The sequence below is a fragment of the Euzebyella marina genome (assembly GCF_014855515.1).
GTDB classification, from domain to species: domain Bacteria; phylum Bacteroidota; class Bacteroidia; order Flavobacteriales; family Flavobacteriaceae; genus Euzebyella; species Euzebyella marina.
In genome coordinates this window covers 807,401-865,071 of sequence record NZ_JACYFK010000002.1, presented here as the reverse complement: position 1 = coordinate 865,071, position 57,671 = coordinate 807,401, and the positions used below count along the sequence as shown (strand labels likewise).

The following is a 57,671-nucleotide window of genomic DNA, read 5'->3' as shown; positions in this document are numbered from 1 at the left end:
CCACGCCCAAGTTGCGGTTACAGGAAAGGTAGTCGATAGCCAAACAAATGAACCTTTGATAGAGGCACAGATTACGGTAGGCTCCGAAAAAGGAGCGGTAACCGATCATAACGGAATTTTTTCAATGTCTTTAAACGAAGGAACTTATACCGCGTTGATCAAATATTTGGGTTACGAAGACAAGACAATCAGCATCAATACAAATAGCCCCCAATTGGGCACCCTTCAATTGAGTCTTCATAGTACCACCTTAAATGAGGTAATTGTCAGCTCATCCCCAAAGAGTTATAAAAGAGATTTTAAAGGCAGTAATTTTAGGCTTTCACCACTAACACTGAAAAATAGTAATCCGATAAGTACCGAAGAAATATTACGGACAGTTCCCGGGGTGAATATTGTAGGTGACATGGGGTTGTCTAATCGCCCCAATATTAGCATTAGGGGCTCATGGGGCCGTCGCTCAAAAAAAGTATTACTCATGGAGGACGGCTCGCCGTCTGCACCCGCACCCTACATTGCCCCAGGGGCATACTATAACCCGGTAAGCGATAGAATTGCGGCTATTGAAGTTTATAAAGGTGCCGATATGTTACGCTACGGACCCAATAATATGTACGGCGCTATTAACTATATAACCATGCTTCCACCACAAAAACCGGAACTAAGGGTCAAGCTGGTGGGCGGTCAAAGAAATTACAGAACCGGTCTGCTTTCATACGGTGGTACTTGGAACAATTTAGGAGCTTTGGTTGAAGGTGTTTACAAGACTTTTGATGGGTTTACAAACAATTCATCAGTGGAACTACTCAATTTGAACGCAAAAGTATTTGCCAAGCTATCCGAATCTCAATCTTTATATTTTAAGGTAAGTGGTCAGTTTGAAGATAATAAGGCTTCACTTAGTTCTATAACTCCCTTTACGTTTGGGTTAGACCCAGAACAGAATCCGTTAGATGCCGATCAGTTTACCATGCGTCGTTACGGTATGGATATTATTCATAAATGGCTACCTAATGCCAAAACCAGTTTTACCTCTAAGTTATATGCGTCTGACTTTGAAAGGGATTGGTGGAGACAGACGACGGCAAAGGTACAAGTGGTCGATGTTGAAGATTATGTCGGTTCAGAGATATTCAACCAGCGGTATAGTTATTTATCGGGCTCTGAATTCGGAGAAGAAGATTATGTCATTGTTGGCAGGGTGCAAAATGGGAGTGAAAGCACCACAGATAGCCGCTGGGCCTATACTGTTTCTGGGGTGAAAGAGACCTTTGATTTAGACTGGAATTTAGGGGAAGAAAAACAACACCTTGAAGTGGGGTTGAACTTTCACCGAGAGACGTTTAAGGATCGCTTTTTAGAGGCGCCAAATTCACGTTGGGCCAGACATGGCGACATCACTACCGATTTGTGGTACCGACTATGGTCGGTCAACTCGTACATACGAAATGAATTCAAATTCAAAAATTGGGGCCTTACGCCTATAGTGCGATGGGAGCATGTTGATATGTACCTCCAAAATTTAATAACGTTGGCCGAAAACCCCGATTTAGAGAGTATAGAAGAAGGCCGCGAACCAAATGTATACGACCAATTTTTACCGGGTATAACCATTGATTATGAATTGCCGAAAGGGGAAGTGTTCGGTAGTATCTATGAGGGAATGATTGCCCCGTCAAAGGTTTTCGGTTTTTTGGTTGAGCAGAACGGAGTAGTTACAAACCCTTTTGCCGGTGAGAGCATTAACATAAAACCTGAACTTAGTTGGAACCGTGAAATAGGTTGGAGAGGAAGTGTTTTCGGTAACATTTTAAACGGTCAACTTACATATTTCATCAATACGAGTAGAAATTTTTATGCAGGTGGTAGAAATGAGGTTTTCGAAGAATTAGGTAAGGTCAACGTTCAAGGGGTTGAAGTATCACTAAACGCTGAGCTCTTCAAAGATTCATTTCAAAGCCTTAATTTTTTCGGAAATGCCACTCTTCTTTATTCCAAGGTAATTGAAGGTAAACTTTGGGATAAAGATTTGTTTTCTCAAGTGATACATAACGCTGCCACCCAATCTGAATTTATTGACAAAGTGAACGCCAATCGTAGTGCTTTTGAACTTTACACGGTTGATACGAACGGTCAAGAAATACCGCTTGAGAATCAAACGATAACTGCTGAAGATTTTGATAGTATAAGCAAAAGTGTCATTATTCTAGGTGAAGATGGGGTTGATAACACAGAAGCCCCATACACGCCTAATGTCAATTTAAACTGTGGTTTTAATTATGACTGGCATGATTTGGCCGTAGGTATTAGTGGTCAGTATGTAGGCCAACAATATACCGAGTTCAATAACTTTGAGAGCGAATCTTCAGATGGGGCCATTGGTAAATTACCCGAGTATTTTACGTTGGATGCTTTTATGAATTATGATTTTGATTTAGGTCAAGGTTCTAAGCTAAGGCTCTTTATTAACGGCAAAAACCTAACCAATAAAATTTACAGGGCATCGAGATTGAACAGGGCTACTTCGGGCGTATTTCCGGGTGGGTTTAGGCAAATTATTTTAGGGGCCAATTTTTCTATTTAGTACATTCAGATAAAGAATAACCGTTGCTATGATGATTTTTGGTCCTGGTATTTTCTTCGGTGCGTAAAAAACCATTTATTTGAGAATTTTAATGGTTTGCCTTGTCAAACTTGTAAGATTACGTGAATGAACATACGACTACTTTACTTTCTTGCTATTTTTTTGATTAGTTCAAACGGCTTCTCCCAACAATCGGAAAAAAGGTTACCTAGCGATAATAACCCTATTTTCGAAGGTTGGTATGCCGACCCAGAGGCTATGGTTTTTGATGATACTTACTGGGTGTACCCTACTTTTTCCGACGATTATGATAAACAATTGCACTTCGATGCTTTCTCGTCGAAAGATTTGGTGCATTGGCACAAGCATGAGCGTATTCTTGATACTACAAAGGTTAAATGGCTAAGACAGGCCCTTTGGGCTCCTTCCATAATTGAAAAAGAAGACAAATATTACTTGTTTTTTGGCGCTAACGATATTCAGCGACCTGGCCGTGATTCTTACGACCCTAAGAACGATATTAATCATTATGGCGGTATTGGCGTCGCTGTGGCAGATTCGCCAGGTGGTCCGTTTAGCGACTATTTGGGCAAACCCCTCATTTCTGAATTTTATAACGATGCACAACCAATTGACCAATTTACTTTTAAGGATGTAGACGGAACTTATTATTTTTTCTACGGAGGATGGAGCCATTGTAATTTGGGGCGACTGAATGATGATTTTACCGGCTTTAAACCTTGGGAAGATGGCTCACTATTCAAAGAGATAACACCGGAAGGTTATGTTGAAGGACCCTTTATGTTCTTGCGAAACGGAATCTATTACTTTATGTGGTCAGAAGGCGGGTGGACGAATGGTAGCTATAAGGTAGCCTACGCTATGGCAGACCAACCTACGGGCCCTTACAAACGAGTAGGCACCATTTTAGAGGCTAAAGAGGGCGATATAGCTACTGGTGCTGGCCACCACTCCGTAGTCAATAAGCCAGGTACCGATGAATGGATCATTGTTTACCATAGAAGGCCGATACCCAATAAAGACCGTGATCACAGGGTGACTTGTATGGACAAAATGGAATTCAATTCTGATGGTACCATCAAACCGGTTAAAATGACCTTCAAAGGGGTGTCTCAATAGTCATTTTCGGCTCCAGTTTCACAATTTTTCTGCTAGGAGGTCTAAATGACCAAGAGATGATGGTAAGAACTAGCAATAAAAGAGGCCCGAACAGGGTAATCATCGGGTCTCCGACCGCCAAATGCGAAATAGCCGCCCCTAACATGGTAAAAGTAAAACCAGCGTAGGCCCATTCCTTTAATATGGCGAGTTTCGGGAGTAAAACAGCTACCGTGCCCAGAAGCTTGCAAATGCCTAAGATGGTCATCAAATAGACAGGATAACCCAAAGTGTTAAAGTTGGCCACCTCTTCATCCATCTTGATTAATTGCACGATTCCAGTAGAAATCATCCCCAGAGATAACCATAGCGTGGCAACCCAATAAATAATTCGATTTCTCTTTTTCATTATTCTTGATTTAATCGTGAAACAATTTTTTGAAGTCGGTCATGAGCCATATTTATGCCAAATGCGAAGGGTAATTTAAGCATGTTATCTCTATCGGATAAAGATTTGTAAACTATCTGAATGATAAGCTTTGAGGTAGTCGGGGTAAGTTCTTCGAATGTCAAATACTCCAATTGAATAGGGAAGGAGGTGTTCTCCATTTCAAAGGTGCGAACAATTTGCTTTTCAGGTTTAAATTCGTGAATGGTACCGTTGAACCTATGGGCATTGCCCTTTGGGTCGGTCGTTTCAAATTGATAGCTACCATGCCTTTTGCTTTCAAGCTTTAGTACCTTGGTGCCCATCCATTGTGCTACCAGTTCCGGTTCGGTATATGCCTTGAAAAGTAAGTTTAAAGGAAGGTCGAATTCTCTCTTGATCCAAACTTCTTGTGCGCCTTCTGGCGCCGTTACTTTTGTTTTCTGTTCCATTATGAATTTGATTGATGTTTTTTCATGATTTCCTCTAATTTATTGAAGCGGGTATCCCACATTTTCCGGAAAGGCTCGATAAAATCGGCGATTTCCTTCATACCATCAGGGTTAAGCTGATAGTATATCTCCCGACCTCTTTGTTCCTGTTTTAGAAGGTCACATTCGTTCAATATTTGAATATGCTTTGAAATCGTTTGCCGGGTCGAATTGAAATTTTCGGCAATAGAGGTGGGGGTCATAGCCTGAAAAGCTAGCAGGGTAACAATGGCCCTTCTCGTCGGATCGGCAATAGCCTGAAAAACGTCTCGTCTTAATTTCATTACGCAGTTATTTGGTTGCAAATATAAATGCAGTTATTTAGTTGCACAATATTTTTATAAATTTTGTTTCGTATTTACTTGGGGTACTTCTTTTTTTCAGTCCGTTTTTTTGCCTTAACAGCATTATGCCAATAATCTTCTTTTTTAATATTGCAACAAAACGCAAGTTTCAGGTAAATGCTTGATTTTTAGATTTTTTGAAATGGTGAACATACTTTCATTGGTCAGAAGAATTTTCAATAGTATTTCTTTCATGACCTTTTGCATAGCATTGGGCTTCGGTATCTTGGCTATTGTTTTGGTGATTACATCGCCTTCGTTGTTAAATGACTATCCTCAGCTGGCTATTTCGGACAAAGACAGTGTCAAATTCATCTTAACTTTTACGATTGGTGGTATTTTTACCCTCACCATTTTTAGTTATACCATGGTGATGGATGTCTTGAACCGCAGCATCAGCAATTATTCACCAAGATTGATTCCGCTCATTTTAAAAGAAAAGCACCACCAAATTATCTTGGGAGTTACCAGTGGTACCATCATTTATTGCATGATTATGGCGGCTTTTGTTTCCGGAAAATCTAGTGACCAGTTTCCTTCGGTCGCGGCGCCATTGGCTATTTTAATGGGCATTTTTAATATTCTTCTTTTCATATATTTTATACATAGCGTTTCGCAATCGATTCACGTGAACTATGTTTTGCGAAAGTCTTTTTCCAATACTAAAAACGCCATTTATCATATTAAGAATCTGCCCTTTGAAATGACTAGTGAAGAAAAAAGCAAAGATTTTTGGGAGCAGTATGTGTCTATGACCCAGTGCGGTTATTTGAATAAAATAAGAATAGAGAAGCTAATAGGTATTTCTGAAGAGCATGATATTCAAATAAAGCTACTAAAAAAAATGGGTTCCTTTATACTCGAAAATCAACCTGTGATAGCTGTTTCCAGGCAAATAAACGAATCCATTGAACAAAAAATAAAGAGGTGTATCAGTATTGATAGGGGTGAGCCCATTGATGTAATCGAGGTCGGTCTTAAACATATGGTAGAGGTGGGCGTAAAAGCTAGCTCCCCGGCCATAAACGACCCGGGCACTTCGCTAATGTCTATTGATTATTTAACACAATTATTTTTGCTCAGAAAAGAATTGCCAGAATTCAACACCTTGAAATCTGATAAGGGTGGGGTTCTAAAGATGGATATGGTTTCTTATCACAAGCTGGCTGAGACCTGTTTTCTGGAAATGGAAACTTATATGAAGGACGACCCTGTCTTAAAAATGAAAATTTTTGAGAGTAAAGGAATCATTGGCCTATAACCTTTCTTTTTAAATTGAAATAATTCTTCTTTAATTAAAATAGAATTTTACATTTACCGGCAATCTAATTTGGTGGCATTAAAGAAATAAACTGAACTTTATCGTAAGTGAATGCATGATAGATGCTTTGAGGTAATAGTTTTTACTTTTTTAAATTCGTAGTAAATAATCTGATAAATCAACTTTTTAAACCTTTATTAGGTAACCTGTTCCCCCACAAATAGTAGTGACTTATGAAGTGTCTTATTGTAGATGATGACCCATTGATTTGCGATTTGCTAGAGCATTTCTGTAGTAAGATTGACGATATTAATGGCGTAACTACCGCTATGTCGGGCTTTGAAACGGTAAGTCAGATTAACGGCTCGACGTTTGACCTGATAATTCTTGATTTTAATCTTCCTGATCTTACAGGTAAAGAAATATTGAATATCGTCGAACCCTCTACGGCGGTGATAATGGTTACTTCCCATAAAGATTTTGCTTCCGATTCTTACGCTTATGACAATATTGTCGACTATCTCGTAAAGCCGGTCGATTTTGCACGATTTTTTAGAGGGTTTCAGAAAGCCCAAAGTTTTTTAAATCAAAACCCCGATAAAAAGTCGCGTTTGTTTATTAAAGAAGGAAACCGTTTGGTTAAAATAAAATTGGAAGATGTAAAATACTTCAAATCAGAAGCCAATTACATTTCTGTGGTGATGGAAAATCAAAAGATACTCACTTTGATGACCTTGAAGGAGCTTGAGCCCAAATTGCCTAGCTTTTTTCAAAAAGTACACCGTTCTTTTATTATCAACCTCAATAAGATTGACACCATAGACAATAAATCACTTGAAATTGGTCGAGACCATATACCTATCAGCCAGCGCTATGAAAAAGATTTGTTCAATAAGATTGATTTGTTGAATTGATTTGTCTTTCGCACCTTATACAAACCTGATAATAATTGAAAAGGTTCATGATTTTTTTCAATTCGGTTTCTTTAAGTTGGTATACTTCTTTCGGTAACAGTTTTTGAAGCTGTTCTAATTTGAGGGTATTGATGTGGGCGATTAATTTATGTGAAATGGCCTCATATTCTTTTTGATTTTTGATGTCATACACCTTTTCTATTCTTTTTGAATATGATAAAAATTCCTTTTCTAACAACTCAAGTACTCTGTTGATTTTTGAGGTATCCTTATCATAATTCTTGTAGAAAGGCTTAAAATCAGGTGGATTAATTTCATTGCTTCCTAAAATGCGGTAAACAACATCTTTAAAATGATCAATGTCGAAAGGTTTTTGAAGATAGTGGTTACTGACTTTTCTCATAACCAATGGTTCTAAAGCGGATACTACCAACAACGGACAATCAATCTTTCCCTTCTTTCTCAAATCAGTTAAAGAAGTCACCAGGTTGTTATCATCTAGCATTAGGTCGCTAATGATTAAATCTACTTCTTGAGAGGAAATGGCTTTAGAAGCTTCTCTCCAACTTTTAGTTTGTTTCAACTCAATGCTACGGTCATCGAGAACATGCTTCGTTAGTTGTTGCGTAGATTCATCGTCTTCGATATGCAGTACTCTGTAGGTTTTGTCTAGTAGGGGAAAAGCAATTCTTTTTGATTTTCCTTGGTCTTTTTTAACCGGTCCTGCTTTTTCTATGGGAATCAACAAGATGAACTCAGAACCTTTTCCCTTGGTCGACTTGCCCGAAAGTACCCCACCGAATAAAGTGGTCAATTGTTTTACGATGGATAGCCCTAGACCATAACCACCATATCTACCGTCTATATTCTCTTTCTCTCGATAAAAACGTTCATTAATTTTTGCAAGATTATCAGCCTCAATGCCGATACCTGTATCTCTAATTTTTACCTGGAGCTGTGGCGAAATGTCTGCACTCAAACCTGCTTGTAATTCTATTTCACCCTTTTGAGTGTATTTTATGGCATTGACAACCAAATTGGTGACGATCTGGGATAGACGCAAAGGGTCGGTCAGATAACTATTTCCGTTAATTTCTTCATCAACGGTAAGTCTAAAGGAAAGTCCTTTTCTAAGGGCTTCATACTTATAATTCTGGTGTATGTCTGTAAAAAGCTCTACTAAATTTGTAGGCACTAGATTGATCTTTAATTTTCCTTCAACCAGTTTTTGATGGTCAAGCACATCGTACACCAATCCTTCTAGGTTTTGAGCACTTTTTTCTAATGAGGATAGTATCGGTATTTGTGCTTTTTTAGGGGACTGTTTGCCCAATAATTTGGTCAGGCCAAGAATCGTATTGAGAGGCGTACGCATCTCATGGCTCATATTCTGAAGAAATTCGTCGCGCTGATTTTTGGCATGTTGTTCTTTTTGAAGGGCTACATTCAGTTCCGATACTTTTTGGTCAATCTTGGTCTTCATTTTCGAAAAGGTATTGGCCAAAACGCCAATTTCATCTTTTCGATTGGTAGGTAACTTAATGTCGGTAGACCCGCCATCTTCGTAGTCGGCTATTGCCTTGGTCACTTGTCTTATTTTCTTTGAAAATATATTTACGAACAGAAGTGAAATAACAATGGCGAAACCACATACCCACAGCGAGGTTTTTAGACTATCGCTACGAACCGCCCTTGCACTTTGCAAGAGAATATCTTGTTCGATAGATGAAATAAGATAGATTTTTCGAGATCCGTGAAAATATATCAATTCACGTAAGCCACATAAATAAACATTATTTTGAATGTCTTTTATCTGACCAAAAAAGCTTGCTTGGTTGATAACAGAGTCTTTCCCGATTTTAAAATCAGTAAAGTAGTTATAACTTTTGCCTGTTTGAAAGGCAAACCATTTTTGATATTCTGGAGTGTAAAGGTACTGCCCTTCGGCATCTATCAATAAAAGTTGCGACTCTCTCCCTGAAATTCGTTCTAGGTCTCTGTAAAAACTGATTAAATCAACATTGATGACCAAAATACCCACTAAATCGTTGTTGCGATTGAAGATGGGGCTGGCTGCCCTTACCGTTGGGGTTACGGGTTCACTGATGGTACCATACTCTTCGTTCAAGTTGATCTTTGAAAGGTAAACCTGACCTTTCTTCATCTGTATAGTTTCCTGATAGTAATCAAGATCTCCTTTTTTCTGAAGATTGTCAGGAATAAAAATACTGTCGTTCAGCTTGTCGAAACGAATAAGTTCTTGCCCTCCGTTTTCCTTACCAATAAATCTTATTTGAAAATAAGGCAATTTATTTTCAAGGGTAAGCCGAAACAACTCTTTAATGTCACCAAAATTCTGCTGAGTGGGCGAATTGATATAGTTATTCAGTACGGGACTGGAAGAAATTATGGCCACATCATCTGAAACTTCTTTTAAAAGTGAAAGAAACGATTGTTCAGCAAGCTCAGAAGTATGGTCGATTCGCTCTTTTGAGTAAGAGACGATAACATCTGAAGCTTTCGTAAAAACAAGATAACCGGTAAGAAGAATACAAAATATAAGGGCTCCCGTAAAGAAAAGGGCAAAACGGGTAGCTAGTGAATATCGTACGTTCATGGCGGTTTATCGTTCTCAAAGTAAATAAAATATTTGTTTTGAGAAATGCAGCTTTAAATGTACAAACTAACGACTCTGTCCTGTCATTTACGATTTTTTAAATCCAACAATTCTTGTTCGGTAGCTTTCAGTAACTTTTTGAGTTTTTTCTTTCCTTTTCTGTCTTCGTTATTCTTTAAGTCGAACAAAAGGCTGTCTAAAAGTCTGTTGCAGTACTCTACTCTAAAATTTAAGGCCAGGCTAGAAATGGTATTTTGATAAAGCTGGTCTAATTCAGATAAGCTACAAGAAGTTGAATTTGTTCTATAATATTTGGTCAAATGCAGTGGCATGATGTGTAGTTAGGTGGTATTAATGGGTTTTAATTGATTTTGTGATGTAATTTATTTGCCACAAGAATCAAGCCATCTTTATAAAAAACAACTGTACAAAAATTATTTAGGTGAAAATCACAAATCTTTTACCAAAGCCAAGAAACTATATGGGCCTTATCTTATAAATTTTTTGTTGGTGCTTTAGAGAAATATTTAAGGAAAACGTAGATTTATGGGGCTATAATGATTTTAGCGATTAAATAAATAGAGCCATGAATAGAAAAGAAATAGCTGCTGAGTTTTTAAAATCTGCTGGTATGGGCAGAGTAGATGAAGCTTATGAAAAGTATGTTTCTCATAAATTTGTTCATCACAACCAATATTTTAAAGGGAGTCGCAATGCCTTGCTAGAGGCAATGAAAGAAGCTCACCTTACCCACCCTAATAAAAGCATAGATATAAAGTATTCGTATGAAGATGGAGATACAGTGCTTACGCACTCTTTGGTGGTAAAAGAAGATATGGATATTGCCGTGGTTCACATCTTTAGATTTGAATCTGATAAAATTGTAGAACTCTGGGACTTGGGTCAAGTGATTGAAAAGGATTCCCCCAATGAAAACGGACTTTTCTAATCTATGAGGGCGAAAGATCATTCAAAAGCCGTAGATGAATATATACTCAACCTTCCTCAGGCTTCAAGAAGCAAGTTCGAAGAACTACGAAAACTTCTAAAAGAGGTCGCCCCTAGTGCAATAGAAAACCTAAAATGGGGAAAGCCTATACTGGAAACTGAAACTATTTTATTCGCTTTTTCATGCCATAAGGCACACCTGAATTTTGTGCCGACCAGACAGGCGTTAGAGCCCTTTAAAAACCAGTTGCGGCCTTATGTCTTAGGGCAAGATTCCATTCAATTTCCTTTGAACCAGCCGTTACCTGTAGATCTAATTCGAGAAATAGCGGAGTATAGACGTGTGGCCGTAGAAGAACATGGAGCAAAATGGAGAAATTGATACGAAGATGAATTCGATTACTAAACTTTAATTTCAAATATATTGTATGCCTTTAAAAACGTTCTTTTTTTTATTGTTGATTAGCACCCTAACAATTCCACTTCAAGCTCAGGAAAAGGAAAAGATAGATATTCTATTGGTCGGATTTGACCACCTCAGTCAGATGGACGACGGTACCCCCGCTTCAAACGTTTTTAGTGATAAAAAACAGAAGGAAATAAAAAAGCTAGTCGCTGGTCTTGCAGATTTCGAACCCGATATGGTTATGATAGAAAGAGAGCCAAAAGAGCAGCAATTAATGGACAGTCTTTATATGGCATTTGATAAGGGTGAATTAAAATTGGCCGATCTAGAAGGTGGTTCTTCTGAAACTTTTCAAGTGGGTTTTAGGCTGGCCAAAAAAATGGGTTTGAAAGGTGTTCATGGTATTGATCATTATGAATCAACTTCGCAGTCTCTGCTAAAATCAGGAACTAACTTTGATTTGTTCAAAAATGGCCTAATGAAGTTGATCAGTACTGCTCGCCCCTTGAAAAAGAAGGTACAACAAGATAGCCTTTCCATCTATGAATATATCAAGACCATGAACCGTCCTGAACTCGTTAGTTTATCGCATAATCTAATTTTCAATCTGCCGGCCTATGTAATCGATGGAAAATTTTCTGAAGATGGTACGAATACGGTAGACATTGGCAGTATTGATGAGCGGTATATCGGTGCCGAATATATTACCCTTTTTTACAATAGAAACCTGAAGATTTATTCCAATATTTTGAATGTGCAGCTTCAAAACAGAGCGAAGCGTATCGTGTTGATTATGGGTCAACTGCACATAGGTGTGTTAAGTGATTTATTGGGTGATAACCCTAATTACAACTTAGTAAAGGTTTCAGATTACCTAAAATAAGTTACCTGTTCGATTAAACTTCTAATCATAACTATATGTCTGGTTCGTTCTTACGCCTCTTTAAATACCCACTGTGCTTTGTGGTGCTATATCTAGGGTATTTTCCTGTTTCTTATTCCCAGATAATGACGGTACAGGGAAAAATCGATTCAGAATCTATGGGAACCGTATTGCCGCATGAACACGTGATGGTAGATTGGGTAGGGGCAGATCAAACCGGAAATCATCGTTGGTCGGTCAATGAGGTGGTAGCACGTGCCTTGCCTTTTTTACAGGAAGTAAAGCAAAAGGGGGTGACCACTTTTATAGATTGTACGCCCGCTTATTTGGGTCGTGATCCCTTGGTGCTAAAAAAGCTTTCCGAACTTTCAGGTTTGCAAATCATGACCAACACTGGTTTTTATGGGGCCGGTGAAAATAAATATGTTCCCAAAAAAGTGCTGGAAGCTTCAGAGGACTCCATTGCTGGTGTATGGATTCATGAATTTTTTGAAGGAATTGATTCCACGGGTATCAAGCCTGGTTTTATAAAAATTTCGGTTGATGCTAATACCCAACTGTCATCGTTCCATCAAAAACTGGTAGCAGCTGCGGCTCTAACCCATTTACAAACAGGCCTTACCATTGTATCCCACACAGGTTCGGATGAAGCCGCAGGTCAACAAATAGATATTTTGAAAAAAATGGAGGCTCCCACAAGTGCCTTTGTCTGGGCTCATGCACAGAATGGAACTATGGAAGGTAATCTTGACATTGTCGGACAAGGGGGATGGATTTCTTTGGATGGTGTTAATGCCGATGGAGAAAATGGAAAGAAAAACATAGATTTCTATGTGCAGCGCCTACTTGTTTTGAAAGAGAGAAAGTTTCTCGATCATGTTCTGATTTCGCAAGATGCCGGATGGTACACGGTTGGTGAAGAGAACGGTGGAAGTTTTAGGGGGTATACCGATATCTTTGAAGTGCTTTTGCCCGAACTCAAGAAAAATGGCTTTACGCCTGAAGAACTACATCTGTTAATGAAGGTGAACCCTGCAAGGGCTTTTTCCTTGAAGCCCGTCAAATACTGACCTTAGTTTAAAAAGCAAACCGTTTCAGAAAAAGGCCCTGCTCTCTTTAAAGAGAACAGGCCCAAATCAAACCAACTTGAAAACTAATCTTTCTGTGAATTATTCTGCGCTTGCTTTTAGCGAATGCAAGGCTGTGATAACCCCGCCCTCTACTTCGAGTCCTTGAGTAGCTGCAGCACCATCAACATCAATATTGTAAACGAAACTTCCTGTTTCGGTAGTTATACCCACATAAACGGTTTTACCATCTTCTGAAACGTAATTATTTCTATAAGTCAAGGTGGTAATGGTAGAAGGGTCTGGCAAACCGGAAACCCATTCGAAAGTCTCGTTGTAGACATCGATAATAGCAAATTCCTTTCCGCCGCCATAAGCACTTGTCATTTCCGCTTTGTTCTGCATAATGCCGACGAATTTGCCATTTCCGGCATAGATATGTGAGTCTATAACATAACCACCCGAAGCCTGTTCAAGATTAAAATAAAAAGAATCGAAACTGCTCGAACCGTTTGGTATACGTGTTATGGCAGAAGGCAATGTTGAATTGAATTCACCTGCATTGGTAGCTACTGCCGAAGAAAAGGCATAGGCATCACCATTTTCGTCAGCTGTCAACCCGTTCACAAAGTAGCGGCCAATGAAACTTGTTCGGTCATCGCTAATGGTTTCAACATATTCCATCTCAGGATAAGAATAAACCGCAACATGAGCTTCATCAGGAAACTCGGTCCCAAATCGATCATCACAACAACCTTTAACTAAGAAATAAGGTAGGTATACCTTATCATCTATCTGGGTAATCCATGAAAAGAAGGCGATTTCACCATTCTCATTATCGGCTAGTTCTTGGGTGTTGATCTGTCCTTCGGCAGCAATCTGAAGACTATTAGTGTCTAATCGGTACCAGTAGGCAAAAGGGGCGTCACTACTTCGAGAAATTTTCATCATCAAAATATCATCGTCAACTGCTTCGAATGCCTGTACGGTTTCAGCTTGAAAATCTGATAGAAGTTCCAGTTCTCCTTCAGAATTAAGACCGTATGTTGTAACGGCACCAGGGTTTCCCTGTCCGTAAAGCAAACTAAAAAACTTGTCGTTATTGGTTACATAATAACGATACGTACCATCTTGTTCTATACCGTTACCCTCGGTCGAAATACTACCTGAACTTAGGTCGTCAGTAGTAAGTATATAATCGGCAACGCCTTCGGTCGCCAGTGGTGTAGCGGTAACTACATATTTTTCCATTTCTTCCGGTTGCGGCTCCTCACCAGTGGGATTTTCGGTACCTGGGTTGTTTCCACCATTGTCATCACTGCTACAGCCGACAAAAAGAAGCCCCATAAATAGAAGGGAAAAAAATAAATTGACTTTTTTCATAATTAAGCTAAATGTTAGAATTAAAAAACTTTGTATCTGATTTTACCGGTAAAGCTTCGACCGGGTTTTTGTAAACTAAAATTGTCGTATAAGTCTTGGTCTGCGATGTTTCGCGCCTCAAGCGTAAATTGAAGGTTGTCGTTGAAAAAATAAGTGAGAGTGAGGTCATGTGATATTTGCTCGGGAATGTCTAGCTTGTCACTGCCCCTACTTGGCCAATACAGGTAAAAGGCATGCACATAGAGCAAATTATAACCAATGCTTAATCTTCTGTTTTTTGGACCTAAAGCTAAGGTGTAGGTAGCGTCGGCATTGCCATAGAAATACGGCATGTTAGGTATACGGTCACGATAAACTACACTTTCAGTAGTCTGCCCAGCTTCATATTTGGTATTGTTTCTTAAATCTTGATAGGTAACATTGGCCCCGATATTTAGGCTATTTTTATGTTGATACCTAATTTCTCCTTCGACCCCCAAGCTGGTGACACTTCCAAGATTGTCCATTACAAGCATTACTTGGTTGTTGTTCAACCGAGGCCTTATAAAGTCTTTTGCATCGCGATAAAAGCCGCTGGCGTTAAGGTTGAATTGATTGTACTCGTTCAAGCGCACCCAGAGGCTACTGCCTAAATTGTAATTATTACTATGCTCTGGCTTAAGATCAATATTGCCCTGTAGGTTAATGACATCACCAAAGAGCTCGTTAGATTCGGGTAAGCGATAACTTTTTTCATAGGAAGCCTTTATCTGTAAATTATCATTTATAAAATAGGATGCCGCACTGCCATAGCCTAAACTGCTGAAGGTATTGATGAAATCAACATATTCGTAACCCGGACCGTAGTTTTCATCATCTATCCTTCGCGTAAATTTGTTCTGTTGAAAGTAGTTCTTTGCGAAAATTGAAACATTGTATTTTTCCTGTTCCAGGGTATAACCGAAACCAAGAATATTTTTCAGGTTTTTACGGGGTTGATCATACTGATTATTATCTGGGTTCAATTGATCATCACCTTTTCTATCGAATGTATTCAATGTGTTGCTCAGGGCGAATTTGTGTCTATCTTTTGAATTGTATTCAAAATTGGCTGTAGCAATACCAGTGTTATTTTTGTACTTGTATAGAGAGTAAGATCTTTCCCCGCCTTCATTGGGGTATTCCCTGAATTGACCAAACCAATTATACCTTCTATTTAAAGTGTCTATATTCTGTTCTGAACCCAAGTTATAATTGGCGTTCAGTCGAACATCCAATCCCTTCGTGAAAAGATTTTTCTTGCTGTATTTTAAACTGGGCATGATGATGTTTCCTTTTCTGTGCCAAGCCCCAAAAACACCGGTTACACGTGCACCAGTTTGAATTTCACGATAATTCTTTCCTAAGGTAGCGCCGATAAGAAGCCTGTCGGCATAAGGTTTGTTTACCACCCCTAACTGTGCAATTACCGTCTCGTTGTGATAGTTGTCGTGAAAACGTTCTACGGTTTGGTCGCGAAAATATTCGCCGGTATTGATATCGGCTACATCAACATGCATTTTGTAATTGTTATCAGAATAATTCTGAAAGGCGTTGGCCTGTACCGTAAAACCTGATTTTGGAGATACATATATAGCATTAACAATGGTTCTATGTGTGTTGAAGGAACCATAGGAATAAGAAAAATCAAGATGATTTTTGGCATATGAGTTGGTGATGATATTAATAGCACCACCTAAGGCATCAGAACCCAAACTGATGGGTACAACGCCTTTGTAGACCTCCATTCTTTCGGCCAAGCCGACGGGAATATTATTCAGCTGAAAAGCCGACCCAAAATTTTCCATGGGAATACCGTCGATGAAGAATCGCACTTGATTGCCCCGAAAGCCATTTAACGATATATCGAGTTGTGATCCCACACCGCCACTTTCACGAACCCTAATGCCTGAAGTACGATCAAGGGCATGTGCCAGATCTAATGAAGTATGGTGTAAGTTTTTAGCGTCTATGACCCCTACGTTAAAAGCTTTGTCCTTTACTTGTTGAACGATACTTTTCCCCGTAACGGTTACTTCGTTTAAGTTATAAGTAGATTCTTTTAGAGAAAAGTTTAGGATGTTAGCCTGATTGGTGCGTATCTCAGTTTGGCTTACTTCAGTTCGATAGCCAATAAAAGAAACTTGAATCTTATAGGTGCCTGCGCTTAAATTTTGGAATGAGTAGGCGCCCGCTTCATCGGTCATTACCCCTTTACCAGTTTTTGATAATACTACTGACGCACCAAAAACGGGAACCTGGTTGTCATCAAAAACGGTTCCTGATAATGTTGCATTCTGAGCCATAGAGGCATACGACACTATAAGCAAGAAAATAGGCAATATGAAAAATCGAAAAGAGAGACTCATGTAAATGAGATAATTAAATTAATTTAGACTAAATTAAAATTGATGCAAAAATAGAAGTGTTCTTGACCGAAGAAGTACGCCAAACGGAGAAGTAACTACGTAAGAAGGAATTTTTAAGCAGTACTAACTTTATCAGGTTGCTTAGTGGTAGCATTTATCCTGTAAAGAACAGCAAAAGCGGTTAGCGACATCAATAGCCAAAATAGGTCTACCACAAAGATTTGATAGTAGCCGTTGTTCCATGAAGTCCAGAGCCAATTATTGGTAACATATCCATTCGCTATCGGAACAAAAAGTCCGATTACAGCGCCTAACCATAGACTTACCTTATTGGTAAATGCGTTATTCCTTTTAATTAAAAATACTACTATCAGTAAGAGCCAGCTATAGAAGAAAACATTGTACAAAAAGGTGCGTCGCATGTCACCATAATCATCTGCGAATAACTTCATGGCTATAAATGCCAAAGCTGTCACAGGATAAAGACTAAGGCAAACCGCCACATATAGATGAACCAACCAGGCATTGAACCTTCTTTTGGCCAATGAAACAGTTTTTCTATCTCTGGCAACTTGCCAAATTAAAACTCCGGATAAAATCACGAAACAGGTGATAAAACCAAGGACCAGATATATCAATTTCATACCATATCCGCCAAAATCGCCATAATGAAGCCTACGTAAGGTGTCTAAAGCACCTTCTGCGTACGATATTTTTGAAAACGGGTCTTTATCGTAGGTTACAAAACCATCTCTGGCTCTATAGGTTTTTTGCCCAGTGCCAAGTAATTTTTCGCTGTAATAGGGCGATCCGGAAATCTTTATGTGCATATTTTCGTCGCCATAGTTGATTACCTGTAAATTGGTGATTTGTACATCGGTCCAATCTTTGGCCGTTTCTTCAACAAAATCATTGATAGAAATCTGTTGATCCATTTTGTTCCAGCTGAACTCGTACTCTTGTTCGCTATCGTATGCCATGGCTTTTTCCATCTTTTGGGCGTCGTCATCAAATATGACGGATTGAACGGGAGGTAGCATGACCATATAACCGATAATTAAAAAAGCCCCGGTTACGGCAAACATAAATTGATAGGGTAGACCGATCATGCCTAAAGCTACGTGGGCGTCTGTCCAAATTGCTTTCCATTTGGCTTTTGGTCTAAAAACATAAAAGCTTGAGATTATTTTTTTCCAATGCACTATAACACCGGTTATAACCGCAAATAGAAAAAAGAAGGCCACAAAACCCGATAAAAAGTATCCTGACCGTCCAAAAAAGTTCAATTGTGCAAAGAAGTGAAGTCGGTAGAAAAATTCTCCTAAAGAGTAATTGGAGTTGTAATCTTTCTGGTCAAAATTTTCCATATCCATATAGAAAAAATTTCCCCTTCGGCCCCGTTGTTTAGGTTCTTGTAGGGTGGTGTCTTTTGATCTGCCCATTGATACCCCGACCCTTCTTTCAAAATAACGATGCGAGAAGTTAATGTCTCTGCCATATAGCTCTTTCTCTTTTCCAATTTCCGAAAGAGCTTTATCAAAATCTATCGTTTTAAAATAGTCAGTTTCTATTGGTTGGTTACGTTCCCAAGCATTTATTTCATCCCTTAAAAAAGAAATGGACCCCGTGAAAAAAATGACATATAGGGCGGCACTGATAATAATACCACTGATGGTATGGGTATGAAAAAATACGTTGTACAGTCGATTGGCCATAATTAAATCGCTTGTGGTGTTTGATTGATGAAAACTATAAGGGCGAGCACGGCGAATATGGCCAAGTAAATACCCCATATTTTAAAGCCGTTTTTTGGAATAAATGCGCACACCAACAGGGTTGCCCATACAATAAAGCCGGCAAAACGGAGGGTTATGAGTGTACTGGCAGAATCCCAGATTTCGATAAGTACCATATGAAATACTTGCGTTATGGCATACCCCCCAAAAAAACCAGCGGTGATTTTTAAAATTCGGTGTAATGAAGACTGGGTCAGGTGCTTTTTGTTGGCTGGCATATTTAAGAAATAGATAGTTCGATGATAAATGACAAAATGCTCACAGCTACCAAGGTGTATTTTGAGAAAAATCGTAAAGGTGTCAAAATGACGATAAGGCTCCCCAAAGTCATTAAAATGACCAGATAAGAGAATATTCCCGCACCCCAACCTAAAGCCGCTATACTTACGATAAGACCAACTATGAGTAGAGCTACCCCGAGAGTATTGCCTTTGGTGTAAGAGTCTTTTAAATAAGCCTGTAATTTGATGGAGTTTTGATAGACGGCCCGTTTTGAGGTACTATAACAAAAGAAAAAGCCAAAGAAGGTTATGATGATAGCTGCTGTAATCATGGGTATTAGATTCGTTATCTATTAAATCATTTCTTATTGCTCGAAATGGTCAATTGCCTTTTCTATTTTTTTTGGGCGGTAAAATTATTTTTTAACCTAGCTGGCGAGTAACGCCAAACGGAGAAAAGGTTACGCCAAACGGAATTATATGAATCTTAAGAAGCAATCAAAATGACCTATAGCCTTAGTGTTTACAGGGGTTTTGACCCTGTTTAGTAGTGCGCTTATCTATTCTGAAACCCGATATATTTTATTTAGATTAAATTTAAATAACTATTTTCGCTCATGAAACCAAACCAAAGCATACCCCCTTAATGAGCATAGAAAGAATGATAAAACCCCGAAATATACCATCAGCAACTTTTACCATTGGTAGTCATGGTGAACGGGTTTTCGATGAAGAACGGGCTGTAAAACTGAATCAAAGTTCTACCGAGTGCATAGAAACTGTTATCGATAAAAAAGGGCTTAGCATCTTATTTAAAGAGACACTTTTCAAACACTTTAAATTGGCTTATGGGGTATTCGATACCACACATGGGGGGCAGCTTGATTTTAACTATACCGGTGAAGTGGTTCAGATGGTTTTTCAGCTAAAAGGAGATTCGATTATTGCTATAGATGGAAATACATACGGGTTCAAGACTGGGGAACATAATATCATGTTTCGCCCTCCAGTAAATGGGCAAATCGAGCTTTGTGAAGGTAGATCTGAAGTGATTTTGGTCGATCTTGATAAAGATTTTTTCTTTAGCGTATTACCACAGAACTCGTTTTTAATAGACTATTGGCAAAACGCTAAAAATAAAAGAGCGGGGTATTTGTCGCAGGAGAATATGACAATTAATCCGGTTCTGAATTTATTGCTCAATGACATTCAAAATTGCGGATTGAAAGAAGAATTAAGGCAATTGCATATTCATGCCAAAGTTCTCGAGCTCTTATCATCGCAATTAGAGTTATTCAATAAGGGTAATATCAATCGGATTTCTGGTGGTTCGAATGATAGGGAAAAGATGCAATTGGCCCTTGAGTATGTAACCCATCATTACAAAAACCCTCTGAGCTTAAAGCAACTCGCGACCAAGGTGGGCACCAATGAGTATACATTAAAGAAAAATTTTAAGGCTATCTATGGCACTACTGTTTTTGGTTACATCTGTGAACTACGTATGGAAAAGGCAAAGCAATTGTTGGTCAATAAAAGTATGACCATCAGTCAGATATCAGATAAGGTCGGTTATCGCAATCCGCAACATTTTTCAACAGCCTTTAAAAAGAGGTACGGTATATGCCCAAGTGAGCTGAAGGCCACGGCATAGTCTAATTGAAATGTAAAAAATCATGAAGCACAAATCTTGTACACTTAGTCAAACGAATAATGGTCTTTTGGTCTATTGCGAGCAGTGTAAGCTTTATCATTTGACATTTGGCCAATTTTACTTAGAACTGACCCGAAAAGAGCTTTATTACTTTGGTCGGTTTTTGAAGGAATTAGATTCTGAATACTGGAACCATAAACTATGCGATAGCGTTTTAAAAAGAAAAATACCCATTCCCACGCAGCAGGCCAATCTTGCATTGATCGTGAACGATGAAGAACTTGCCGAGTTAAAGTCTCTGGTCTTTTTTAAGGATACTAAATCAAAAATCGATTTAATAGATTTCAATAACTCGCATTTTAATTTTGCGAAAAATTAATTCAGGAAGAACGGAATAGTTAGCTAATTTCAGCTTTGCTGTATTTGTTACGGTATTCGATAGGGGTAAGGCCCGTAATCTTTTTAAATACATTTCTAAACGCTTTCGTATCGGTATAACCGACATCGTACATTACTTCTGATATATTTTGTCTTGAGGTTTCAAAACTTCTCTTGGCCGCTTCAATTTTAACTCTTTGATGATATTCGATAACGGTATTATCAGTAGCTTTTTTAAAGCGCCTTTCAAAACTTCTTCGGCTTAAAGCGACCATTTGTGCCAAGTCATCGACCGTTATTCTTTCGTTGTAGTTTTTCTCGATAAACTCTTGTACTCGGCGTATTTCTTTGTCGTTATGATCTTTTTGCCCGGCGAACATGGTAAAAGCCGATTGGCTTTTACGATCAATATCAATGGCAAAGTACTTTGAGGCAAGTATAGCGGTTTCCCTATCGGTATATTTTTCCAGAAGATAAAGTAACAGGTTCCAGTACGAGTTGGCCCCGCCACTCGAATACAATCCGTTTTCTTCGGTGATAATGCTTCCATCCATAATTTCGACATCCGGAAAAGTCTCTCGAAACTCGTTGTAGAATGCCCAATGGGTAGAGCATTTTTTTCCGTTCAATAATCCCGTTGAGGCAAGTAGAAAGGCGCCAACGCAGAGTGAAGCGACTTCGGCTCCTTTTTTATGATGCTTTACTATCCAGGGCAGCGCTTCTTTATTTTTTTCGACTGCCTGTTTCATGTTTCCGAAAAGGGCGGGAATAATGATGAGGTCGGTATCAACCACCTCTTGAAGCAAACGGTCGGTATGTACCGTAAACATTCCACCATTGAACTTAACCTCTCTATTTAGGGCGGCCAAGCTAACTTCAAATAGGGGGCTTTTACCATTCGCGATAAGAAAGTCGTTCGCCGCTGAAAACATATATTGCGGATCTGCAACCGCTTCTATGACTGAAGACTCCGGAACGAGTATGGTAATATTTTTCATAACTATAAATATAGCAACAAATTGGCGTGTTTGCCCCCCAAAAACGTCGTTTTGTCACCCTGCAATAGTGAGCAATGTTCAACAACTTTGTATCATAGACTTTTAATAACAAACAAAATGGAAAAAATAAAAATTCAGGCTGAGGTAAAGGCAGAAGCTGAAAAGGTTTGGTCGTACTGGAACGACCCACAACACATTCAGGTTTGGAATACACCATCGGAAGACTGGCATACTTCAAAAGCTGAGAACGATCTTAGGGTTGGAGGTACGTTTTTATCACGTATGGAAGCAAAAGACGGTAGTTATGGTTTTGACTTTTCCGGAGTTTATGACGAAGTAGAAGAAAACAAACTCATCTCGTACACCTTGGCCGATGGAAGAAGGGTTAAAACCGAGTTTTTGAATGAAAACGGACGAACAAAAATCACTACCTTTTTTGAGCCGGAAAGCGAAAATTCAAAAGAGATGCAAAAAGCTGGCTGGCAAGCAATACTCAACAATTTTAAAGACTACGTAGAAAACCAAAACAACTAAAAACTTGAACAATGAAAACCAATCGAATTATTTTTTGGGTCGCCACTATAATCATAGTGCTTTTTGAAGGTGTTATGCCTGCCATGTATTCTCAAACTGAAATGGCAAAAGAGGGTATTCGTCATTTAATGTACCCTGACTACTTTGGCAATACGCTGGTAGTTTTCAAGATTTTGGGAGCCATTATTCTGGTCATTCCCAAATTTAATTGGCGAATTAAAGAATGGGCCTATGCCGGTTTCACATTTAACTTTTTGTTTGCCTCTATAAGTCATTGGGCCATTGAAGGTTTTAGCATGAATGCGATTTTCCCTTTAATCATTCTGGCTATTCTGATGGTTTCTTATATCTACTACCATAAGATTAAGGCTGCTAGAATACCCGAATAGTCATCTAGAATTATTACCTAAAAGCTAGTTCTTACTTCACAATCAAATGTGATTAAGCATGACATGGTATTTGGAGAAAGACTATCATTTTTGCAACATGTAAAATATCGGCCTATGGCTGAACTTTGTGTGCACCTTACCTTTAACGGTAATTGTGGTCAGGCCATGAGATTTTATCACGAATGCTTAGGAGGTCATTTAAGCGTACAAACTCTTGAAGATTCGCCCCATGCTGCTGAACTGCCGTTCGATATGCAAAAATATGTCGTTACTTCTAGGTTAATAAGAAGGGGTATTCGCATCAATGGTTCCGATTTGGTCGAAGATGAAGGTTTGTCAAAAGGCAATTCCGTTTCCATTTCTTTAGAAAGCACCAATGAAGAAGAGCTATCATTTTATTACAGGTGTTTATCGCAAGAATGTATTTCCTCTAGGCCTTTAACCAAAAATCATTGGGGCCAAATTAGCGGAAGTATAACCGATAAATTCGGGGTTCATTGGCTTTTCATTTCCACCTCGTCTGAAAACAGTCTTTGATAATTGAAATTTGAGCGTATTGAAGTTATTATGGTGGGTTCGAAGAACCATATCAACCACGAAAAATCTGTCAGCGAACTTTCTTAGAAGTAGACCTAATTGGCTTATTTTTGTTATCCATTTATAAGATTCAATTGAGTTGGCAACTACGAACGAACAAGCGGCGATTCGAACGACTTATTTTAGCATTATAGGCAATACAAGCTTAGCTATAATAAAGGGATTGGCGGGTTTTTTCGGTAATTCTTATGCTTTGATTGCCGATGCCATTGAATCTACCACCGATATATTTTCTTCTTTTTTGGTGCTCTTGGGGTTGAAATACGCAAAAAGACCTGCCGATAAAAACCACCCTTATGGTCATGGCAAAATAGAGCCTTTGGTCACATTTGTGGTAGTGGCGTTTTTAGTGGTTTCTGCTTCTATCATAGCTTATGAGAGCATCATGAATATTCGAACGCCTCATAAGGTTCCTAAATCATGGACGTTGTTTGTGTTGGGAGGAATCATTCTTTGGAAAGAAATATCATATCGATGGGTCATTAAAAAAAGCAAGGAAACCAATAGTTCGTCTCTGAAAGCCGACGCATGGCACCATCGGAGTGATGCGATTACCTCAATCATGGCCTTTATCGGTATATCGATTGCTCTTGTATTTGGTAAAGGTTATGAAACAGCAGATGACTGGGCGGCACTTTTGGCTTCTGGTTTTATAATTTACAATAGCTATCTCATTTTTAGGCCTGCACTTGCCGAAATTATGGATGAGCACATCTACGAAGAAATGATAGATGAGATCGAGCAAAAATCGCTCGAAGTACCTGGGGTTTTGGCGACCGAAAAGTGTTTTGTTCGTAAAACAGGTATGAAATATCATATCGATTTGCATGCTATTGTTGATGCGGATATTTCGGTTAGGGAAGGGCACGATATAGCCCATCGGCTGAAAGATTTTTTGATGCAGGAAATGGATAACATCGAGAACGTAATGATCCATATTGAACCTAGCAATGTTCCGATTTAAGAATAACTTTATATGGTTAAGACAATGAGAAAATCAAAATACATATTCTTTCTGCTTCTACTCTTGTCAATAGAATTTCAATTGAGCGCACAAACAACTTCCAGTTTCAGTGTGGTGGGCGAGGTAGAGCAAACAATGTCATTTTCGTTGACCGATATCGATGATTTTAACGCGAGTGATATTAAGGAATTAGAAATTCTTAATCACAAGGGGGAAGCCCGTGGAACCGCCAGTCAATTAAAAGGTGTTTTGGTGAAAGACCTTTTGGCAGACATGAAACTAAAAGAGAGCAACCCGAAACTTTACAGTGAATTCTATTTCACCTTTGCTGCTATCGACGGTTATAAAGTAGTATTTTCTTGGAATGAGATTTTCAATTCCCCTACGGGCGATAACCTGTATTTGGTCACTTCTCGAGATGGAAAGAGCTTGCCTGAAATGGAACATAGCATATTGATTATCACCACTACCGATTATAAAACGGGGCGAAGGCATATCAAAGGTCTGAGCCAGATAATCGTCAATCGGGTAGAGTAGGTATTTTCCATCCTCGCAATTTGCAACCAGATTGCAACTTAATTCCCTTACCTTTGCCTTATGAAGTATTTGGCGGTCATACTGACGATTTATTTCTTGTCGTTGAACCTTATTCCCTGTAGCGATTCAGGTGATTCGATTGAAGGTTCGGCCAACGTTACCATGGTTGATTTAGATAATCATAATGGTGATAATTGTGACCTCTGCTCCCCATTCTGTCAATGTCACTGTTGCCACACGCATACCGTAGTTTTGAACAAACTAAGTTTTGACCCATTGCCAAAGACCTTTCCTAAAAAAAGCTTTTCCCATTTCGATAGTCTCGGCAAAGAGCTGCCTTTTTACCTATTTCAACCTCCCCGGGTTTAATTCAGTAACTGTACAGATTTAATCTGTCAATACATGGTTCTCCTTTCCCGCATTGGGTTGGGAGGTCTCTAACTGTTTATAACTGAATTAAACATTACATATGATTAATAAGATCATTGATTTTTCAATCAATAATAAATTTATTATTGGTCTACTTACCCTTGCCTTGATAGGAGGGGGATTATGGAGTATGACCAAGGTACCTATTGATGCGGTACCGGATATTACCAACAATCAAGTTCAAGTCATTACCCAAGCGCCTAATCTGGCCACTGAAGATATTGAGCAATTTGTGACCTATCCCGTTGAAATTGCCATGAGCAACTTACCTAGCGTAAAAGAAATACGCTCGATTTCACGGTTTGGTCTCTCGGTGGTTACCATTGTTTTTGACGATGGAATGGGAACCTATTTGCCAAGACAATTGGTGTCGGAAAAATTGGTGGAAGTTCGAAGTGACATACCTGAAGGTTTTGGCGAGCCTTCTATGGGGCCCATATCTACAGGATTGGGTGAGATCTACCAATATACTATTGAGCAAAAGAAAGGTGCTACCAAAGAGTACACCCCCACTGAGCTGAGAAGTGTTCAAGATTGGATTGTGCGAAGACAAATGGCCATGGTTCCGGGCGTTATTGAGGTAAATGCTTTTGGTGGTGCCGTCAAGCAATACGAAGTGGCGGTTGACTCCGATGAACTCAGGGCCATAGGAATAACGATTACCGATATTTTCACAGCGCTTGAAAATAACAATCAAAATACCGGAGGCGCATATATAGAAAGAAACCACCAAGCCAATTTTATAAGGGGTGAAGGCCTAGTGCGTAATCTTAAAGACATCGAAAATGTGGTAGTCAAGAGTGATGGCGGAATTCCCATAAAGATAAAAGATGTCGCCCAGGTAAACATGGGGCATACGGTACGATATGGCGCCTTGACCAAAGACGGAAAAGGGGAGGCTGTTGGCGGTATGATATTGATGCTAAAGGGTGCCAACTCCAATTCTGTCATTGACCAGGTCAACGAACGAATTGCCCAAATTCAACAATCTCTTCCTGAAGGGTTGGTTATCAAACCCTTTTTAGATAGAAGCGAGTTGATAGCTGAAACAACGGGCACGGTAAGCAATAACCTTCTTGAGGGCGGGCTCATTGTCATTTTCGTATTGGTATTGTTGCTTGGTAATTGGCGGGGCGGTTTAATTGTGGCGTCTACCATTCCCCTGTCATTACTTTTTGCATTTATACTCATGTATGTTTTTGATGTATGGGCCAATCTTATGAGTTTGGGTGCGATTGATTTCGGAATTATTGTTGACGGAGCGGTCATCATCGTTGAGGCTACTGTTTTCTCTTTACATGCACATTTTTTCAAAAAAGACGAAGCTCCGGTCGAGAGTAATGATGAGATAGCGACGAAGGCATCTAAAAAAATGATGAATGCCGCCTTTTTTGGCCAGTTGATAATACTCATAGTTTTTCTTCCGATTCTGGCTCTTGAGGGGGTAGAGGGTAAGATGTTTCAGCCTATGGCTCTGACCTTCATATTTGCCATGATAGGGGCCATGCTCCTTTGTTTGACCTATGTTCCCATGATGTCCGCTTGGTTCTTAAAGCGCAAGATTTCGACTCGATTAAGTTTTGGAGACCGTTTTGTTCGCTATGTCGAAGACAAATATGATACAATGCTGGGCAAGGTTCTTTCGAAGGGTAAGGTTTTTATGATTTCTTCGCTCGGCCTTTTACTTATCGCAGTCATACTTTTTGCTAGAATGGGGGGTGAATTCATTCCGCAACTTGATGAAGGTGATATTGCTTTTCACGCCATATTAAACCCGGGCAGTTCTCTATCTGAAACCATTGAGACGACCACTAAAATAGAGCGGATTATAAAGGCCGAGTTTCCAGAGGTCGAAAACATCATCAGTAGAATCGGTGTGGCCGATGTTCCTACAGACCCCATGCCTATGGATATTGCGGATGTTTTTGCCATTCTGAAACCTGTGGAAGAATGGTCGTCTGCCAAAACTAAGGAGGAGTTGGTGTCTAAAATGAAAGAAGCGGTCAGCGTGGTGCCAGGGGTAAATTTCGAGTTTACCCAACCGATAGAAATGCGGTTTAACGAATTGTTGACCGGTGTTCGTGAAGATGTCGCTATCAAGATTTTTGGAGAAGACTTGTCGGTCTTGGCCGACAAGGCCAAAGAGCTAGGTGCATTAATAGCGAATATTCCTGGGGTGGCCGATATGAAAGTAGAGGCAACGGCAGGTTTACCCCAAATAACGGTTTCATATAATCGTAACAAGGTAGCTCAGTACGGCTTACAGATAAATCAGTTGAATGCCACCATACAGTCTGCATTTGCAGGTGGTACTGCCGGAGTGATTTTTGAAGGGGAGAAGCGTTTTGATTTGGTTGTTCGATTAAAAAAGGACAGTCGACAGAACATCGAGGATATTCAAAGCCTTTTTATCAATCTACCTAATGGATCTCAAATTCCTTTAAGGGAAGTGGCAGATGTTAGTTATGAACCTGGCCCGATGCAGATAAGTCGCGATAATACCAACCGTAGAACTTACGTGGGCATCAATATTCGAGACAGAGATGTGAAGTCGGTAGTTGAAGACATTCAAAAGAAATTAGATGCTGAATTTGAACTTCCTGCCGGGTACTATATTCGTTATGGCGGTGCTTTTGAAAACTTAGAGCGGGCCAGCGCACGATTACAAACGGTAGTGCCTATAGCCCTTGTGCTGATTTTCATCCTCATATATTTCGCCTTAAAATCACTTTCCCAGACCATCATGATTTATCTGGCTATTCCTATGGCCACGATAGGTGGGGTTTTTGCCCTATGGTTGCGAGATATGCCATTTAGCATCTCTGCAGGGGTAGGTTTTATTGTTCTGTTTGGGGTAGCCGTTTTAAACGGATTGGTTTTGATCAGTTGTCTGAACGAATTGAAAGAAGAGGGAGTTACAGCTATCAGAGAACGTATCAAACTGGGTACTAAACGAAGGGTAAGGCCGATAATGCTTACCGCTTTGACCGATGTTCTGGGTTTTCTTCCCATGGCTATCTCCTCATCCGCTGGGGCTGAGGTGCAGCGCCCTCTGGCTACCGTAGTTATTGGGGGCCTGTTGACATCTACATTTTTGACCCTCTACATTTTGCCAATTTTTTATCAGTGGATGGAAAATCGGAAAAAATCCAGAACAATAGTTCCGGCGCCTACAAAAGCTACAGTGCTTTCTTTGTTACTTTTTAGTTGTTTGACATGGGGGTACGGTCAAAATAGCCCGAATGATTCTCTTCCTAGAATCGGTTTGGGTGAGGCCACTCGGTTGGCTTTGAAGAACTACCCTACTTTACAAACAGGAAAGCTAGAAGTAGAAAAGCAAAACAGTCTTAAAGGGAGCGCCTACGATTTTGGTAAAACGCAATTGTTTACGGGAGGGGAAGAAATTTCCGGTAATCAGGGAGTTTACACCAATCTGGGAATAGGGCAGCAGAATATTGATCTATTCGGCATAGCCAGTAAAAAACGATTACAGAAGCAAAGAATCGCTCTGGCTGAAACTGCGGTGAATCTTTCTGAACTTGAAATAGAAATGAAGGTTAAAAAGGCATGGTCCGATTTATATAGAGAAAATCGTAAATATGAACTGTATCAAGAACTTGATTCCATCTACAAAAAATTTTTGAAGGCTGTTGAACTCAATTACGAAGTAGAAGCCATATCAAAGTTGCAATATTCCGCAGCCAAAAATCAAGCTTTGCAAATAAGCAATCAAATGAACTTGGCTAAAAGCGATTATACCATGGCTTTACAAAGATTCAACCTATGGCTGTTTTCAGATACTCTTTTCACGGTTTCCAACGATTTTGAACTATCGACATTAAGGCGCAATGAGAACGAATTCAATTTAAACGAGCATCCAGCGATTAGGCTATCTACGGAGAAGATTCAAGAGGCCGAGGCAAATTATAAAGTTTCTAAAGCCAATTTATTACCCAATTTTAACCTTCAAGGGGGGTGGCAGAGCATAAACGGGGAAAACGGCTTTTACAGCTATCAAGCGGGCATAACGTTTCCACTTTTGTCGGGCGTTCAAAGAAGTGAGATCAAAGCCGCTAAAATCGAGCAGAAAATAGCTGTGGTCAATTCAAGTTTAACGCAACGAAAATTACTGAACGACTACGCACAGGCCAATGCATACTTTAAGAAATGGAGCGCTGCTTGGGGCCTTTATCGAAACGAAATGCTACCTCTCGCCGAAGAGCAAAGAAATGGCGCATTAATGGCCTTTACCGAAGGGGCTATCGATTATACGGCATTCACTCAATTAATGGGCGATGCTATAAAAATTGAGATGGAAGGCATAGATGTATTAAACAAATATTTCGAGGCCTACTTTCAACTGGAATATTTTAAGACCACATAAAATTTCTACCAATTCTAATAATACTTAAGATGAAACACTTACCAAAGAATATAATAATTTGCCTCTCACTACTAATAGTGGTTAGCGGTTGTGGAGATTCCGCTTCTGAAAACAAAGCTCATGAATCGAACCAAACCGCACAGGCAAAACATGGTGCTGACGAAGAGGAACATGTAACCCTCACCGAGAAACAATTTTCCGCCTTGCAAATGAAAGTAGACACATTGAAGGAACGTCAAATGGGCGGCTATGTTGAGGCAAATGGACAGTTAGAGGTACCACCTCAAAATGAAGCCACAATTACTTCGGTCATAGGGGCAAATGTATCTTCTATAGAGGTTATTGAAGGTGACGAGGTCGAAAAAGGCCAAGTGTTACTCTATTTATCGCATCCTGACATTGTAGAAAAGCAGACAAGATATCTAAACGCTTACAACAATAGTCTCTTCTTACAAAAGGAATATGAGCGGCAGAAAAAGCTTTATGAAGGCGGTGTCGGTAGTGGTGCGAGTTTTCAAAAAGCCGAAGCCGACCTCAATGCCTCGACCGGAGAATCAAGGGGGCTTGAAGCACAATTGAAGCAGTTAAACGTTAATGTTTCTGCTTTAAAAAAGGGTAACATTCAACAGAGGGTGGCTTTGAGAAGCCCCATTGAGGGATCGGTTCAAAAAGTAGAAATTAAAACAGGGCAGTACGTTGATCCCCGTAGCGATCTAATTGAGATTGTCAATACCCACCATGTTCATGCCGATTTAATGGTCTTTGAAAAAGATGTTCGTAAGGTGCAAAGAGGCCAAAAAGTGAAATTTAATGTTCAATCCATACCCGGTACCCAGCTCAATGCCGAAATATATTCGGTCGGCAAGACCTTTGAAGTAAACCCCAAGGCACTTCATGTGCATGCCGAAATAGAGAATAAAGAGGGAAACCTGATTCCTGGAATGTATATCGAGGGTAAAATTCTGACCGAAGAACAACATACTTTGGCTTTACCGGAAAGTGCCCTTGCGGTAGATGGTGGCAGAACGGTCGTTTTCAGAGCGGAAAGGACTAATGACAATTGGAAATTTATACCGGTGGAGGTCATAAAAGGGGAAACAGATGAAGATTGGGTAGCTGTTAAGTTTATGGATGATTTGCCGGAACAAACACTTTTTGCCTTTAACAACGCATATTACCTGATGGCCGAAATGAAAAAAGGGGAAGCAGAGCATAGTCATTAGTCATCTAAGCGTATCAAATTTTGTTTTTATTAAAGCCTCCATGCCTTAATTTTGTGACCATACTGGGCCAATGCGATGAATGAATTACATAAACATATTTTAGGGTTTTGCGATTTAAACAACGAGCAGTTCGAGTTGGTTAGAGACTATTTTGAATATAAAAGGGTTTCTAAAAAGGAAACGCTCTACGAAGCTGGCAGTAATAATCTCGGGCATTTTTTCGTGGTCAAAGGTTGTCTTCACATGTATTTGATCAATGAACGCGGTAGCCAACAGACTTTGCAGTTCGCCATAGATAATTGGTGGCTCACCGACCATCAGGCCTTTCGAAACAGAACGGCCTCAGAATTCTATATTCAGGCGGTAGAGGCATCGGAGGTTTTAATTATATCAAATGAAAAACAGGCCGACTTGTTGCAAAGGTTTCCGCAAATGGAAGTTTATTTCAGAAACATCTATGCAATAGCCTACGGAGCGGCCATTATGCGAATGAAGTATATTTTTACCTATACCAAAGAAGAAATCTATTTTAAGTTTAGGGATGCCTTTCCTGAATTTGTAAACAATGTGCCGCAATATTTGGTAGCCACTTATTTAGGTCTCTCCCCGGAATATGTCAGTAAATTGCGAAGGAAGGATGTATCTTGAACCAGTTCAAGAAAAATCGTTCCGTTACGAGGTAACTTTGTTCCAATAAAATTCAAGACCATGGAACACCGTATTCAAATCGAACAATTACAGCCACAGGCATACAAGGCTATGTTTGGGCTTGAAGGCTATTTAAGCCAGAGTGAACTGACCAAGTCTCATAAAGAGCTCATCAAGATAAGGGCTTCGCAAATCAACAAATGTGCTTTCTGTATTGATATGCATACGAAGGATGCCCTTAAAAACGGAGAATCTCAAAAGAGAATTTTTTTGTTGGATGCGTGGAGGGAGTCCGATCTTTTTACCAAAGAAGAACAAACCATTTTGGCAATAACCGAAGAACTGACCTTGATTCATGAAAAGGGACTGACCGATGAGACATACAAAATGGCCCTTGAAGTTTTTTCTGAAACCTATTTAGCCCAAATAATAATGGCTGCTACCGTCATCAATGCATGGAACCGACTGGCGATTAGCACGCACAAACCTTTAATGGATTAGCATGAAATATTTTACTGTTGCGTTTGTTCTTTTTATCTCTTTTTTGGCCTGTAAAAATGAAAAAGATGACATTTCAAAAATCGAGGTCACTGAACAGAAAAAAGATACTCTTACCACTCATTTAAAACCTTTTAAAAAGGAATTGCCTACCATCGGCCTGTTAATGTACAATGGCGTATTGCAAAGCGAGGTAATTGCGACTTCCGATGTTTTTGCCAAGCCTACCGAGAGCGGTGAGCAGCTTTTTAATGTAATTACCATTGCCGAAACCGATTTACCGATCGTAACTGAAGAGGGCATTAAAATCGTTCCTGATTATACTTTTGATAATTGCCCGAAACTTAAAGCGTTGTTCGTGCCAAGCGCCTATGATATGTATTCGCAAATTCATAACACGGCCATTGTAGATTTCATTCGCGAGAAGAACAAAGAGGCCCAATATGTAGTAAGCAACTGCGGGGGTGCGCAATTGATCGGAAAATCCGGTATCGCCGATGGCCATGAAATTGTTACATGGATTGGAGGAGGAAAACAACTTCAAGAAGATTATCCAGAACTTTTGGTGCAAGACGATAGTTTGGTAACGTTTGTGAGAGACGGAAAATTCAGTTCTTCGAATGGCAATTTGGCCAGTTATATTTCCGCGCTTGAACTGCTCGAGCGAATGACCGATACTTCCCATAGAAAGTTTGTTGAAAGCTATCTATATCTCGATAGGTTAAAGAATTGGAAGGACAAATAAAATTATGAAAGGGGCATGTTTTTGTTTAAAATTCATGTCCTTTTTTCCTATTAAACAATCCTTAAGATCAATCAGTGATTGATTACGGGCGTTGATTACCTGTCACCATATGCAACACCGGGAAGCATCAACCATCTAAATCAGGTAAAATCATTAACTTAAGTGTTTGAAAAATTAGTGATTAATTATTTTGATTTGGTTCTGTGCGCAATCTTTATGAAGTAATAAAAAATAGCCTCCACTTCAATAAGTTCATCATCGATGGCCTTGTTTGTGTAGAATATACCTGCCCATTGGAAGATGAAAGATTGGGCTTGTTCGCCAAGTACGACTACATAGTTCATGTTTTGAGTGGCAAAAAAACATGGACCACCATTAATGGAGAATGGGAAGTCACAGAAGGTCAAACCCTTTATGTTAGAAAAGGGGCAGCAATTATTACCCAAAGTTTTGACGAAGATTTTTGTATGCTCGGTTTTTTTCTTCCTGACGAGTTGATACGTGAATCGTTACAAGGTTATACGGTGCCCATCACCGCCCAAAACGATACGACCGTACAGAATTTCAGTGCGGTCAAATTAGAAAAACAAGAGTTTTTAGAAGGCTTTTTCACTTCGATGCTACACTATTTCAGAAGTGAAATGCAACCGGCCGACTCCATTATCAAACTAAAATTGAAAGAATTGCTTCTGAATTTGGTTTTGGAGAAAACCGACTTCGGTTTGATGGCCTATTTAAACGAGTTGAAAAACAGCCATAAGACCTCTTTACAGCAGATAATGGAAACCAATTTCTGCTACAACTTGAGTATTGAAGAATACGCTAAATTATGCCATAGAAGCATTTCAACCTTCAAAAGAGATTTCTTTAGTCACTATCAGACGACTCCGGGCAAATGGCTTCTGGACAAGCGTTTGGGCTATGCCGCGAACCTATTGATCAATTCAGACCATACAATTACCGAGATTGCCTTTGAGAGCGGGTTTGCCGATGTTTCCCATTTTAGCCGGGTATTTAAAACGAAATATAAATCTTCCCCCAGTACCTATCGAAAAGTGCCTATTCAGGGTTAAATTGAACTTTTAAGCAAGGTTTTTAAACTTTTGGGCAAAGTTTGGTAAAAATTCAACCCTTAAATTCGTAGGGCATTCAACTAAAAACCAAAGTGATATGGAAAATATGGCAATTGACAGAAAATTTGATTCTAGGGTTTTAACAGAATTACAATCTGCCTTTGAAGAAAGAAGTAAATTGTTCGATCAAGAGGGCTCTTTTGTTCATGAGAATTATGATGATTTAAAAAAGCATCGATTTTTCTCTGCCTGCATACCTGAAGATTTGGGCGGTGGTGGAGTATCTCACTCGGCCATGTGCCAAATGATCAATAAAATTGCCCAGTCATGCGGTTCAACGGCCTTGGCCTTTTCTATGCACCAACATTTAATTGCTGCTGCCCAATGGAAATTCAAGCACAAAGGTTTGGGTGCCGAAATGTTGAGCAAAGTAGCGAACAACGAATTGATTCTAATAAGTACCGGAGCGGGAGATTGGCTAGGTTCTAGCGGAATTTTGACCAAGACAGAAGGAGGTTATTTATTTAATGGTAAAAAACATTTTGCCAGTCAGTCGGTAGCTGGTAATGTGATTGTGACCAGCGCCCAATTTAAAAAGGCGGATAAATTGTGGGATGTACTTCATTTTTCCGTTCCAATGAAAAACGAAGGCATTCATATTATCGAGAATTGGAATGTGATGGGTATGAGGGCATCAGGTTCTCATACAATTGAATTTAACGACGTTTTTATACCGGAATCGTCAATCAGTTTGGCCCGCCCCAAAGATGAATTTCATATGATTTGGGATGTGGTTCTTACCGTTGCATTGCCGCTGATCATGTCAACGTATGTGGGTATTGCCGAAAAAGCAATGCGATTGGCACTTAGCTTCACAAAAAATAAAGGAAAGGGGAAAGAGACACTGCTTGCTATGATTGGCAAAATGAACAATGCTTTGCTGAGCGCCAAAACGCAATGGAAGGCACTTATTGCCTTAGCCAACGATTTAGATTTTAAGCCTAGCGAACAAACTACGGTTCAAGCGCTCTCTTTCAAAACCAACATATCGAAGGAAACGAAAGAGGTCGTTTCTATGGCCATGGAAATTGTCGGCGGACAAAGTTTCTTTAAAACAAATGAGTTGGAAAGATTGTTTAGGGATGTTCAGGCCTCTGAATTTCACCCCTTGCCCACATGGCAACAATATGAATTTACCGGAAAGCGATTATTGAAGAACGAATAGTTTACTAACTGATAATCAATTTTTTATTGCAATAGTTTTTTATGGGTATGCTTTTACTTAATTCTTTAAAAAAGAGTTATTATTGAAAAAAAGAATAGCTCATGAAGGGGTTTGAAGTCAAATGGAAGCAGAAAACCATAGTCGCCGCAATTGAAAAAGGTAGCTTACTAATAGTTCTTAGACATTCTAATAACCAAGAAAATGACGAGGTCAATTTGATTATGAATGGTTATGATACCTCTGCTCAAGAGTTCTGCGAATGGCCCGGTGTTGGTTTAGAGGAAGGAGATGAACTTTCAATTGAATTCGCAGATTTTGATGAAATCTCAGTTCCTAAAAAGTCAAACAAACAATCTCAAGAAGAAGTTCTAAAGGGAAAAATCGATACCTACCATAAATTAAAAGAAGAACTTGAATCATTAGGGTACTTAGAAAAATAGCCCCCTTTGTTTCAAAATTACGCCTTGCGAAAAAGACTATAATCTCTCGAGAGTAAGATTCAATAATTCTACACGAATTTTATTTTCTTCTAAGCCGTTCGAAGGCTCTTTTCCCTTCTATTTTTTATTACATCTCTCCAAAATTTTAAGATTTAGGATTATCATTTGGCACAATTTCGTTGATTTTATCTTCATTATAAAAGTCCCTCTAATACTATGAAAATTGCCCTTTAAACCTTTTGTTGGAAGCGAAAATTTCTGCTCAAAAGTGGCCTGTTGATAACAATGTTGAAAAACTGAATCGGTCAACTTTAAATCAAAGTAAATAAAATATGAATTTTACACTACGAGCTATTTAGAATTCTTCCAAACAAATTTCCTCATGAAAATTGAACGTATAATTAAGAGAGATTTTACGTCTCAACTATTTGAATTACACAAGATTACGAATGCTGTAGCGAAGGCGATGACCGCTGTGGATCATGGCCATGTAAACGACGCCGAAGCCATTGCGCAACGTGTTTACGGTACGCTTTTAGAGCGAAAAACGAAAGATGAAAACTATCTTCCGACCGTAGAAGAGGTGCAAGATGTCGTCGAAAACAAACTCATGGAAAGTGAGTTTCATGACGTTGCGAAAGCTTACATCATTTACCGAAATAAAAGGGCACAAGTTCGCAAAACGGATGTTTTTGAGAAGAGGGTCAATTTGAAACCCTATGAGTATCCACAATTGTACGAATATGTGGCAGCCATCAGACATTCTTATTGGATTCATACCGAGTTCAATTTCACCAGCGATATACAGGATTTTAAATCAGGGCTGAACGAAATAGAACGAAACGCGATCAAGAATACGATGTTGGCCATCTCTCAAATCGAGGTAGCGGTCAAGACATTTTGGGGTGATATCTATCAGCGTTTGCCCAAACCTGAAATCGGTTCTGTGGGGGCTACTTTTGCCGAAAGTGAGGTAAGGCACCATGATGCATATTCGCATCTGTTGGAGATTTTAGGTCTTAACAGCGAGTTTGAAGATTTAAAGAAAAAGCCCGTAATCATGAAACGGGTACATTATTTAGAAACTGCCCTCAAAAACGCCAAAAGTGAAGATAAAAAAGAGTACGCCGAATCTATTTTGTTGTTCTCTCTCTTTATAGAGCATGTTTCCCTTTTCTCTCAGTTTTTAATCATCATGGCGTTCAATAAACATAAGAACGTATTGAAAGGTATCTCTAATGTGGTAGAGGCAACTTCAAAAGAAGAGCAGATTCATGGTGATTTTGGTATCGATTTGATCAACATCATCAAGAGTGAAAATCCTGAGTGGTTCGATCAAGACTATTCGAACATGATTCAAGAGGTTTGTGAAGAAGCATTCTTGGCGGAAAGTAGGGTTGTCAATTGGATTTTTGAAGCAGGTGAGCTTGACTTCTTGCCAAAGAACGTTATCAATGAATTTATAAAGAACCGCTTTAACAACTCACTTGAAAGTATCGGTATCGGTAAAATATTCGATATCGACCAAAAACTGTTGGCTCAAACAGAATGGTTCGATGATGAGATTATCGGTACTAAACATGGCGATTTCTTCGTGAAGCGTTCCATCAACTATAGCAAAAGAACTCAAAGTATAACCAGCGACGACCTATTTTAAAAAATGGATAACAAGACACAGACATTATCAAGCACCGAGCAAGAAAACAAAACAATCGATTTGGTCAACGCGCGAAAGAATGCCTTGGCCGAATTAAAATCTAATTCAGCAGAAGGCAATTTTGCATGGCTCAACGAAAATAGCCGCAAATTTTTGGCTTCTGGATATTTGACCGATGGGGTAACCCCAGAAGGTCGTATTCGTGAAATTGCCGAGAGAGCGGAAGAAATACTTCAGATACCTGGTTATGCTGACAAGTTTTACCATTATATGTCAGAAGGCTTTTTCTCTTTGGCTTCACCCGTTTGGTCGAACTTTGGTAAAAAACGTGGGTTGCCAATCAGTTGCTTCGGTTCACACATCGATGATGATATGGGCAATATACTTTATACACAATCTGAGGTCGGTATGATGTCTAAATTAGGAGGCGGTACCTCCGGTTATTTTGGTAACATCAGGCACAGAGGGGCTCCCGTTAAAAATAATGGTCAAGCCTCAGGCGCTGTTCATATTATGCAATTGTTCGAATCAATGGTCGACGTGGTCAGTCAAGGTTCGGTAAGACGAGGTAGGTTTTCACCTTATTTGCCTATCGAGCATAAAGACATTCTTGAGTTTTTAGAAATAGGTACAGAAGGTAACCCAATTCAACAACTTACCCATGGTGTAACTGTCACTAATGAGTGGATGCAAGAAATGATAGATGGCGATGTTGAAAAACGTACCGTTTGGGCAAAGGTGTTACAACGACGAGGTGAAATGGGATACCCTTATGTATTCTTTACCGATAATGCCAATAACGGCGCTGCAGAGGTGTATCAAGAAAACAACTATAAAATACACGCTAGCAACCTATGTACTGAAATCATGCTACCTTCAAATGATAATTGGTCGTTTGTATGCGTGCTTTCGAGTATCAATCTACTGCACTACGACAAGTGGAAGGATACCGATGCGGTTGAAACGATGGTTTACTTTTTAGATGCTACCATTACCGAGTTTATAGAAAAATTAGAGGCCTATAGAGACTCTTCGAACAGGGAGGATAGACAGACCTTTTTGTTTATGGAAAGAGCTTACAATTTTGCCAAGCAAAACAGGGCTTTAGGTTTGGGTGCCCTTGGTTGGCATTCGCTGCTACAATCGAAAAGATTGGCTTTTGACAGTCAAGAAGCTTATAATCTTAACAACGAGATTTTTAGGGAAATCAAAGAGCGTTCTTATAAAGCATCTTCTGAGTTGGCGGTCAAGTTTGGTGAACCGGATGTTTTGAAGGGATATGGCAGACGTAATGCTACTTTGAACGCAATCGCCCCGACCACTTCTTCGGCATTTATTCTAGGTCAGGTGTCTCAGGGTATTGAACCTATTTGGTCGAACTGTTATGTAAAGGATATTGCCAAAATCAAGACTACGATTAAGAATCCTTACCTGATGGAACTTCTAGAAGAAAAGGGAATGAACGTGGCCGAGGTTTGGAAGGATATTCGCGACCACGATGGTTCTGTACAGCATCTAGAATTTTTAACCGATGAAGAAAAGGCTGTTTTCAAGACCTATTCGGAATTGGATCAGTTGGATATTGTATACCAAGCGGCGGCTCGTCAGCATCATATCGACCAAGGGCAGTCTTTAAATATTATTGTACATCCGGAAATGCCAGTTAAGCAAATCAATAAGATTCACGTTACAGCATGGAAGCTGGGGCTTAAATCAATGTATTATCAGCACAGTATGAATGCAGCCCAAAAGTTCAGACAGAAGAAGGAATGTACTAGTTGCGAAGCTTAGTTTTTCGCCAGATAGTAAAAGAAAGCCCCTGAAATATCAAGGGCTTTTTTTATGAATCTTCATCCTTTCCAAAGAAATAAAAAACCTCTTATTGGCCTTTAAGATTATAATGCTTGTAAGGATATTTTACGCTGTATCTCGTTACTGGGGCTTTGGTTGAGTACATAATTATAGGCGTCTATAGTATTTACAAAGAAGTGTTGCTTGCCAATATTTTCTAATAATCCAGTTTTTTGAATAATATCTCTTGTAGGCCCAATGACATTAGAGAATAAAACCTTGATTCCTTTATGTTTTAATTCTTCAATCAAACTTTCAAGCATGAACATGGCACTACTATCTATATAATTGATGGGTTCTGCTTTTATAATTATAGCTTCGGGCATAGCAGTACTCCTTTCGATAATCCTTAAAAGCTCCCTTTTGAAGTAGTCTTTATTTCCGAAATATAATTGTGAGTCAAAACGTACGATGATGACTTTCTCATTTCTTTCGACATCATCTGCAAACCTGTCAATGTTCTTAAAATAGTCGGTTCCCTTAATTCTTCCTAAAATGGCTAAATGAGGTTTACTGGTTCTGTAGACTAATAGCAGTAACGAGAAGAGCATTCCCAAAAGAATGCCTTCTTTGATACCTATAATAAGTGTTAATGTGAAAGTTGCGGCAAGCAACAAAAATTCATCCTTTCTGTTTCGATATAGGGCAATGGGGTAGTCTAAATCAATGAGCCCCATTACAGCCACCATAATAATAGCGGCCAAAATGGTATTGGGCAGATAGTAGAAAAGGGGAGTAAGAAATAGGAGGGTAAGCCCCACTATGAGAGCGCTGATAAAAGCAGCTATACCTGACCTAGCACCAGCTTGATCATTTACGGCAGTTCGAGACAAACCGCCTGTGGTCGGATATGATTGAAAGAAGGAACCGATCATATTTGCCGTGCCGAGCGCGATTAATTCTTGATTTGCATCTACCTCATAGTCCCCATGCTTTGCTTCGACGGCTTTTGAAACGGAAATGGCCTCCATAAATGCGACCAAAGCTAGAGTAAGGGCAATGGATAAGAGCTCTGAAATTCTGGTAAAATCTACTTCGGGAATTTTGAAAGAGGGTAGCCCTTGTGGAATGATGCCAGCAACTGTCACCCCGTATGATTGCAAGTCAAATAGGTAAGAAAGAAAAATTCCTAAAAATACGACAATCAGGGCCGCAGGTATTTTTTCATGTATGAGCTTGAGCGTTTTCAGGAAAATAATGGCACTGACGCCAAACAATAGCGTGGCCATGCTGATTGATTGTAGTGTAATACCGATTTTGTCAAAAAGTCCTTGATTTTCAATAATTATGGAATTTGAACCCAATAGGTGCTTTACTTGGCTAAAGCCTATAATGATAGCGGCGGCTGAAGTAAATCCACTAATGACAGGTTTGGATAGAAAATTGACCAGAAAGCCCATTTTCAGCAAGCCTAAGGTGAATTGTATGATACCCATAAAAAGAGCTAAAAAGATAGCCATTGAAATGTATTCATCAATGCCGGAGATGGCCAATGCGCCTAGGCCAGAGGCCACCAGAAGAGAATCCATAGCCACCGGGCCAACGGCAAGCTGTCTTGAAGTACCCAAGAAGGCATATACTATCTGGGGTATCAATGATGCGTACAAACCGAAAACAGGAGGTAGGCCGGCAATCATGGCATAGGCCATCCCCTGTGGTATTAACATTACGCCAACAGTGATACCCGCAGAGATATCCCCGCTAAGCCATTCTTTTTTATAATTGGGTAACCAAGCCAGAATAGGAATTCTCTTTTTGAACATAGGTAGAAAGTTATCCTGTGTCAAAAGTATTTCAATAGCCATAGTTGCAGAGTAACCTAGGTTACAGAGTACATATATTCAGGGAAGTTCTAATTCATTTTAAGCGGATTAGCTACAATTTAGGTAGTAATTCCTACGAAATAACGTTAATCGTCCCAGCCCTTTTGAAAGGTAAAATTAGGCCCTGGCATTTCATAGTTTCAATATTAGCATGGGTTGAAGTCATATAAACAGTGAGCTTATATCGTAAGCTTTATATTAAAATCGTGAAGCGATTACCACTTATTGCTCATTTAGCACTTGACCAACATCAAAGCCAGTCAAAAAGGCTTTTCTTAAAAGGTCAAATATATTTTTGTTTGCGATACACCAAAGAACTGTTGTAAGGTAAATTGCACTGTCAAAACATAGTAACCTTTAAAAACGAATCAAATGAAAAAGTATACAATTTTAACGGCAATGGGGGCATTGGTCATTATGTCGGCCTGTGGCTCTTCTAAAATAAATGCAGAGACCACTTTAAACCCTGAAAACACGGCACAAGTAGAAAGTAGTGAGACTGCCATGAATTCAAATGATGAGACCGACGATGAGATGTCTTCAAACGAAAATGCAGAGATAAGTGCCAATTCAATTCAAGGAGCAAATGGTTCTACTGGTGGAAACGCAAATATCAATACAGGGGCAAATACTACGACCACCATGGGTAGCCTAGATAGTTCCAATATGTATGAGGCCATCAATATGACCGATGACCAAATCACGACCTTTGAAGCTGCGATGGATGATTTTGAAGAAAAGCAAAGAAGTTCTGCCAATGGTGAAATGTTGGGTACGGTAGATGATGAAAGAGACCGTCAATTAGAAAGTATTCTTTCGGCCGATCAGTTTTCTGCCTATGAAAAGTGGAGAGGAAACCAGTAATTACTTATTGCGGTAGAACTTAAATAAACACATAAACTATTAAAACCCCTTGGTCTCAACCCAAGGGGTTTTTTAATGCAATAAATCAAAGTCGTTGAAGTGTTGTTTTAATAGTTGAAATGCAGAGGGTTAGCCTATTTTTGACTGGTTGGAAATGACAATTCGACGACTTGCATTTTCCATTCACCGAACGAAAAAGTTCTTCCATCTACAGGCAGAGCGGGTTATATAAGTGCGACAATAAATTAGCAGCAAATTAATCTCAAAACCCGAATAAAATGGTACCCTCAGAAATTATTAGTTTTATTAGACCTGAACTTGGTTACAGGCCTGTAAAGCGACCAGAAACCGATCAAGTTTGCCACCGAGGAACTTTCTTCGATAATGCGCATTCACCATTCATCATTTTAGATGAGAACTTAGATTTTGTTGACGTCAATCAAGTTGCCTTGTTATTGACTTCAAAGGAAAGGGAAGATGTTATTGGTAAGAATTTGACCGACATATTTCCTGAGTCTAAAAATAGCGGCAGAATCAATGCTTATAAAGAGGTCATAAGAACTGGCAGGGGCATTAATGTTGACCACTTGAAACTTGAGGTAGATGGTGAGGTCTACATGATTACACTTAAAGTATTTAAAATAGAAGAAGGCCTGGGTATCGCCGCTCAAGATACTACCAAGTTGGTCAATGCCATTAACGAGTTAGAAGTTACTAAGGCAAACTTGCAAGAGTTGAACCAAAGTCTATCGACCAGAAATGAAGAACTGGAGGAGTTTTCATATGTCTCGGCCCATGATTTAAAGGCACCTTTAACTAATGTAGCCACCCTTTTGGATATTCTTCGCGAAGATGAATCAATGAACTTGGCCGAGCACCCTATTTTTCAGAAGTTAGAAGAGGTCTCCGAAATTATGATTAATAGAATTAATGCTCTTAACAATGTGATATCATTAAAATCGAATCTCGGGAAAAACCCTCAATTATTGGTTTTTAACGAAGTGTTAGAGGATATCAGACACGAAATTTCAGAAGAAATCTCTCGAACCGAAGCCTTGATCATTTCCGATTTTAGCGCCTGCCCCACCATTTTTATTGACAACCTACAATTGCATAGCATTTTGCAGAACATGGTTGTGAATGCCATCAAATATATGCACCCAGAGCGGTCACCCTTAATTCATATTACCACCAGAAAAGAGGGAGAAAAAATACTTCTCGAAATCAAGGATAACGGTATCGGCTTCAATAATAAGTTGGGCGAAGAAAAGGTTTTTAGTCTTTTCAAAAGAATGCATACCCATGTTGAAGGTCAAGGCGTAGGCTTATATATCGTGAAGTCTATTGCCCAATCTAGGGGCGGACACGTTGAGGTTCAAAGTGAAGTAAATAAAGGAACAGAGTTTAAAATATACCTATAAATGAAACCACAGATTATCAAAGAGTTTAGCATCCTTTTAGTTGAAGACGATTCGGTTGCCAATTATTTGGCTACTCACAAACTAAACCACTTAGGTATTGAAAATGTAAGTTGTGTCGAAAATGGTCTTGATGCCCTAACCTATATAGAGAACAATACATGCCCAGATATCATATTTCTCGATATTAATATGCCTATAATGGATGGGTTTGAATTTCTGGCGGAGAAAGAAGCCAATAATATGTGCCCCGATTCGAAGGTGGTAATCGTTACATCTTCTTTACGCCCTTGTGATCGAGAAAAATCAAATGAGTTTACCTCGGTAGTCGATTTTTTGGAAAAGCCATTGAGCTATCCAAAAATAGAGGATATCCTCTTAAAAATATCCTTAAACCGAGTTGCTTAAACAAATTAAAAGCACCAAGATTTAATACATAAATGAAATTAAGATTTAGGTTATCATAGTGAGTTTTTGAGATTAAGTAGAAAAGGCCCATTTAAAAAATGGGCCTTTTTGTTATTATGATGAAGTACGACTTCAACTTTCCAAGAAATGTTGGTTACTCAAAGCCGAATTTCTTTAAACCTTCGTGACTGATTTCGATAGCGTCTAAGGCTTCCATTCCATCAAAAGTCATGTCTTGTTCGACCATATAGAATTTCATGCCCGATTGATCTCTCTTGTCCCATATTTTTTTGAAATCAATTTGACCTTCACCTACGGGTGCAAACCTACCTTGATCATCCATATCTTTTACGTGCCAAATCTTAAAACGACCCGGATACTTTTCAAAATAGGCCAATGGGTCGGCACCTGCCTTGGTCACCCAATAAAGGTCCATTTGAAAGTTCACATATTTTGGGTCGCAGTTTTCCAAAAGATAGTCAATCGGTACTATACCGTTCGCATCTTTCATAAACTCAAAATCATGGTTATGATACAGTAACTGGAGACCTGCTTCGTCTGCCTTTTTTCCCAGTTCGTTGATAATATCGGCCAAGTCTTGTGGTGATCCTGTCATTCCCAATGTTCTGGTCTCAGGGTCAAATTTGAACATACCCATCGGAGGAACCGGAATAACAAAATATTCAAAACCCGCATCCTTCACATCTTTCATCATCTGTTCGGCATTCTCAAGGGTAACCGCACCTTGGTGAGTGCTTACAGGAGTCAACGAAAGCTCCGCTAGATAATTCTTGAATTCTTCCGGGCTCATTCCATAGAATTTACCTTCTTCATATCCTGCGGCTTCAATATAGGCATAACCTGCATCTGCCACCGATTGAAGGGTAGATTTGGCATTCTTGCCCATATCTTCTCTTACCGTGTAAAGTGCCAAACCACCATAATCTTCGTTCGAAACCTCCGTTTCCGGTTCGGCATCCACCTGTTCTTCGGCCTTCTTGGCGTTTTCCTTGCAAGAAATGATACTAACACCGATAAATAGTGCCAACATGTATTTTACTAAACTGGTTTTCATTGTTATTGAGTTTTAAATGTTTGAATTAATAAATAAGTTAATTTTTGATATGAAATTGATATTTTCCTGATACTAATTGAAGCTTAATTGCCTCTTCTTCTTCAGCTAGAATTTTTATTTCTTTTAGCTTGCCCACCTTCTTTTCGCTCTCACTAATATTCTTGATGTTGTCTGTTGAAATGAACAAAGTGGCAGTGGTATTAGCGGGGATTGTCACCTTATAATCCCATCCGTTTTCTGCCCATCGCCACTCACTCTCAATTTTACCGTACATAGAATCATAATGGCCTTTCGCCCATTTCATTTGTTTGGTAGGGTCGGGGGTAGGTTGAAGTATAATATGCTTGAATCCGGGCTCTTTTGGGTCACTTTGAATACCTAGGGAATAATTGTACATCCATGCGGCAACTGCGCCGAATGAATAGTGATTGAATGAATTCATGCTATTATTTCCGCCAAAACCATTTTCAACGGTATAAGAGTTAAGGCGCTCCCATATGGTGGTCGCACCATTCTCTACAGAGTAGAGCCAAGAGGGGTAGGTGGTTTGCTGCAATAGTTTATAAGCGGTCTCGTGCCTACCATTTTTTGACAAGGCATGGTTCAAAGATGCCGTGCCGATAAAACCGGTCATCAAACTATATTCGGGGCGTATTTGACCCAAATCATCGGTATTTTCACGATTGATGGTAGCCACCAAATGTTCAATACCTTTTTGATGGTTCTCTTCATTCAAAACACCCAAATTCAAGGGAATGGCATAGGAAGCCTGGGTATCGACAAAATCACCTTTTTCTTTTTGCATATCAGCAGGCAGGGGAGGACCAAAGCGAAGGCTTTGGTGGCCCAAATGCAATGTTTTTCCGGTTTGTGAATCTAGGTATGTAGCGTTTAAAAACGATTTGCGCTCATCATATCGTTTCTTAAAACTTTCCGCATCACTATCGTTGCCCAATAATTCTGCTACGTTGGATAGTATTTCCAGATTATAAAGGTGATACGATGCCCAAAAAAAAGTATCGTCATTTTTGTATCCCTCGGGGCTCAACCAATCGCCCAATGGCCCTTCGTTTAAAATTCCGCTCTCCGTATCGATTTTAGAATTGAGAAACTCCATATATTTTTTCATGGCGCCATAATGTTCTTGAAGCACCTCTAAATCGCCATACTGTAAGTACATTTCCCAAGGGATGATGATACCGGCACTGCCCCATAGCGTACCACCAAAGCCTCCACCAACGGGTGCTACATCGGTGAAGCGGCCTTCTTCAGTTTGAATATCTCTCATCGCCAATAGATGTCTTCGAAGAAATGGTTCTGCCTGGGTGAAATAGGTCGCTGCCTTAGAAAAAACATTGATGTCGCCACTCCATCCCATTCGTTCGTTTCGAGCCGGTGTATCGGTCGGTATCGACAGGAAATTACCACGAAGGGACCAAGTAATATTTTCCCAGAGTTTATTGACCAATTCGTTTGAGGTCTGATAGTTTGAGGCTAGCTCATCAATTGAACTAATTACTTGACCAGTGACCTTTTCAAGTGGTAGGGGTTCATTTATACCCGAGATTTCCAAAAAGCGATAGCCGTGAAAAGTGAAGCGCGGTGCAATTGTTTCATTACCTCCTTTTCTTATGTAAATGTCTTGTGCCAGTGCGGCACGAATGTTCTCTAGCATTACCATACCCACATTACTTCCATATTCCTCAAGGTCTGGATAAGTGACTTCGGAATAACGTAGGGTAATAGTATCGCCCTTGGAGCCACTGGGCAGTTCTATTTTTGGTACACCGACCATGTTTTGACCCATATCGTACACAAAAACACCCGGTCTTACTTCTTCGACGCTTTGTGCTTTTAAAGTTTTAACGACCTTGGCATTTCGGCCAATTTGCCCCATAAGTTTAAGAGAATCATAATTCAAATCATTATCCTGAAAAGTAGTACCCGTTAATGGAACTTGAACTGCCTTTTTCCAATTACTGTCATCGAAATTGGTAGTGCTCCAACCCTTAATGTTATCTTCTAGACGGGCATCGTAAACCTCGCCCTGAAAAAAACTTCCATAGGTGATGGGCCCAGAGGTGTACAGCTTCCAATCCGTATCGTTTGAAACGATATTTTGTTCTGACCCATCGGAGTAGGTTATAATCATTTGGGCAAGTAAAGAAGGCCTGTCTCCAAAGTAATTCCAGTTTTCGCCGGTATAGGTGATATTACCGCTCCACCAGCCTTCGCTCAACCAAGCTCCCAGCGCATTGGCTTCGCCATTTCTGACCATATCAGTTACATCGTATGTTTGGTACATATGGCTTTTGTTATATTGAGTGAGACCCGGGTTAAAGTAGTCGTCGCCAACACGATTGCCATTGAGGTAAATTTCATAAATACCCCTAGACGTTACATACAGCCGTGCTTTTGCAATGGATTTGTTCTCGCTGCTAAATGTGCTGCGTAGCATGGGAGTCCCATGTTTACTAGGGTTTTCCAATACGAGCATCGACCCCTTCTTTCCGCTGATTTCGTAACCATTTGGTGTTATGCTAAAAGCCTTGTCCGCTTTACTGTAGAAAATACTTTCCTTTTGAACGGAATCAAGATTTTCTTGAAAAAGTAGATTAGATGGACTTCTGTAATTTCTTATCTGAACGTTACTGAAAATAGCACTTTGGTCTTTGTCAACGGAGAAACCTATATCGCCCACCATCGGAAAACTGATGTAATCATTACCACGACCGACGGGATTCAGGTTAAAACCAACTTTACCCCTTGGGGGCGGAAATTGATCATCATTTGTAGAAACTTTGTTCTTTTCTTCAGTGCCATCTAGCCATACCTGAAAAAAGCCAAAAACGCACTCGGCATTGACGGTGTGAAGTTCATATTTATTACTGTCGTTGATAAGGTCTCTTGAAATTTCAAAGGAGCGGAAAGGCTCTGTTTTAGAATCTTCGGCAGAGTAACCGACCCGGTAAACGTTTAATCGGGCCATACCGGTTTCTGAACCGTTCAATTCTGAAATATCAAGCTCAAAAGCTATGTATGACTGGTCTTGTGAATTTTCAACACCTTGAATGTTCAAGTTTTTGTCCATAAGTCGAGGGTCGTTTCCACCTAACAAAAAGCTCGCTTTTGAACTTTTGGATTTCTGATCTAGCTTTATGGAATAACCGAATTTGAAAACGGATAGGTAATGGGAATTGAATACGAGGTCATCATCACCGCCTCCAATCCACTGGGCGCCATTCCATGCAGAAATATCAGTTTTCATTAGTCCGGTTTCGAAAGAAGATGAATTGGCGCTGGTTTCCCCGGTTTCGTCCCAAACAGTTACTGTATAATCGTATCGGGTGGTAGGGGCAAGTTGCTCACCTTCATATGCTATACCAACGGAATGGTGGTCATCGACTTTTCCCGAATCCCAAACAAAACGGCCTCTTTCATCGATGACCAATATTCGATAGGCCGATTGAGCTTGACCCCTTACGCCGTTTTTGGTAACCATTTGCCAACTAAAATGGGGCGTTTGTACGTCGATGCCTAAGGGCGTAGGTTGATATTCTACTTGTAGATGGTCAATGTTCGATTGGGCCCATACTATGGTTGTGGCAAAAAAAGCCAGTATAATCAAGTTGAGTTGAAATATTTTCATAAATAGTGCCTACGGCCTTGTTAGTGCTCTTTAAAACTGTACAGATAGGGCGCTTTATGTGCCCCGCCGGTAAAGAGTTTTTCATGACGCGTTAATATATCTTTATTCAGCATTTTTCGTTGAAAAGTGGTTCTTCTCAGCTTTTCGCCTAGTACGGTTTCATATACCATTTGCAGTTCTTTCATGGTAAACTTATCGGGTAAAAGGTTGATGCCTACCAGTTTATTTTCTAAGTTGTTACGAAGCACGTTTAAAGCTTTGAGCACAATAGCCTTATGATCCATCATAAGACTGGGTAGGTCATCAATAGAATACCAATTTATCGATTTTGAGAGTCTATCCGGCTTTGGGTTTACTTCATCAAAATTGATAAGCGCGTAATGGGCAATCGAAATGAACCGATCGAGTAGCCAATGACCGTCTTTAGGGTCGAAACCATTAGCTTCTAAAATTGTTCGCATGACCTCCGGTTTCGGTCTTTCAACATTACCGAAGGTATAAAACTGTTCCAAAAAGATATTCTTAAGCCCGGTTCGTTCTTCAAGCCCTCTTTTTACGGCATCATCAACGTTTTCATCTCTTTTGATAAAACCTCCTGGCAACGCAAAAAAAGAAGTGTTATCGTATTCTAACAAGAGTATTTTTAAACTTTTACCGTTAAAACCAAATATAACCAAATCATAGGCTATATGGGGTAGGTACTCATCGATACTGGGTAACGGTCTATTTTCCTTATTTGCCAAAAATCACTTTTTTTTCAAATGAAGCCCAAAATTCAATAAAAACAAAGTATTATTGTAACAAAATGAGACAATAATAGTAAAGGGTATGAAAAATTACATAATTCTTATAATGGTCGGTCTTGTAAGTACGCAAAATTTTAAAGCACAAGATTTAAATGCCTTTCCGGTGCAGGTAAAAATTGAACAGGGGGTTATAGAAGGTAATTATAATACGCACACGGGAATACAAACCTATTTTGGTGTGCCTTTTGCAAAGCCGCCCGTTGGTGATTTAAGGTGGAAGGCACCACAACCACTGGACAAATGGGAAGGTGTTAAAGAAACCAAACAATTTGGTCCGCGACCTATGCAGACCATGGTTTTTGGTGATATGAAGTCTCGTTCGAACGGTGTTAGTGAAGATTGTCTTTATTTGAATGTGTGGACCCCCGCTAAGAGAGATACCAAAAATCTTCCGGTTCTCGTTTATTTCTACGGAGGCGGAAATGTGGCAGGAGACGCTTCCGAACCACGATATGACGGTGAAAGTATGGCCAAGAAGGGTATGGTGGTTGTGACCACAAACTATCGCTTGAATATTTTTGGTTTCTTGGCACATCCTGAACTAACCAAAGAGGCATCTTACAAAGCTTCGGGCAATTACGGTATGCTAGACCAACATGCCGCCTTAAAATGGGTTCAAAAGAACATTTCGGTATTTGGCGGAGATTCGAGCAAAGTAACTATCGCTGGGGAGTCGGCCGGGTCGATAGGGGTAAGTGCCCAAATGGCCTCTCCTTTAAGCAAAAATTTAATAGCTGGGGCCATCGGCGAAAGCGGTGCAGCCATTCATCCTACAATGGCACCGGTATCTTTGGAGGAAGCTGAAAACCAAGGTGCCGAATTCGTAAAAAATGCTGGCTATTCAAGTATAGTAGATTTTAGAAAGTTAAGCACTAGAGAGGTCTATGAGATTTACAATGAATCTAAAAGATTCGGCTTTCCAATGGTCATTGACAATTACTTTTTACCCAAAAGCCTTCCAGAAATCTTCAATGCGAAAGAACAGGCCCAAGTTCCTCTTCTGTTAGGATGGAATTCAGCTGAAATACCTGGTATGGCATTTACTCAAGGCCCTTATACAAAAGAGCAATTTACCACAAAGGTGAGGGAGGTCTATCCTAAGAAATATAACGAGGTTTTAAAATTGTATCCTCATAATACGGAAAACGAAGTAGAACAGTCGGCGACCGATTTGGCCTCTGACCGGTTCATCGTATACAGCACTTGGAAATGGTTCGACCTGCATCGAAAAAACAGTGACCAACCGGTGTACCGTTATTTGTATAGCAAGCTTCGTCCACCTTTAAAAGACCAAAACTTGGCCTCAGGTTTGGCCGGTGGTACTGTATCTAAAGATTCGAATGCACCGAAAGCACCGGAGCCGATTGGTGCACCTCACGCCTGTGAAATAGAATACTGTATGGGAAACCTTCATTTGGTCGATGATTACGCATGGACGGCGGATGACTACAGGACTTCTGAGACCATGCAAAATTTCTTTGCCAACTTCATTATCAATGGAAACCCTAACGGTGAGAACCTTCCAGAATGGCCAAATGCCGATGCCAAGGATGCGGCCCCGCCAGTAATGGTTATCAATACAGAAAGTAAGTCGGTCGATGCTAAAAACGATGCGCGCTATTTATTTTTAGATGAGTCTTATAAAAACTAAAGGCGTTTGGTTAATTGGTGAATTTATGGCGATAATTCGAAGGTGTACATCCTTTTAAAGCCTTGAATTTTCTATTAAAATTGGCCATGTTGTTAAAACCACATTGTTCACAAATAGATGTGATGGCGCGTTCGGGTTCATTGACCAAAAGCTTGCAGGCATTCTCAATTCGTATTTCAATCAAGAATTGAAAGAAAGTTTTATTGGTTCTTTTTTTGAAGTACCTACAAAAGGCATTTTTACTTAGATGTGCTTCATCAGAAATTTGCTCTAGGGTTATTTGCTCCGAATAATGGTCCATGACAAATTTCAGCACATCACCCATTCGCTTTCCTTCAATGTCGGTATAGCTCTTTTTGTAGATAAAGTTCGACAAACGACTAGTTCTAGCCTTGGAAATAGTATCTAAAATCTTAAGTAAAATACCCAATTGTTCAATCTTATCGCTGTTGGGCAGCTTTTGAAACCATTCAATAATTTCGCTTTTGTGGCTAATCACTTTCGCTCCCATTTCGGCTTTTTCAAAAAAAGATTTGGTCGCTACCAAATCGGGCAAATTGAAAAATTCGTTTCCGAAAGAATTCTTGGCAAAGAAGAGGGTGAACATTTCTGAATCATCATCATTTATGGGCTCACTTTTAAAAACATGAGGTATGAGGCCACCGATTATAAGAATATCTCCCGAATTAAATTCATTGATAGAATCACCGACTATCAAAGTTCCGGTGCCTCTAACAATGTAGCTGATTTGAATTTCTTCATGTTGATGAAACTGCTCATAAAAAATATGCTCCCTATCGATTTGAAACACAAGACTTTCGTTCTTCGGCTTCGGAATATTAAACGGTAATGCCTTCAATGAATGATATTATATATGCGTTGAAGAGGGTTAAATTAATAAAAGAAGTGTAAAATAGTATGATTTATGTTGTTTTTTGATGGTCGAACTTATGAAATCAGATTCCTAATAATCCTTCTACTTTCGCCATTTGTACTTTTTCTGAAAAGGCAAGGGCAAGTCATTGAAAATAGTATCTTTGTTTCGGCTTTAGGGGTATTCCTTTTTTAAATGGAATTGAGAGAGTCCCTTTGAACCTGATTTGGTTGACACCAGCGTAGGGAAAAGTTCGTATCATCTTCTTCTTTATTTCTTCATCAAAGAGAGATACTACCTATTGCCATAATATTTAATTCAAAATAATTATGGACAGTACTACCCTTTGGAACCACATAGAATCTATTAGAGAAAAATCGCCTTTAGTGCACAACATAGCCAATTTTGTGGTGATGAACAATACGGCGAACGCTCTCTTGGCAACAGGCGCATCGCCCATTATGGCACATGCACATTCCGAAATACCGGAAATGGTAAATATCTGCCAGGCATCCGTAATCAATATCGGAACATTAGATGAATACTGGCAACAATCAATGTTTTTGGCAGCCGATAAGGCGAGCTCATTGGGCAAACCATTTGTGGTCGATCCGGTTGGTGCCGGAGCCACTAGTTTTAGAGATCAAACCTTATCGGAATTACTTAATTACAGACCGACGGTAGTTCGCGGTAATGCCTCAGAAATAATGGCATTGGCGAAACTGAATACAACGCCTACGAAAGGTGTTGACAGTACCGCCGAGAGCAATGAGGCCATTGAAGCCGGTTTAAGTATCAACGAAGCGTTCGGTTCGGTCGTTTGTATTTCCGGAAAAACGGATATTGTTCTTGACGGAAAAAAGAAGGTGTTTTTAAAGAACGGTCATGAGTTGATGACCAAGGTTACCGGTCTTGGTTGTTCTGCAACAGCGATTATCGGAGCTTTTATTGCGGTTATAGATAATAAACTAGAAGCCGTTTCTGCGGCAATGTCGTTAATGGCAGTGGCAGGAGAACTAGCTGCTAAAAATGCAGACGGACCTGGAAGTTTGCAGATGCACCTTTTGGATAAACTCCACAACCTAACCGCAGAAGAATTCTCCAGTCTGTTGAAATTCTCCGTAGAATGATAACTAATGCGTTTCCATACCGCCTTTACCTGGTTATTTCTGAAGAAAGCTGTTTGGGTAGAAATTTTCTGGAAGTTGCTGAACAAGCTGTACAAGGCGGTGTAGATATAGTGCAGTTAAGGGAGAAGGCCCTAAGCGATATTGAGTTTTTAGACAGGGCTTTACGACTAAAGGAGGTTTTAGTAAAGCACAATGTGCCCTTAATCATCAATGATAACTTAAATGTTGCCCGTAGGGTAGAGGCATTTGGTATTCATGTAGGCAATAATGACCTCTCACCAATTGAAATAAAATCACAGTGGTCATCACCTCATTGTCTCGGATACTCGATTGAGTATATAGAACAGCTTAATACCGAAAAGACTAAAATATCGGATTATCTAGGTATTAGCCCGGTATTCAGCACTGAGACCAAGACGGATACCGTTACAGAATGGAAACTAAATGGGGTATCGAAAATTAGGACTTTAACCGATAAGCCACTTGTGGCCATTGGTAATATGAACAAGCAAAATGCGGCGGAAGTTATACGTGCCGGCGCCGATTGCATTGCCGTTGTTTCTGCTATTTGTAAGGCCGAAAACCCGGTCTTGGCGGCCGAAATTTTGAGAAATGAAATAGAAAGAGCATTATGAAAAAATATAAATATCCCTCGGTGCTTAGCATTGCAGGTTTTGATGGAAGCGGTGGAGCCGGTCTACAGGCCGATATTAAGACCGCCTCTGCCTTAGGTTGTTACTCAACCTCGGTTTTGACGGCCCTTCCGGTTCAGAATACCATGGGAGTAAAGAATATATTTTCTATTCCCAATGCGGCTATTGAAGAACAATTGGCGACCATATTTGAAGATATCTTTCCAAATGCAATTAAAATAGGAATGGTGCATACCAGTGAACTGGTTCAAACCATAGTCAAAGCACTTCATTCGCATACGCAAGTGCCGGTCGTTTTTGATCCAGTGATGGTGGCCACAAGCGGCCACAAATTGATTGAAGATGATACCATTGAGGTGATTGCCAAACAATTGATTCCTTTGGCGCAATTGATAACCCCCAATCTAGATGAGGCAGCTATTTTGGCCGACATGAAAATTGAGAGTGTTGAAGACATGTATCGGGCCGGAAAGCGTATAATTGATTTAGGTGTACAAGGTTTATTGTTAAAGGGTGGCCATTTAAAAACAGAGCATCTTACTTCCTTATATTTTACTAAACAGGGAGAGGTACATGAATTTAGTTATCAAAAGTACGACACCAATAATACACATGGGTCGGGCTGTACCCTTTCTTCTGCTATTGCCAGTTATTTGGCGAGAGGAGAATCTATTTTAGAGGCCGTTGGTAAAGGTCAGGAATTTGTACATAAAGCTATTTATCACGGGAAGAATGTACAGGTAGGCCATGGCAACGGACCGTTAAACCATTTTTTTAATCCTGAAAAACTTATTAAAAATGAATTGGAGCGATAGCGCTTGGAAAACCATAGAACCTATCTACGATAAGATTATTGAAATGCCTTTTATCACCGAGTTGATGAATGGTGCCTTACCCTTGGAAAAGTTTCAATATTATATGGTTCAAGATGCCTTTTACCTAGACCATTTTGGTAGGGCTTTGGCTATAATTGGGGCAAGGGTCGATAAAGTAGAAGATAGTTTGGCATACATAAAATTCGCCGAAGGTGCTATTGTTGTCGAAAAAGCATTGCATGAATCGTATTTTGAAGAATTTCAGCAATATGAAAGAGGTAAGATTCAGCCAACATGCCACCACTATGGTCACTTTTTAAAAAGTACGGCCAGCTTAGATCAAGTTGAGGTAGCTATGGCCGCTGTTTTACCCTGTTTTTGGATTTATAAAAGAGTGGGAGATTATATTTACGAAAATCAGAAAAAAGAAGGGAATCCCTATCAAAAATGGATAGATACCTACGCGGGTGAAGAATTTGGCTTGATTACCCAACAAGCAATCAACATTACGGATGCAGCCGCAAAAGAGTTAACAAAAGCGCAACTGACAAAAATGACCGAAGCGTTTAAAACAGCGAGCCATCTTGAATATGAATTTTGGAACAGTGCGTACCATTTGAAAAAGTGGGAATAATTTTCAAATTGATTTTTTTTACTGTTAGGTAATCGGTTATTGATCAGTTAAATAAGGGTTTTGATTTTATGGTTGGAATACTTCTTTATCCCGCTTTTACAAAATTTTAAGCTATTTAAAGGCAACCTTTGCCCCAGGTTTTCATCTTGTACAAGAACTTAAAACTTGAACTTTTATATGAAAATCAGATTTAATTCAATTTCGTGGTTAGGGGTAGTTATGTTTGGCTTAGTAGGCTGTAACTCAGATAACGAGATTGAATGCCCAGAAGATTATACAGGGGCTTTGGCGGCAACTGAAGAGAAAATGGTAGGTGAATGGCTATTGACTGCAATCGTTTCGGAAGAAGAAATTGACCTTACAGACGATAGCGAAGAAAACCCTTCAACCGATATATATGCCCAATACAGCGATTGTCAAAGAGATGGGGCTTATACCTTTAGCAGTAACCGCGGTTACACTTTTGAACAGGGCCTTCGTGCTTCTGGTTGTGAGCGTCAGGTTGACTTGGCAGGTACTTGGCAATTGGCAAGCAATACCATTAGCCTAGTAGGCTCTTGTAATATTCAAAATTTGGCTATCGAATTTAATGAAGATTCTTCGGCCTTCAATTTCTCCGAAGTCTTTAATGTGACCAATGTGCAAGGTGCAACGGTTCAGACCGAGGTAACTTTTACTTACACCAAGCAGTAAAATAACTGTGCATAAAAATGAAAGGGGAATGGTTGACCAGACCTTCCCCTTTCTGCACATGACCTAAACCTAGATCTAACTTTTAGTAACCGGTTTTTTCAAGATTCTTTTGATTCGATTGTTTAATTGCCTTGAAATATTCAATATACAATCGAATACTGTTTTCAATAGGGTGTGCTACATAGGCTTTGTAATTGGCCATCCCCAGATGTATTCTATAAGAATTGAATACCAATACGTTCTCAATAGCTTCCGATAACGATTCGGGGCAATCGTGGGTGTAAACTTCGCTTCGGTAGCCCCATTCCTCTATAGCCCGGTTGAGGTTTTCGAAATACGGAAGCACTAGTGCTTTACCATGGCTTGCGGCAAATTGAATATCTTTTAGATTTTCGGTGTCTTTCATTTCAGGCAGAACGACCAAGGCAGATGGTTCAATGATGGCGGCCAGTTCTTCTCGATTTTTAACGTTCACAAAGTGAACATCGGGCATATGTTTGAATTTTCTTTGAACACTGTCTATATAGCCAGGGTTTTGAACACTTTCAGTACTTGCAATAATTACCTCTATATCTAAATTCTCTCTTCTTGCGCGAATGCGTTGTACAGCTTCCAGTAGATTGGCAAGTTTTCTGTCAGACCCAAACTCACCGAAGGTCAAAACCTGTTTTTTATCTCCCGAGAGACGATAATCCGGCTCGGGCATGCTATCAAAAGTTCCGAAAGGTACTTTGGCAACATTAGCGGCATCAAACTTTTCCTTTAGCAAATCGACCATTCTTTCTTTAGTAACGGCCACTAAATCTGAGGCAAGAACCATTTTAGTCAAGCTACGACCATATTTTTTACCCTTCGGCTCATTGAGTGTAAAACCTTTATAGTCCGAAATACTATTTGGTAGGGAATGTAATAGTGATATAGTGGCTATTCCGGTAACACGACTGAAAAAAGGAATCATAAAACCAAGGGTAGCTGGTATTTTCTTATTCCCGAATGTTAAGGACTCAAGGTTGAAGAAAACGGCATCCGGTTTGAACTGGAGTACCTTTTGGGTCACTTTAATAATATTTGAATAGCCGTTAAAACTCCAACATTGCTGAACGGTTACGGGGCAACCTTGTTCTGAAATTATAATTTGCTTTTTATGTTTTTCAGTCAATAGAATGATTTCAGATACTTCTGGTTGCATTCTAAAATGCTTTACAAGTTGCGAACCATATTCGGCAAGTTTTGATTCGCTCGGGGGATAGGCGGTCACGATTGCAAGTTTCATAGGTCAATTCTTTATTTGGGACATCAATTACTTGACTGAAACAAAGTTCCCACTTATGGCCGGGCAAAGGTGTTGTTTGATGACGGTTAGGGCCTAGGTGTAGACGAATGGTAAATTAGTGTAGCTTAGAAGCAATTTCATGATTGATCAAAAAACACATCGTAAATTCACTTATCCGATAATGTTGCATTTTATCTGAGAGGTGTAATTGAACAAAATAGAAACTGAAGCCCAAAATGGTTATTTAAAGAATAAAACTCAAGCAGTGGTCTACCTAATGGTTCTGCTATAGAAGAAGATTGCGTTGGCCGTTAAAAGTGCAACCATGGCAACTATTTGCAGTTGTACCACTAGATCCATACTACTATTGAAAATGCTCATTAGTAACATTTGAACAATACCTACAAGCACAGAAAAGAGAATGGGAAGGTACTCTCCTAAGAACATGAAATAATATGTGAAAATGTTGGCCATTATAAAAAGTGAAGTCGTTAAGGCATGTTGCCAAAGAAAGGAGGCCACTGATAAGTATTCCGGACCGAATAAATAATTAATAATCTGTTCAGGAAATAAGTAACAAACCATTAATAAACCCATTAGCAAGAGGGCGGTTCGCATGATGTATTTTTTAATGACCGTGGCCGTTAAGACGCCAGACTTCTTATAATTGACGAATTTGGTGGCAATCACGATTAAAAAAATCCAAGCGATTAAATAAATTCCCCTTCCGACCAACGCTATAGACGTATAAAGGGTAGCTTCTGTTTGGCTAAAATATTGTCTCACCAATAATATATCGCTATTCTTCAAAAAGATATGGGCGAGCTCGTAAG

Annotated in this window: 53 protein-coding genes and 1 riboswitch (2 of these 54 running past the window's edge); of the genes, 35 read left to right on the top strand and 18 right to left on the bottom strand. The window is 39.6% G+C overall.

Annotation, left to right across the window (positions count from 1 at the left end; genetic code table 11):
- Window positions 1-2,584, top strand: partial view of a TonB-dependent receptor gene (locus IL356_RS12620; RefSeq protein ID WP_121848660.1) — the 3' portion only. Its footprint begins 62 nt before the window's first position; the window shows 2,584 of its 2,646 coding nt (coding positions 63-2,646); its start codon lies beyond the left edge, outside the window; the stop codon is at window positions 2,582-2,584.
- A gap of 126 nt (window positions 2,585-2,710) precedes the next feature.
- Complete coding sequence (locus IL356_RS12615; RefSeq protein WP_121848661.1) at window positions 2,711-3,724, top strand: glycoside hydrolase family 43 protein; 1,014 nt, start codon at window positions 2,711-2,713, stop codon at window positions 3,722-3,724.
- Here the strand turns inward: IL356_RS12615 and IL356_RS12610 are convergent.
- The 3 genes from IL356_RS12610 to IL356_RS12600 are packed head-to-tail and all read right to left on the bottom strand — an operon-like array spanning window position 3,705 to window position 4,905.
- The gene (locus IL356_RS12610) at window positions 3,705-4,112 is read right to left on the bottom strand and encodes a DoxX family protein (RefSeq protein WP_121848662.1); all 408 of its coding nucleotides are present in this window, start codon (window positions 4,110-4,112) and stop codon (window positions 3,705-3,707) included. The two genes, IL356_RS12615 and IL356_RS12610, sit on opposite strands and share 20 nt — an antisense overlap.
- Complete coding sequence (locus IL356_RS12605) at window positions 4,112-4,582, bottom strand: SRPBCC domain-containing protein (protein ID WP_121848663.1); 471 nt, start codon at window positions 4,580-4,582, stop codon at window positions 4,112-4,114. Before IL356_RS12605 ends, IL356_RS12610 begins: the two co-directional genes overlap by 1 nt.
- Window positions 4,582-4,905, bottom strand: coding sequence for an ArsR/SmtB family transcription factor (locus IL356_RS12600; RefSeq protein ID WP_121848664.1), 324 nt, complete (start codon window positions 4,903-4,905; stop codon window positions 4,582-4,584). Before IL356_RS12600 ends, IL356_RS12605 begins: the two co-directional genes overlap by 1 nt.
- A 202-nt stretch (window positions 4,906-5,107) precedes the next feature.
- On the opposite strand from IL356_RS12600, the gene IL356_RS12595 reads away from it, so the two are divergent.
- Both IL356_RS12595 and IL356_RS12590 read left to right on the top strand, forming a co-directional pair.
- On the top strand, window positions 5,108-6,226 hold the full coding sequence (locus IL356_RS12595; RefSeq protein ID WP_121848665.1) for a DUF2254 domain-containing protein: 1,119 nt from the start codon (window positions 5,108-5,110) through the stop codon (window positions 6,224-6,226).
- Window positions 6,227-6,459: 233 nt separating this feature from the next.
- The gene (locus tag IL356_RS12590) at window positions 6,460-7,140 is read left to right on the top strand and encodes a LytR/AlgR family response regulator transcription factor (RefSeq protein ID WP_121848666.1); all 681 of its coding nucleotides are present in this window, start codon (window positions 6,460-6,462) and stop codon (window positions 7,138-7,140) included.
- Here IL356_RS12590 and IL356_RS12585 read toward each other — a convergent pair.
- Both IL356_RS12585 and IL356_RS12580 read right to left on the bottom strand, forming a co-directional pair.
- Window positions 7,115-9,757 (bottom strand): ATP-binding protein, encoded by a 2,643-nt coding sequence (locus IL356_RS12585; RefSeq protein ID WP_121848667.1) that lies wholly within the window; start codon window positions 9,755-9,757, stop codon window positions 7,115-7,117. The genes IL356_RS12590 and IL356_RS12585 overlap by 26 nt on opposite strands.
- Before the next feature lie 83 nt (window positions 9,758-9,840).
- Complete coding sequence (locus tag IL356_RS12580) at window positions 9,841-10,089, bottom strand: hypothetical protein (RefSeq protein WP_121848668.1); 249 nt, start codon at window positions 10,087-10,089, stop codon at window positions 9,841-9,843.
- Window positions 10,090-10,343: 254 nt separating this feature from the next.
- Between IL356_RS12580 and IL356_RS12575 the strand changes: the two genes are divergently transcribed.
- From IL356_RS12575 to IL356_RS12560, 4 genes are read left to right on the top strand one after another with little or no spacing between them, the layout of a single operon-like run.
- Entirely contained in the window at window positions 10,344-10,706 is a 363-nt protein-coding gene (locus IL356_RS12575) for a nuclear transport factor 2 family protein (RefSeq protein WP_121848669.1), read from the top strand.
- Window positions 10,707-10,709: 3 nt separating this feature from the next.
- Window positions 10,710-11,087: an iron chaperone gene (locus IL356_RS12570; RefSeq protein WP_121848670.1), complete on the top strand. Its 378-nt coding sequence runs from the start codon at window positions 10,710-10,712 to the stop codon at window positions 11,085-11,087.
- A gap of 46 nt (window positions 11,088-11,133) precedes the next feature.
- Entirely contained in the window at window positions 11,134-11,994 is an 861-nt protein-coding gene (locus IL356_RS12565) for a DUF5694 domain-containing protein (RefSeq protein ID WP_205601287.1), read from the top strand.
- A 35-nt stretch (window positions 11,995-12,029) separates the two neighbouring features.
- Entirely contained in the window at window positions 12,030-13,064 is a 1,035-nt protein-coding gene (locus IL356_RS12560) for a phosphotriesterase family protein (protein ID WP_121848671.1), read from the top strand.
- 99 nt (window positions 13,065-13,163) lie between these two features.
- Here the strand turns inward: IL356_RS12560 and IL356_RS12555 are convergent, their stop codons facing one another.
- The 5 genes from IL356_RS12555 to IL356_RS12535 all read right to left on the bottom strand — a co-directional run bounded on the left by IL356_RS12555 (window position 13,164) and on the right by IL356_RS12535 (window position 19,180).
- Window positions 13,164-14,444, bottom strand: a complete 1,281-nt coding sequence (locus IL356_RS12555) for a DUF4374 domain-containing protein (RefSeq protein WP_121848672.1) — start codon at window positions 14,442-14,444, stop codon at window positions 13,164-13,166.
- A gap of 20 nt (window positions 14,445-14,464) precedes the next feature.
- Complete coding sequence (locus IL356_RS12550; RefSeq protein ID WP_121848673.1) at window positions 14,465-16,831, bottom strand: TonB-dependent receptor; 2,367 nt, start codon at window positions 16,829-16,831, stop codon at window positions 14,465-14,467.
- A gap of 113 nt (window positions 16,832-16,944) precedes the next feature.
- A complete protein-coding gene (locus IL356_RS12545; RefSeq protein ID WP_121848674.1) occupies window positions 16,945-18,546 on the bottom strand; it encodes a PepSY-associated TM helix domain-containing protein in 1,602 nt (533 codons plus the stop codon).
- Between the two features lie 2 nt (window positions 18,547-18,548).
- Window positions 18,549-18,845 (bottom strand): hypothetical protein, encoded by a 297-nt coding sequence (locus tag IL356_RS12540; protein ID WP_121848675.1) that lies wholly within the window; start codon window positions 18,843-18,845, stop codon window positions 18,549-18,551.
- 2 nt (window positions 18,846-18,847) lie between these two features.
- A complete protein-coding gene (locus tag IL356_RS12535; RefSeq protein WP_121848676.1) occupies window positions 18,848-19,180 on the bottom strand; it encodes a hypothetical protein in 333 nt (110 codons plus the stop codon).
- Window positions 19,181-19,494: 314 nt separating this feature from the next.
- Between IL356_RS12535 and IL356_RS12530 the strand changes: the two genes are divergently transcribed.
- The gene (locus IL356_RS12530; RefSeq protein ID WP_121848677.1) at window positions 19,495-20,502 is read left to right on the top strand and encodes a helix-turn-helix domain-containing protein; all 1,008 of its coding nucleotides are present in this window, start codon (window positions 19,495-19,497) and stop codon (window positions 20,500-20,502) included.
- A 22-nt stretch (window positions 20,503-20,524) separates the two neighbouring features.
- Window positions 20,525-20,881, top strand: a complete 357-nt coding sequence (locus IL356_RS12525; RefSeq protein ID WP_121848678.1) for a DUF6686 family protein — start codon at window positions 20,525-20,527, stop codon at window positions 20,879-20,881.
- 19 nt (window positions 20,882-20,900) lie between these two features.
- Here the strand turns inward: IL356_RS12525 and IL356_RS12520 are convergent, their stop codons facing one another.
- Window positions 20,901-21,878 carry a GlxA family transcriptional regulator gene (locus tag IL356_RS12520; RefSeq protein ID WP_121848679.1) on the bottom strand — a complete coding sequence of 326 codons (978 nt, stop codon included), beginning with the start codon at window positions 21,876-21,878 and terminating at the stop codon, window positions 20,901-20,903.
- A gap of 117 nt (window positions 21,879-21,995) precedes the next feature.
- On the opposite strand from IL356_RS12520, the gene IL356_RS12515 reads away from it, so the two are divergent.
- The 16 genes from IL356_RS12515 (at window position 21,996) to IL356_RS12440 (ending at window position 39,012) form a co-directional block, all read left to right on the top strand.
- A complete protein-coding gene (locus IL356_RS12515; protein ID WP_121848680.1) occupies window positions 21,996-22,412 on the top strand; it encodes an SRPBCC family protein in 417 nt (138 codons plus the stop codon).
- An 11-nt stretch (window positions 22,413-22,423) separates the two neighbouring features.
- Window positions 22,424-22,801, top strand: a complete 378-nt coding sequence (locus IL356_RS12510) for a DoxX family protein (protein ID WP_121848681.1) — start codon at window positions 22,424-22,426, stop codon at window positions 22,799-22,801.
- Window positions 22,802-22,915: 114 nt separating this feature from the next.
- Entirely contained in the window at window positions 22,916-23,338 is a 423-nt protein-coding gene (locus IL356_RS12505; RefSeq protein WP_162987878.1) for a VOC family protein, read from the top strand.
- 139 nt (window positions 23,339-23,477) lie between these two features.
- Window positions 23,478-24,362, top strand: coding sequence for a cation diffusion facilitator family transporter (locus IL356_RS12500; RefSeq protein WP_121848683.1), 885 nt, complete (start codon window positions 23,478-23,480; stop codon window positions 24,360-24,362).
- A gap of 24 nt (window positions 24,363-24,386) precedes the next feature.
- Window positions 24,387-24,899, top strand: coding sequence for a molybdopterin-binding protein (locus tag IL356_RS12495; protein ID WP_121848684.1), 513 nt, complete (start codon window positions 24,387-24,389; stop codon window positions 24,897-24,899).
- Window positions 24,900-24,959: 60 nt separating this feature from the next.
- The gene (locus tag IL356_RS12490) at window positions 24,960-25,268 is read left to right on the top strand and encodes a DUF6660 family protein (protein ID WP_121848685.1); all 309 of its coding nucleotides are present in this window, start codon (window positions 24,960-24,962) and stop codon (window positions 25,266-25,268) included.
- Window positions 25,269-25,368: 100 nt separating this feature from the next.
- A complete protein-coding gene (locus IL356_RS12485) occupies window positions 25,369-29,712 on the top strand; it encodes a CusA/CzcA family heavy metal efflux RND transporter (protein WP_121848686.1) in 4,344 nt (1,447 codons plus the stop codon).
- A gap of 29 nt (window positions 29,713-29,741) precedes the next feature.
- Entirely contained in the window at window positions 29,742-30,935 is a 1,194-nt protein-coding gene (locus tag IL356_RS12480; protein WP_121848687.1) for an efflux RND transporter periplasmic adaptor subunit, read from the top strand.
- 75 nt (window positions 30,936-31,010) lie between these two features.
- On the top strand, window positions 31,011-31,583 hold the full coding sequence (locus tag IL356_RS12475; RefSeq protein WP_121848688.1) for a Crp/Fnr family transcriptional regulator: 573 nt from the start codon (window positions 31,011-31,013) through the stop codon (window positions 31,581-31,583).
- 60 nt (window positions 31,584-31,643) lie between these two features.
- Complete coding sequence (locus IL356_RS12470; RefSeq protein ID WP_121848689.1) at window positions 31,644-32,084, top strand: carboxymuconolactone decarboxylase family protein; 441 nt, start codon at window positions 31,644-31,646, stop codon at window positions 32,082-32,084.
- Window position 32,085: 1 nt separating this feature from the next.
- The gene (locus tag IL356_RS12465) at window positions 32,086-32,826 is read left to right on the top strand and encodes a DJ-1/PfpI family protein (RefSeq protein WP_121848690.1); all 741 of its coding nucleotides are present in this window, start codon (window positions 32,086-32,088) and stop codon (window positions 32,824-32,826) included.
- A gap of 203 nt (window positions 32,827-33,029) precedes the next feature.
- On the top strand, window positions 33,030-33,899 hold the full coding sequence (locus IL356_RS20305) for a helix-turn-helix domain-containing protein (protein WP_121848691.1): 870 nt from the start codon (window positions 33,030-33,032) through the stop codon (window positions 33,897-33,899).
- A 97-nt stretch (window positions 33,900-33,996) separates the two neighbouring features.
- Entirely contained in the window at window positions 33,997-35,124 is a 1,128-nt protein-coding gene (locus IL356_RS12455; protein WP_121848692.1) for an acyl-CoA dehydrogenase family protein, read from the top strand.
- Between the two features lie 101 nt (window positions 35,125-35,225).
- The gene (locus IL356_RS12450) at window positions 35,226-35,564 is read left to right on the top strand and encodes a hypothetical protein (RefSeq protein ID WP_121848693.1); all 339 of its coding nucleotides are present in this window, start codon (window positions 35,226-35,228) and stop codon (window positions 35,562-35,564) included.
- 382 nt (window positions 35,565-35,946) lie between these two features.
- Window positions 35,947-37,221: a ribonucleotide-diphosphate reductase subunit beta gene (locus IL356_RS12445; protein ID WP_121848694.1), complete on the top strand. Its 1,275-nt coding sequence runs from the start codon at window positions 35,947-35,949 to the stop codon at window positions 37,219-37,221.
- Between the two features lie 3 nt (window positions 37,222-37,224).
- Window positions 37,225-39,012: a ribonucleoside-diphosphate reductase subunit alpha gene (locus tag IL356_RS12440; protein ID WP_121848695.1), complete on the top strand. Its 1,788-nt coding sequence runs from the start codon at window positions 37,225-37,227 to the stop codon at window positions 39,010-39,012.
- Between the two features lie 104 nt (window positions 39,013-39,116).
- On the opposite strand, the gene IL356_RS12435 is transcribed toward IL356_RS12440, so the two are convergent.
- Window positions 39,117-40,877 carry a SulP family inorganic anion transporter gene (locus IL356_RS12435; protein WP_225621476.1) on the bottom strand — a complete coding sequence of 587 codons (1,761 nt, stop codon included), beginning with the start codon at window positions 40,875-40,877 and terminating at the stop codon, window positions 39,117-39,119.
- Between the two features lie 390 nt (window positions 40,878-41,267).
- Here IL356_RS12435 and IL356_RS12430 point away from each other — a divergent pair, with 390 nt between their 5' ends.
- From IL356_RS12430 to IL356_RS12420, 3 genes are all read left to right on the top strand, one after another.
- Window positions 41,268-41,759 carry a hypothetical protein gene (locus IL356_RS12430; protein WP_121848697.1) on the top strand — a complete coding sequence of 164 codons (492 nt, stop codon included), beginning with the start codon at window positions 41,268-41,270 and terminating at the stop codon, window positions 41,757-41,759.
- Window positions 41,760-42,037: 278 nt separating this feature from the next.
- A complete protein-coding gene (locus IL356_RS12425) occupies window positions 42,038-43,180 on the top strand; it encodes a sensor histidine kinase (protein ID WP_121848698.1) in 1,143 nt (380 codons plus the stop codon).
- Complete coding sequence (locus IL356_RS12420; RefSeq protein ID WP_121848699.1) at window positions 43,181-43,585, top strand: response regulator; 405 nt, start codon at window positions 43,181-43,183, stop codon at window positions 43,583-43,585.
- A gap of 154 nt (window positions 43,586-43,739) precedes the next feature.
- Here IL356_RS12420 and IL356_RS12415 read toward each other — a convergent pair whose 3' ends face one another.
- From IL356_RS12415 to IL356_RS12405, 3 genes are read right to left on the bottom strand one after another with little or no spacing between them, the layout of a single operon-like run.
- Window positions 43,740-44,660, bottom strand: coding sequence for a sugar phosphate isomerase/epimerase family protein (locus IL356_RS12415; RefSeq protein ID WP_121848700.1), 921 nt, complete (start codon window positions 44,658-44,660; stop codon window positions 43,740-43,742).
- 37 nt (window positions 44,661-44,697) lie between these two features.
- Window positions 44,698-48,309: an alpha-L-rhamnosidase gene (locus IL356_RS12410; protein WP_121848701.1), complete on the bottom strand. Its 3,612-nt coding sequence runs from the start codon at window positions 48,307-48,309 to the stop codon at window positions 44,698-44,700.
- Between the two features lie 20 nt (window positions 48,310-48,329).
- Window positions 48,330-49,052 carry an NUDIX hydrolase gene (locus IL356_RS12405; protein WP_121848702.1) on the bottom strand — a complete coding sequence of 241 codons (723 nt, stop codon included), beginning with the start codon at window positions 49,050-49,052 and terminating at the stop codon, window positions 48,330-48,332.
- A gap of 85 nt (window positions 49,053-49,137) precedes the next feature.
- On the opposite strand from IL356_RS12405, the gene IL356_RS12400 reads away from it, so the two are divergent.
- Entirely contained in the window at window positions 49,138-50,766 is a 1,629-nt protein-coding gene (locus IL356_RS12400; protein WP_121848703.1) for a carboxylesterase/lipase family protein, read from the top strand.
- Window positions 50,767-50,776: 10 nt separating this feature from the next.
- Here the strand turns inward: IL356_RS12400 and IL356_RS12395 are convergent, their stop codons facing one another.
- Window positions 50,777-51,625 carry an AraC family transcriptional regulator gene (locus IL356_RS12395; RefSeq protein WP_121848704.1) on the bottom strand — a complete coding sequence of 283 codons (849 nt, stop codon included), beginning with the start codon at window positions 51,623-51,625 and terminating at the stop codon, window positions 50,777-50,779.
- 181 nt (window positions 51,626-51,806) lie between these two features.
- Window positions 51,807-51,905, top strand: a riboswitch (TPP riboswitch).
- 64 nt (window positions 51,906-51,969) lie between these two features.
- Here IL356_RS12395 and thiM point away from each other — a divergent pair.
- From thiM to IL356_RS12370, 5 genes are all read left to right on the top strand, one after another.
- Window positions 51,970-52,770 (top strand): hydroxyethylthiazole kinase, encoded by an 801-nt coding sequence (thiM, locus tag IL356_RS12390; protein ID WP_121848705.1) that lies wholly within the window; start codon window positions 51,970-51,972, stop codon window positions 52,768-52,770.
- Window positions 52,767-53,405, top strand: coding sequence for a thiamine phosphate synthase (gene thiE / locus IL356_RS12385; protein WP_121848706.1), 639 nt, complete (start codon window positions 52,767-52,769; stop codon window positions 53,403-53,405). Before thiM ends, thiE begins: the two co-directional genes overlap by 4 nt.
- A complete protein-coding gene (thiD, locus tag IL356_RS12380) occupies window positions 53,402-54,238 on the top strand; it encodes a bifunctional hydroxymethylpyrimidine kinase/phosphomethylpyrimidine kinase (RefSeq protein WP_121848707.1) in 837 nt (278 codons plus the stop codon). The genes thiE and thiD overlap by 4 nt, the downstream gene beginning before the upstream one ends.
- Window positions 54,222-54,872, top strand: coding sequence for a thiaminase II (gene tenA, locus IL356_RS12375; RefSeq protein ID WP_121848708.1), 651 nt, complete (start codon window positions 54,222-54,224; stop codon window positions 54,870-54,872). Before thiD ends, tenA begins: the two co-directional genes overlap by 17 nt.
- Before the next feature lie 177 nt (window positions 54,873-55,049).
- Window positions 55,050-55,565, top strand: a complete 516-nt coding sequence (locus IL356_RS12370; protein ID WP_121848709.1) for a DUF5004 domain-containing protein — start codon at window positions 55,050-55,052, stop codon at window positions 55,563-55,565.
- 82 nt (window positions 55,566-55,647) lie between these two features.
- Here the strand turns inward: IL356_RS12370 and IL356_RS12365 are convergent, their stop codons facing one another.
- Window positions 55,648-56,838: a glycosyltransferase family protein gene (locus IL356_RS12365; protein WP_121848710.1), complete on the bottom strand. Its 1,191-nt coding sequence runs from the start codon at window positions 56,836-56,838 to the stop codon at window positions 55,648-55,650.
- A gap of 270 nt (window positions 56,839-57,108) precedes the next feature.
- Window positions 57,109-57,671 carry the 3' portion of a polysaccharide biosynthesis protein gene (locus IL356_RS12360; RefSeq protein WP_121848711.1) on the bottom strand. It continues 511 nt past the right edge of the window, so 563 of the gene's 1,074 nt are visible here — the last part of the coding sequence; its start codon lies beyond the right edge, outside the window — the gene reads right to left on this strand; its stop codon occupies window positions 57,109-57,111.

Bases quoted from the DNA above. Each gene is read 5' to 3' on its own strand.
- IL356_RS12570 (WP_121848670.1), top strand. From the start codon at position 10,710: ATGAGGGCGAAAGATCATTCAAAAGCCGTAGATGAATATATACTCAAC.
- IL356_RS12445 (WP_121848694.1), top strand. From the start codon at position 35,947: ATGAAAATTGAACGTATAATTAAGAGAGATTTTACGTCTCAACTATTT.
- IL356_RS12575 (WP_121848669.1), top strand. From the start codon at position 10,344: ATGAATAGAAAAGAAATAGCTGCTGAGTTTTTAAAATCTGCTGGTATG.
- IL356_RS12615 (WP_121848661.1), top strand. From the start codon at position 2,711: ATGAACATACGACTACTTTACTTTCTTGCTATTTTTTTGATTAGTTCA.
- IL356_RS12450 (WP_121848693.1), top strand. From the start codon at position 35,226: ATGAAGGGGTTTGAAGTCAAATGGAAGCAGAAAACCATAGTCGCCGCA.
- IL356_RS12510 (WP_121848681.1), top strand. From the start codon at position 22,424: ATGAAAACCAATCGAATTATTTTTTGGGTCGCCACTATAATCATAGTG.
- IL356_RS12475 (WP_121848688.1), top strand. From the start codon at position 31,011: ATGAATGAATTACATAAACATATTTTAGGGTTTTGCGATTTAAACAAC.
- IL356_RS12425 (WP_121848698.1), top strand. From the start codon at position 42,038: ATGGTACCCTCAGAAATTATTAGTTTTATTAGACCTGAACTTGGTTAC.
- IL356_RS12465 (WP_121848690.1), top strand. From the start codon at position 32,086: ATGAAATATTTTACTGTTGCGTTTGTTCTTTTTATCTCTTTTTTGGCC.
- IL356_RS12420 (WP_121848699.1), top strand. From the start codon at position 43,181: ATGAAACCACAGATTATCAAAGAGTTTAGCATCCTTTTAGTTGAAGAC.
- IL356_RS12440 (WP_121848695.1), top strand. From the start codon at position 37,225: ATGGATAACAAGACACAGACATTATCAAGCACCGAGCAAGAAAACAAA.
- IL356_RS12485 (WP_121848686.1), top strand. From the start codon at position 25,369: ATGATTAATAAGATCATTGATTTTTCAATCAATAATAAATTTATTATT.
- IL356_RS12495 (WP_121848684.1), top strand. From the start codon at position 24,387: ATGAGAAAATCAAAATACATATTCTTTCTGCTTCTACTCTTGTCAATA.
- IL356_RS12565 (WP_205601287.1), top strand. From the start codon at position 11,134: ATGCCTTTAAAAACGTTCTTTTTTTTATTGTTGATTAGCACCCTAACA.
- IL356_RS12530 (WP_121848677.1), top strand. From the start codon at position 19,495: ATGAGCATAGAAAGAATGATAAAACCCCGAAATATACCATCAGCAACT.
- IL356_RS12595 (WP_121848665.1), top strand. From the start codon at position 5,108: ATGGTGAACATACTTTCATTGGTCAGAAGAATTTTCAATAGTATTTCT.
- tenA (WP_121848708.1), top strand. From the start codon at position 54,222: ATGAATTGGAGCGATAGCGCTTGGAAAACCATAGAACCTATCTACGAT.
- IL356_RS12555 (WP_121848672.1), bottom strand. From the start codon at position 14,444: ATGAAAAAAGTCAATTTATTTTTTTCCCTTCTATTTATGGGGCTTCTT.
- IL356_RS12365 (WP_121848710.1), bottom strand. From the start codon at position 56,838: ATGAAACTTGCAATCGTGACCGCCTATCCCCCGAGCGAATCAAAACTT.
- IL356_RS12370 (WP_121848709.1), top strand. From the start codon at position 55,050: ATGAAAATCAGATTTAATTCAATTTCGTGGTTAGGGGTAGTTATGTTT.
- IL356_RS12505 (WP_162987878.1), top strand. From the start codon at position 22,916: ATGGCTGAACTTTGTGTGCACCTTACCTTTAACGGTAATTGTGGTCAG.
- IL356_RS12430 (WP_121848697.1), top strand. From the start codon at position 41,268: ATGAAAAAGTATACAATTTTAACGGCAATGGGGGCATTGGTCATTATG.
- IL356_RS12410 (WP_121848701.1), bottom strand. From the start codon at position 48,309: ATGAAAATATTTCAACTCAACTTGATTATACTGGCTTTTTTTGCCACA.
- IL356_RS12590 (WP_121848666.1), top strand. From the start codon at position 6,460: ATGAAGTGTCTTATTGTAGATGATGACCCATTGATTTGCGATTTGCTA.
- IL356_RS12520 (WP_121848679.1), bottom strand. From the start codon at position 21,878: ATGAAAAATATTACCATACTCGTTCCGGAGTCTTCAGTCATAGAAGCG.
- IL356_RS12610 (WP_121848662.1), bottom strand. From the start codon at position 4,112: ATGAAAAAGAGAAATCGAATTATTTATTGGGTTGCCACGCTATGGTTA.
- IL356_RS12605 (WP_121848663.1), bottom strand. From the start codon at position 4,582: ATGGAACAGAAAACAAAAGTAACGGCGCCAGAAGGCGCACAAGAAGTT.
- IL356_RS12400 (WP_121848703.1), top strand. From the start codon at position 49,138: ATGAAAAATTACATAATTCTTATAATGGTCGGTCTTGTAAGTACGCAA.
- thiD (WP_121848707.1), top strand. From the start codon at position 53,402: ATGAAAAAATATAAATATCCCTCGGTGCTTAGCATTGCAGGTTTTGAT.
- IL356_RS12415 (WP_121848700.1), bottom strand. From the start codon at position 44,660: ATGAAAACCAGTTTAGTAAAATACATGTTGGCACTATTTATCGGTGTT.
- IL356_RS12560 (WP_121848671.1), top strand. From the start codon at position 12,030: ATGTCTGGTTCGTTCTTACGCCTCTTTAAATACCCACTGTGCTTTGTG.
- IL356_RS12435 (WP_225621476.1), bottom strand. From the start codon at position 40,877: ATGGCTATTGAAATACTTTTGACACAGGATAACTTTCTACCTATGTTC.
- IL356_RS12470 (WP_121848689.1), top strand. From the start codon at position 31,644: ATGGAACACCGTATTCAAATCGAACAATTACAGCCACAGGCATACAAG.
- IL356_RS12585 (WP_121848667.1), bottom strand. From the start codon at position 9,757: ATGAACGTACGATATTCACTAGCTACCCGTTTTGCCCTTTTCTTTACG.
- IL356_RS12535 (WP_121848676.1), bottom strand. From the start codon at position 19,180: ATGATTACAGCAGCTATCATCATAACCTTCTTTGGCTTTTTCTTTTGT.
- IL356_RS12600 (WP_121848664.1), bottom strand. From the start codon at position 4,905: ATGAAATTAAGACGAGACGTTTTTCAGGCTATTGCCGATCCGACGAGA.
- IL356_RS12490 (WP_121848685.1), top strand. From the start codon at position 24,960: ATGAAGTATTTGGCGGTCATACTGACGATTTATTTCTTGTCGTTGAAC.
- IL356_RS12455 (WP_121848692.1), top strand. From the start codon at position 33,997: ATGGAAAATATGGCAATTGACAGAAAATTTGATTCTAGGGTTTTAACA.
- thiM (WP_121848705.1), top strand. From the start codon at position 51,970: ATGGACAGTACTACCCTTTGGAACCACATAGAATCTATTAGAGAAAAA.
- IL356_RS12480 (WP_121848687.1), top strand. From the start codon at position 29,742: ATGAAACACTTACCAAAGAATATAATAATTTGCCTCTCACTACTAATA.
- IL356_RS12550 (WP_121848673.1), bottom strand. From the start codon at position 16,831: ATGAGTCTCTCTTTTCGATTTTTCATATTGCCTATTTTCTTGCTTATA.
- IL356_RS12580 (WP_121848668.1), bottom strand. From the start codon at position 10,089: ATGCCACTGCATTTGACCAAATATTATAGAACAAATTCAACTTCTTGT.
- IL356_RS12545 (WP_121848674.1), bottom strand. From the start codon at position 18,546: ATGGCCAATCGACTGTACAACGTATTTTTTCATACCCATACCATCAGT.
- IL356_RS12540 (WP_121848675.1), bottom strand. From the start codon at position 18,845: ATGCCAGCCAACAAAAAGCACCTGACCCAGTCTTCATTACACCGAATT.
- IL356_RS12515 (WP_121848680.1), top strand. From the start codon at position 21,996: ATGGAAAAAATAAAAATTCAGGCTGAGGTAAAGGCAGAAGCTGAAAAG.
- IL356_RS12525 (WP_121848678.1), top strand. From the start codon at position 20,525: ATGAAGCACAAATCTTGTACACTTAGTCAAACGAATAATGGTCTTTTG.
- thiE (WP_121848706.1), top strand. From the start codon at position 52,767: ATGATAACTAATGCGTTTCCATACCGCCTTTACCTGGTTATTTCTGAA.